Here is a 57,671-nt window from a genome sequence, read left to right on the forward strand (position 1 = left end):
ATGCAAACGAACAATAGATTGGGTATCTTAGAAAATGGCCAAAAACAGACAAACGAAAGACTAGAAAACTTAGAAGTAGGACAAAAATCAGGTCATCAAGAAATCAAAGATTTAATGAGGCACCATATGACATTACTCACAGAAACTATGACCTCAATGAGAATGGATTTAGGAAGAAGAGTCACCGACACAGAATCAGATGTGAATTTGTTATTTAAAGAGGTAGGAGAAGTGAAGAGAACCGTTAATAAACTAGAGAAGAAATAGTGAGGCACTTACTTGGAATACTTTTCACTAAGCATGGGTATACCTAATAAAAAGTCCGTGGGAAGTGATAAGTATGAATTATGACTTCAAAGGAAATTTCTCGATAGGTTTGTTGTGGGGGATTGGTCTTAGTATACCTTTGTGGATTTCCCTCTTTGGTTGGATCAAGTTGATTTGCTATATTTTATAGATATACCTTGAGTCTGCTCGAAGAAGAGGAGGCTTTTTTAATTACACCATCTGTAGTAGACTCATATTAATTAGTAAAAAGGTGGAAAAGAGTATGAGTCGATTGATATATTGGATCCCCGTCATAATGATAGCTGGGATTATTTTTTGGTTTTCCTCACAGCCTTATCAAGAACAGGATGTAAAACCTTTTTTAACAGATTTTATAAATGAGGAATGGGTGGAAACAGGCTTTCATTGGATTGAGTTTGATTATGCGGGATATTTGGTGAGTGTAAAACACCTAGGAGCTGCATCGTTTATTGAGTTCTTTATTCGAAAGGGAGCTCATTTCGGAATCTTTTTTCTACTTGGTTTCTTCACCATTCGAGCGACACTGCAGACATTTCTAAAAAATCGAGTCATGACTAGCTTGATCACTTCTGGTCTATTTGTGTTTTTATATGGTGTTCAAGATGAACTACATCAGCATTTCACGGGTGATCGAACACCGCTTATTCATGATGTAATAATTGACACGGTCGGAGGAATTGTTGGAATACTTATGTACCTCGTACTATATAATCGAAAAAAAAGACTTCCCCTATCCAATAAGTAACAGAATTTTTCCGGCTAAATTTACCTAAAGAGAAAAAGCATGATGATTAAAAATCACCATGCTTTGGGTTATTATTTGTACGTTTATTTATTATTTCCACTTCAGAAGATGACCCGTTAATCCATAGTTGGATAAGGGTTATTTCTCCTTCACCTTTCGTGACATTGCCTCATATAGCTCTTGCCATTCTTTAGCCTTATCACGGTGCTTAGGATCAATTGTTTTAATCTCTTCTTTACTTTTTTTCGCCATATTTATTCACTCCAATCCGATCGTAAAGAGAAGAGTTCATGGAGATCTCTCGTCGAAAGCTCGGTAATCCATCCTTCGCTTTGGATGATCTCATCATTTAACTGCTGCTTTTTCTCGAGCATATCATCAATTTTCTCCTCAAGTGTCCCAGCGGTAATCAGCTTATGAACATGGACAAATTTCGTTTGCCCAATCCGGTAAGCCCGGTCTGTCGCTTGGTTTTCAACAGCAGGATTCCACCAACGATCATAATGAATCACATGGTTAGCCGCTGTGAGGTTTAACCCTGTTCCACCAGCCTTTAGGGATAAAATCAAAAAGCGCTGCTGTTCCTCTTGGAAATCATGGATAATCCGGTCGCGTTCAACCTTTGACGTTCCGCCGTGTAAAAAGCGAACCGTTTGATTAAATTCATTTTCCAAATATGAACGAATCATATTTCCCATTTGAATGTACTGTGTAAAGATAATACAGCTTTCTTCTTGCTCGTTAATATGCTGAGTAAGATCTGAAAGCTTCTCCATTTTATTCGAACGAGTTAACAGCTCTTTTGGCTGTTCTTCCTTTAAATAAAGACTTGGATGATTACAAACCTGCTTGAGCTTGCTAAGCATTTTTAACACGAGCCCTTTGCGCTGCATACCGGACAGACTTTCAATCTGAGAAAATGTATCCTTCACGAGCTGTTCATAAAGGGATGCCTGTTCAATCGTAAGAGCACAGTATTCCTTTTGCTCCTGCTTATCCGGGAGATTTAGGGCAACTTCTTCATCCTTCTTTGTTCTTCGTAGTAGGAAAGGACGAATCATTCGTTGAAGCTGTCGAACCTTTTCCTCCTCTTGGTCACGTTCAATCGGTACCACATAGCGCTTGTGGAATTGATTAAGACTTCCTAAATAGCCTTTATTGATAAAGTCATAGATTGCCCATAGCTCAGAAAGTCGATTCTCCATCGGTGTACCGGTTAACGCAATATGGTGCTCACCAGTTAAGCTTCGAACAGACCGAGATTGCTTCGTATCGGCATTCTTAATATTTTGGGCCTCATCAATACAAACGGTACTCCAGTTAATCTCTTGAAGTTCCTCGACGTCAAGATGGGCAAGTCCATATGAGGTAACCACAATATCTGCATCCTGAATCTCTTTTTGAAAAGCGGCTTCCTTCTTCCGGTTTGTCCCGTAATGCAAATAAACCTTTAAAGAAGGAGAAAACTTTTCAAGCTCCTTTTGCCAGTTTCCTAATACGGAAGTAGGACAAATGATGAGAGCAGGCTGCTTTGGTTTTTTGTTTTCTTTTACATATAAAAAATATGTGATCATCTGAACAGTTTTACCAAGCCCCATGTCATCAGCTAAACAACCACCAAATCCAAAGCTTCGTAAAAATAACAGCCACTCCACCCCATGCTTTTGATAAGGACGAAGTGTACCTTGAAGAGAAGTAGGGATCTCAATCTTAGGAAGCTCCTTCACTTCAGTTAGCTTCTTAATCATTCCGGCAAGCTGATCGTTTAGCTCGATTTGTATATGCCTAAACAGCTGAGCATTCTCTAGTTCCTCTATGCTTTTCTCTCGATCTTCCTCTAGTAACTCCTGTTCCAAGACATCCCAAAAGCGAAGACCTTCACGATTTGCTTTTTGCATGATGGTTTGTACTTGCTTAATAAAGCCAGGGTCAAGTCGAATCCACCGACCTCTTATATTAATAAGCCTTCTTTTTTCATCAACAAGCTTGGTGAATTCCTCTTCAGAAATATCTATTCCATTAGTAGATAAACGCCAATCGTATTGGATAATCGCATTCATTCCGACAAAAGATTGCCTAGATGAGCTTGGAGTATTTTTCACCTTTGCCTTTAACGCAAGCTGAGAAACCTTAATCGACTGCCACCAGGAAGGAAGTAGGATCTCGATACCAGCATTCGTTAGGGCAGTACTTGCTTCTGTTAGAAATTCAAACGCTTCGATTTCAGATAAGGTAGTTTTAAATCCAGACTCACCTTGTAGCCAAGGTACCATGGTAGCAATTCGATCGATTGCTTTTTGAATATCTGCTGAATCCTCTTCGTCCAATTCACGGACCTCATGAGCCAGTAAGATCTCATCAGGTGCTTCCTTTTCACGAAGAATCACGGATAAATTCCAGTCAAAGCCTTCCTCAATCGGCTCTTCAAGCTGTAAACCAACTCTGAATCTTGATGAGTCTTCCTTCCAACCAATCTTCAAAAGCCAATCCTCTTCATCAACAGCTACACCGCTTCTTCGTAAAAGAGGGTAACGGCGTTGAAGCTCACTCCAAAGGTGCAGCAACTCTTCGTCCGATTGGATATATTCCTGAATGGCAGCGCTGAACCATTCTTTTTCTGTATCAAACAAATCTAGTTTTGTGTGCTTCCAGCCGATATGTCCGGCCTTCCATTCATCAAAGTCTGGCATGAAATCACCGTTGACAATCGCATCCATTAAGGTCGAAGCAACATTACGAAACTGAACAGCCTGACCATCCCAATCAAGTGGAAATAGGGAGTTATAATTCGGTTGCGAAAAATAATCCAAGGCCATCCAAGGGGTAAGAAGAATTCCCTCATATCGCTTCCAATTGAGTTTTTTTACGAACGTTCCATAGAAGGTTGCTTCATGACGTGCAAAAGCAGCGTCCTTCCACTCGTCAATGCTTAAGTCACGGCCTTGTTCATTTTCAACCCAAATAAACATTCCTTTGGTGTCCAAGTATTCTGCTTTTCCAACCAATGGCTTAATCTCAATCATGAAGCAGCTTTCCTTTCTCTAATTCCTCTTGAAATGCTCGCAGTCGTTTATGCTCATTAGCTAAACGATGAATAAAATTATCCCAGCGATCCATCTGTTTAAGCTGGCGATAATGAGTACGAAGCTTCTTTAAATAGCGAACGGCTTGCTTATAAGCCGGTCTAGATTTTTGAGCAATCGAATCATTGACCGCTCTATGATAAATCGGCAGTAACACTTTCCGATCAATTTTTTCAATTTGTTTCAACAGCTCTCGACTATGCTCAGATACATCAAAGCCAACTAGCATCTGTAAATCCGCCCATGCCTGATAATCCTCCTGTTGAAGGAGTAGGTCATTGTATTCCATATAGCTATACGGAAGTAGTGATTTCATCGCATGGATATAGAGGGAGGATTGCTCATTTTGCTGAGAATGGTCAGCAAATATCGGTAAAAATTGGCGAGTCAAATTTCGCTTGGAATAATAGTCCATCATCGTTTGGTTATAATCCTTTAATAGGTTTAAGGTGTGAGCTAACCAGACTTCTTGACGCTTCCATTCCTTTGAGTTTCCTAACGTACCCGCCCAAAAATAACAAAACTTTATATAATTGCCTTGAATTTTTGTTAATAAATCAACGGCCTTTTGATCCTGCTTTAAAAGATATGCCATATGTGCTAGCGCAAATTGGCAATCAACCGCCTGAGACTGCTTTTTGGCAATATAGCCTTCCTGTTTTTTCAACAGGGTAGTTTCCTCGTCAATGATCCACTTTTTCTGATTTAAAAGGGTATTCCAAATCATAAAATAAGCCATTAGTCGCTCATATTGATACTCATTTCCGCAAAAAAGAAGAGCGCGAATTTGTTCTTTTGTTTCTGTTAAAAGAGTATCAGATGAAAGGGGAACGGCCAGCTTTCGAACATCTAACAGCCTCTCGTGAATCGTATCAAGTAACTGGTCTACATAAGGAAATACGTAATTATCCTTGCTGCTGAGCGAAAGTCTAGATTGCTCAGATTCCTCCACTAACCTTTGCATCGTAAAACTGGCCGCATGAATCATAAATAATTCCTTAATAAACGGAGTCGTCGGTGCATTTGCTCGTAAGGTATTGAAGAAGTTTTTATATACGGATTCAAACTGATACATGGCATTAAATGAAAATCGGTTATTCTTTTCTTTTTCTTTATATAAATGATATTCCTTCTTAAAAAACGAATACCAGCTTCCTACACTTTCCCCAAAACTTTGCTTTTTCTCTTCTTCCTCTCCAGGTAGTCCTTTAGACCTAGTTTTTGTGATGGTTATTTTTTTGTTCTCTTTCCACTCTTGGAAAAATACCCCAACTCGGTCAACCATCGCATAAGAATAGAAGAAAACAGCAAGTTTATGACGGCATATGCCCTCAACTGAACAGGAGCAATGACTCAACACAAAAACATCTAGGTCAAGTGTCACATCATATACTTCTTCCTCCTGTACCTTCGCTTCAATATAGCGCTCCTCCATCACCGCATTATAAACACGGCCTTGACGATATAAATTCAAGCCCTTTTTCATCTTATCTCGATCATAATCAATATCAGGGCTTAGCTCCGTTCTAATCTCATTCGCACAATAGTGGAGCTGCTCTCTTGCTAACTCACTTTGAAGCATAAATATCACCACGCTTCCTTTTCCCATTTTGCAACATTCAATAAGTTCAAAAAATATCCATTCCCTTATTATACCCCAGAACGGAATTTAGGACTAGGTATGGTGTTTGTTATGGCTTGGCTATTGTTTTTATAGATCTAGCAACTCTATTAAATGGTTTTAATCGATAGTCATTATGCAATTTTATGATTTTAAATCTATTATTTTACTAGGGTGTTTAAGAATATAAGAATCTAGTAATAATGTTAAAATAAAGAAAGTAATAATTGAGGGAGAGGGCTCAAATTGAAAACAATTAATAGGAATGAAGCGTGTCCTTGTGGAAGTGGAAAAAAGTATAAAAAATGTTGTCAGCTTAAGAAACCGACACAACTAACAGATATATTGTCCTCTGAACTGGCACTTCAGCAGGAAGAAATTTTGTATTACGCATTAGAAGAATTTGAAGTTGAAATAGAAGAGATGTTAGATTCATACCCAACAGACCAAATGCCAAAAGAAGCGATTCTTATTTTACAGCACTTCATAGCATTAGATTGTCTATTTAGTGATGAGACCGCTCTTACTAATTACATAAGAAGTAATGGCTCAAAATTAAAAAGACCGAGAACCAAGCAGATTGTTGAAACTTGGGAAAGAGGTTTTTCAATGATGGCAAAGGTAGTGAAACGGGAGTCACCCATTCACTATGTGGTTTCTGAAGTTATTACTAATAAAGAGTTTTCAATCACATTATTAAATGAACGTGATTATGAAATCGATGAACGACTATTTGGCTTTTTTGTTCCGTATGATTCAGCCTATACGATTTTTACAGAAGTACTGAACTTTACTAGTGACGATGCATTCCATGGGGAGCAAGCAATTAAGGCTATTTATGAAGAGGAAATGTCTGACGATATTGAAACCTTTTACATGGAAAACTTTATCACCATACTAGATACACTCTTCTTTGGCACTGTAGAAGACCTAATCGAAGATTTAGAATGGGAATCTGAAGCATATGAGCAAGTAGCAGAGCTTGTTAAATTAGGATTTGATACACAAGGTGCAGCTAAACAAGTTGCTCATCTAGCCATCACATTATGGTACAAGTTCTGTCAACGTAATCAGCCGAAACGTATTCCAAAACCGTTACTTTATGTAGCTGCCATTCAATATATAGTTGATTCCACCATATTCCAAGATCCCGCCCTATCGAAGAAGGAATATGCGGAACAGTTCAAGCTATCACCTTCAAGTTTATCTACTAAAATAAGAGAAATAGAAGCAGTTCTTGAGAATGAATTAGAGGAACTAAGACTAGAAATAAGTGAGATTGATGTCTACAGCCTCTTTGATGATCTACATTTTGATGAAGAAGACGATGAAGATGATGACTTTTATATCGATGACGAGGATGAAGATTTGCCATTTTAGCTTATACACTTTAGGAAAGTTTTCATTGAATACTATACTAAGGATTTAAAGATGAAATCCCATTAAAAGAGAATAAGAAGCAAATCCTTGACGTTATGACGTAACGAATAAAGGAGAAAAAGCTGCCGAAGAACAAGTAATAAGTGTGACTTATCGATAGTAAGATTACTTGAGGAGTTCTCCACTAGATAGTGGGGACTTCTTTAAATTTTATTAAGAATTTACATCTTCTAGCAGATGGAGGTTTCCTTCATTGATGATATAATTAGAAAAAGGGAGGTGAGAAAAATGGAGGAAAAAATCTTTACAATCCTGCAGCAAATCAATGATAAGCTTGACAATCATACCGTCATCTTAAATGAGCATAGTGTAATTCTAAACGAGCATAGTATAACTTTGGAAAAACATGGTGTGATTCTAAACGAGCATAGTGTGATTTTGGAAAAACATGGTGTGATTCTAAACGAGCATAGTGTGATTTTGGAAAAACATGGTGTGATTCTAAGCGAGCATAGTTCAATATTGGAAAAGCATAGTGTGATCTTAAACGAGCATAGCGAAATCTTAGGCAACCATAGTCAATTACTAAATAGTCATGACGAAACCCTAAAAGGTCATAGTGAAATGCTAAAAGAGCACGGTCTGATGCTAGGTGCACTAAAAAATGGTCAAGAACTAATTCAAGCAGAGCTATCTGAACTTAGAATTCAAAATGCAAAAGACTTTGGAGATCTTAAGGAGCAGCTTAGTGGGAACGGAGTAGATATTGAATTGTTGAAGGAGGATAATTGGGAAAATAAAAAGGATATAAAACGCATTCAACAAACTTTGGGGATGAGTTAAATACTTAAATAACTTCATTGTTAAATCCACAACCAAAGACCGCGGTAAACTCTTCAAGAAACTAATTTCATATTCCGAAATGTAGTAGGACCGTTACTTTTCTAGTAACGGTCCTACTATCATTTATCTTCTATTTAATTCATACACCTTCAAATTAGTATAAATGGTTTTAAGAAGTGGAACCTGGATTTCAAAATCATCAGCTTGTTGATAGAGATACCCTTGTAAGTGATCCGCTTCTACAGGAAGCCCCTTTTCCATGTCTCTTTGCATGGAGGATTTCATTCCATATCCCATTTGACTCACACGTTTCACAATAGTTGCATCATAGTCTGCATCAATCGGAGCATCCATTTTCTTAGCAATCGCTGTTAATTCCTCACCTAATTGTTTAAATAAATTTAATCCGCCATTTGCCTCAAGAATAGGTCCAACGGCTGCCCTAGTTAAAGTGGTTACACCTGAAAGGGTAGTGATGAAAAGGTACTTGTGCCAAAGTTCCTTCATAATGTTATCACTGAGTCTAAAGTTAGCCTTCGTCCCACTAGTGGCCTTTTGTAATCGATTAATACGGTCAGTCTGCTCACCAGTTAGTTCTCCAAAAACTAAATCATGAAAGGGACTAGTTTGATGAATCCTACCATTTTCATCCAATGTTGTTTCAATAAAACATAAACCACCAATTACATTTTTTGCTCCAAACCGCACCTTCAGTGTATCAATATGAGAGATTCCGTTTAAAAGAGGTAGAATCATCGTAGATTCACCAACATAGTCAGTGATATCTTCCATGACGGCATCCAGGTGATAAGCCTTATTGGATAAAATCACAACATCAAACGGTTCTGTCTGCTCACCAACCATAATCGTTTTAGGCTTTAACGTAACATCACCATTCACACTCTCAATTCGTAAACCATGTTCAGCTAACTGCTGATTACGCTTTCCACGAACAAGAAACGTAACATCCTCACCCTTTTCTAACAAACGGCCACCAAAATAACCACCAACAGCCCCAGCTCCAACCATTAAGATACGCATAAAAAACCTCCTCTTTTCCACTATTTGTTATAAGTGTAAAGGAGACTTCGCTTTCCGTCACGCAAAAAGTAACATTTACATTTTAGCACTTTAAAGCATTGGGGGCCTGACCCCCAATGCTTTAAAGTGTTGAAGTGAAGCAGTCGCTAGCCTATATTGCTTTTTCGTTTGATTTTAAATGGTCCGCGTCTTTGAAGAATAATAGACTTTGAAAGCACTGCGTAGTGAGTGGGAGAGTTGTAAAATAAATAGGGAACTTCTCGGGAATCGTCATAGTCGTTTTCTGAGAGCTGATGTTTTACTTCTACTTTCACCTTGTACATACCAGGTGATGTTGAGGACCAGTTTAGTTTAGAGTTAGCGGAATAGGGTTGGATGATTTTCCAATCTATTCCGTTATAGATGGAAAACTGATATTCGATTGCCTCTGATTTAGGCGCAGTAATCTCAACTCTACTATTCACTAGTTGAATACCTTTTATATTCGCCGAAATTTCACCCACACTTGCAGGCTCATATACAATGTAGTCAACTACTTCTTCGCTGTCGAACTCCTCCTTGCTATGAATATGCTTCACTTGTACTTTGATATTATATTCCCCTGAAGAAATGGGCTGCCACTCCAGGTTAGACTTTGAGGAATAATCCTGTAAGGTGAACCATGATCCATTCTGAAATAGTAAAAATCTAAATAGATTGTTAGAGTCATCCTGCGTCGAACTACTTATGATGACAGGATTCTCGATAGGCTGCGGACTATCTAAACTCAAATCCAAGGATGCTAAACTAGCAGGCTCAAAAATGGTATATTCCAGCTCTTGTTCCGCATCGAATTCCGCTTGTGATATGGAATGCTTTACTCGAACTCTTACTTTATAGGTTCCAGGCTGCAAAGGATTCCAGCTATACATACCATCCTCTGAGAAATCCTTTACTGTCACCCATTCAGTACCATCGTTAATTGAATAGTGAACGAGATTTTCCATTTCACTGTTAGACACCGTAGAAAAATCAATCTGACTGTTAATAGGTAGTGGACCTTCTTTTCCACCGTTAAAAGAAGTGATGGCTGCCGGGACATACACTTCATATGAAATCACTTTTTCATCATCAAACTCTTTTTTCGAGGAATTACTTTTCGCCTGAGCCTTAATTTGATACGTTCCAGGGTTTTCGGGCTTCCAGGAAAAAGAAGAGGAGGCGGAAAAATCCTGAACTGCCTTCCAACCACTGCCATCATCAACAAAAAAACGATACTGTGATTTCAGATTTGCTTTTGCCGTCACAACGACATTTATATCAACCGGCTGGGGACTTTTCTGATCAACCGAAACAGACTGGAGCTTACTGTAAGGTGTATAGTTAACCGATAAAGCAATCGCTTCAAATGATTTGGAGGAATTGGTAATGACGACGTTTGTATATAAATTAACTTTTTCAAATAACCACCGTACATCATCATCATACATTCGTACACAACCAGCACTCGCGTATGTTCCGATTGAGGAGGGATTATTATTCCCATGAATAGCATAAGTAGTCCCGTACGTACCTCTTGCATCAAGTCCTAACCAACGGTCTCCAAGCGGATTACTAGGATCTCCCCCTGGAATTCCATCCTTATAGTAGGGGCGATTTTTAATCTTATTGACGATTGGAAATATCCCTTCAGGTGTTAAACTGTTACTCTTTCCAGTAGCTAATTTAAAGGTTTTTACATGCCTTCCGTTTTCAAAAAAGGCAAGTTGGTTAGTTGCCTTATTTATAATAATTAATTGATCTCCAATTTCTGCTTCAATTACGGTCACACCAATAAAAAGGCTCAAAAATACAATAAATACCCCAGTAAGCTTTTTCATGTGATCCCCCTAATATCTCTGTTACTAAACGATATTTTGAAGAGGGGGTATATATGCATAATTAAAGGGATTATTTGGAATTTACAGTAAAGATGAGACTAAACATACAAAATGAAAATGCACCCTATATAGGAGTGCATTAATATTGAAATATGATCTTCATATCAATGTTTTACTGAGGATTAATATTTTTGTCTTGTGGAATCCTTGGTATCAGCTTGTCTAATTCTAAAAATTGCCCTCCGTTAAATCTAACAAATCTATTACCATGTGTTCTAATTAATCGCATATTTCTTCATATGAAAATTAATTTCATGTGTCTTTCTCGCTTTTCCTCTTCTTATAGTGATTAATTGGAAAGATAAAAAACCACAAACCCAGTAGCCCATATTTCAACCATCCTTCAAAAAAATAATCTATAATAGCAAGGTATATCATGAAAAAAACGACATTCAAAACTCTCCATAAGATTTGTTGCAAATGACCCATCCCCTAATAAAAAAACTCAATTATAAAAATTAAATGCTTTATGATTGAAGACTACCCTACTCAACTGGTATTTTAACATTAAAATGATATCTATTTACCTGATTACTGACTTTCTTTTTATATAGAATGCATCTCAGGATGATAGAGTTGATCATCATGTGGTAATCTGAAAAAATATTGTTTCCTTAAAACAACTTTACCATTTTTATTTCTTTTTTTAGCGAAAATTCTCTTCTACCAGCTGCGGAGAACTTAAAAACTAATTTTTTTCTCGAAATAACCAGCAATAAATCCCCAAGATTTTTTTGTTGTTTGTGTAAATATTATGTAGTATATTTGTATTTAGTTTAATTTAGTTGTATATTGTTGTGTTTTTTATGTAAAGGTAGGGGGTTTTTTATGTTTGCAAAGGAAAGATATGATAAAATTATGGATCTCCTTAAACAGGATAAAGCAATTAAGGTTTCGTTTCTAGTTGAAAAGTTTGGTGTTTCAATTGAAACCATTAGACGAGACCTTGAGCATCTTGAAAAGTTAGGCCACTTACGTCGTGTTCATGGTGGGGCGGTTCTTGAAGACAATAGGCATGAGCTTACGTTTACGGTTAGAGAATCAAAACATATAAAGAGTAAAAGAGAGATTGCCGAAAAAGCAACTAAATTTGTAACGGAAGGGCAATCCATTGCACTTGATGTAAGTACAACGAATACAGAATTTGCAAAAGCTTTAAAAACCAAATTCGAACGACTTACCGTGCTAACCAATTCAATGACAATTGCGGAAGAACTCTCAAAAATGCCAGAGTATACGATTCTTTTTGCTGGTGGAATCCTAAGAAACAAAGAATTATGTACGGTAGGAGACTACGCTGAAGAGTTTGTATCACAATTCCATATTGATACCTTTTTCATGAGTATGAGTGGGATCTCACTTACTAAAGGATTAACTGATTATGGAATGGGAGAGGTACAAGTAAAGAAAAAGATGCTAGATGTGGCGGGACAATGTATCGTACTCGCAGATAGCAGTAAGTTCGATGTGATCTCCCTTACAAAGGTTTGTGATTTTAACCAAATTAATAGAATCATTACGGATTCAGGTCTGGAAAAAACGATATTAACGAAATACCTTGAAAATGGAATAGAAGTTATTTAGTCACACAAAATGCCCCTTTAGAGTGGGCATTTTTTTATTGGTCTAGGTGAGCCTTTCTTAAAAATTAATCAAGAAATAACAAAAAAAATGGTTGACTTTCCCATCAATTGTTTTAAAATAAACAACAAAGCAATCAAATACACATATTTGCAAATAACAACACACAATTACAAGGTAGGGGGGAATTATGGGAAAAGTTATCGTGAATGGAAATACCTATGAAGTAGATGGAATCCTTTTTGACAAGGATGGAACGTTGTTAGATTTTGGAACTCTATGGATAGGGTGGTCAAAAACCTTTATCGATAGAATCGTAGATCGAAATGATTTGCATTACGATAAAAATGAATTGGCACAATCAATAGGATTTTCTTATGCAGAGGGTTCATGGGACCCGATGGGACCAATCGCAATAGGGTCATTGCAAGATATCATTTCAATTTTAACATACTCACTTTATCGAAAAGGAATGCCGTGGAATGAGGGTTTTAAAATTGTAAATGAGGCCTATGTAGAAGTTGAGCAATCATATGATTGGAGTTCATCTGTAAAACCAATCAAAGGTCTACTTTCCTTCTTGGAACAAGCTGCTGCCCAATCTATTAAGATGGGTGTTGTCACATCAGACGACAGCGAACGAGCAAAGCGACATTTAGAGATACTAGGGATTGATCAATACTTCTCAGCAGTGATTGGACATGATTCAGTGAAAAAGGGTAAACCATTCCCAGAGATGGTGTATGCAGCCTGCGAACAGCTGTCAGTCAAGCCGGAACGAACGATTACGATTGGTGATTCTAATGGAGATATGCTCTTAGGGAAAAACGGTAATTCTATCGGTTGTATTGGCATTGTTTCATCATTAGATCAGCCTGTAGAACATTTACTCAATGCCGACGAAGTGATTCGAGATTATACATATGAATTTATGAAAATTGAGTAAAAGTGCGAGTTCAAAAAGGAGGATGAAAAGGACCGAGTAGTTTGAGGAGGTGAAGTTTTGAGTACCGGAGCGTATGCAATTAATACGTGAGGAACGGAAAAGCGAGCCAACCAAGAAATACGAAGTGTCATTTTCACCGGACTCTTTTGAACATCCTCTAAAAAGAAAGTGAAAGCTAATTTTCAAGACAGGGGGTTAGTTAATCGTTGAATACAGTAGTCGAAACCAAAACAACAAAGTCCGACCCTGTGCAAAAAAGAAAGAGGAATCCTAAACTTTCATTTGTAGTTACTCTACTAATTTTTCTTTTACCTGCACTGATTCCGTTAACCGTATTTTGGATTTATCCAATGTGTTATTCCTTATATATTAGTTTTACAGATTGGGATTTTGTTAGTACCACTTATAGTTTCGTAGGGTTAGGGAACTATACAGATTTATTCACGGACCCAGCCTTCTATGGTGTACTCGGGAAAACGCTTTATTTTTCACTCGGGGTAGTCATCCCAACAATCATTGGAGGGCTTCTCCTTGCCTTACTTGTTTTGAAAAATAGTAAGGGAATGGGGATGTATCGTACACTGCTATTTTCACCTTGGGTCACACCAACGGTTGCAGTAGCGATTGTATGGTCGTGGATCTACGAGCCTGAGATCGGGTATGCGAACTTCATTTTAACTAGTTTAAATCTACCAGGCCTTGAATGGACGAGTAGCACCACCTGGGCAATGCCAGCAGTTATTATCATGACGGTCTGGAAAGGGCTTGGTTGGGCAATGATCTTTTACTTAAATGCATTAAAGAAAATCCCGACAGCCCTATACGAAGCTTCATCAATTGACGGAGCATCAGGGTTTCAGAAGTTTATCAATATTACGATTCCACTTGTCTCACCAACAACATTATTCCTAGTGATCATCACAACAGTTGATACACTTCAAGCCTATGATCAGATTCAGGTATTAACACAAGGTGGGCCAGCTGGAAGTACACGGACAATCCTGTACATGTACTATCAAACCGCTTTTGAAGAATTCAATATGGGTAAAGCAACAACTGTATCCACCGTTCTTTTAGTCATCACAGTGGTTCTATCTTATATACAATTTGTTATGTCAAAAAAATGGGTTCATTACCAATGATAAAGGATGAATATTACCATGACGATTAAACAATTAGTGGGGACAGTAGCCAAGCATGTATTATTACTTTTTCTAAGCTTATGTATGGTCTTTCCGTTTCTATGGATGGTCATCAGTGCACTAAAAACGAAAGACGAAATCTTTGAATTTCCACCTACATGGTGGCCGGAGCAGCCAATGTGGAACCACTTTACAGAAGCCTGGACGCTAGCGCCATTTGACTTATATATTTTTAACAGTGTGTTCACCGCATTTTGTATCGTTGTGATTCAAGTAGTTAATTCTGCATTAATTGCTTATGCTTTTACACAGTTTAATTTTAAAGGAAGAAATCTACTATTTGCTATTGTACTTGGTACCTACATGCTTCCGGTAGCCGTTACATATGTTCCTAGTTATGTGATCCTAGCAGACTTTGGAATGCTAGATACATATAGAGGACTTATCTTATCAAATGCTGTAAGTGTGTTTGGAATCTTTTTACTAAGGCAAGCTTTCATGCAAGTACCGAAGGAAATGGTAGAAGCAGCCGTGATGGACGGGGCAGGTCACTTTAAAATTCTTAGGAAAATTTTTGTGCCTTTAACAATCCCATCCTTTATCACCTTTATCCTCATCAGCTTCGTTCAAAACTACAACAGCTATTTATGGCCTACATTAATCATGAATAGTGAAGAAAAACAATTAATTACAACGGGGCTAAGGCAGTTTTTCATTCAAGAAGGGGCATATGGGATTCAATGGCCACTGATCATGGCGGCCAGTACTTTTGCAGTGTTACCACTATTAATCTTATTTGGTATCGCGCAAAAGTGGTTTATTTCAGGTATTAGTGATCAAGGGGTAAAAGGCTAATTTTAGCTAAAATAAACTCACTAAAGGGGAGAAGTAAATTGAAAAAGCAAAAAATCTCTTTATTAATGATTGCCATGTTACTGATGGTGTCGATTTTTGCAGGTTGTTCATCAGCAGGAGAAACGAGCTCAGAACCAGAATCTAGTAGTTCAGGAGATGGTCCAGTAGAAATTGAATTCTGGTATGGTTTAGGTGGAAAACTAGGTGAAAATGTGGAGAGCATTATTAGTGAGTTTAATAGCAGCCAGGATGAAGTAGAAGTAGTAGGTGTAGTTCAAGGTAACTATGACGAAACACTTCAAAAGCTTCAAGCAGCAATTGCTTCTAAAAAGGTTCCTGCCGTTGCGTTACTAGAAAACAATCCAATGAACTCATTAGCAGCAAAAGGAGCATTAGCACCACTTTCTTCTTATATTGAAGCAAATCCAGATTTTAATCCTGATGATTTTGTCAAAGCGTTCTACGAACAAGGGTCCATCGATGGTGATCAATATGCGATTCCACTTTTTGGGACAACACAGGTGATGTACTATCGAAAAGATTTATTTGAACAGGCAGGACTGACTACTGATGCGCTAGCTACATGGGAATCATTAGGTGAAGCAGCGGCAAAGTTAACACAAAGAGATGGCGACAACGTAACAGTTTATGGATGGGAGCCGATGTGGGGTTCACCTAACTTAATTGATGCAGCACTAAGTAATGGCGCAAAATATGTAAGTGAAGATGGAACAGAAGTATTAATTGATTCACCTGAATGGGTAGAGGCATGGGAATTCATCCGTAAGGCTATTCATGAAGACGAAACAATGAGAATTCATTCTGGTGGTCAAGGTTGGGAATATTGGTATAAAACAATTGATGATGTAATGAAAGGAAAAGCAGCTGGTTACACAGGTTCAAGTGGTGACCAAGGTGACCTAGACTTCAGTTTAGTTGCAGCACATCCACAACCAGGTTGGGAAGGCAAACCGGCAGCTCCTCATGCAGGTGCACAGGTTGCAGTTGTACCAGCAGTTGCAGACAAAGCTCAACAAGAAGCAGCATTTAAGTTCTTAACTTTCTTTACAAGTGCTGAAAAGACAGCAGAATGGTCGATCAATACAGGATATATTCCGGTTCGTATTTCTGCTCAAGATGTACCAGCTTATAAAGAATTTGCTGCAGAAAATCCACAAATTGCAGTTCCTTTACAGCAAGCACAACAGGCAACACCACCATTCATCGACCCAACTGGTGGGAAAATATTTGATGCTTTATCAAAAGCAGCAGATAGAGTGGAAATTGAAGGAATTTCTGCCGAGGAAGCATTAAAGGCTGCTAAAGAAGAAGCACAAAGAGAACTAGATAAAGTTTCAAAATAAGGGGAGATTCGAGTATGGCAACTTCTTCTGTAAACTCGATAAACGGTGTAGTGAATACACCGTTTATCTCTACTTCTTTTCAGGTTCAATCAAATAGTGATTGGTTAAAGCTAACTGCATCATTTTCGAAAAAAGGATGGATGGCCATTTTCGTCTGGGATCCTAAAGGTCAGTTGCGAGTACAATCACTTTATATTAATGAAGTAAAAGAAATCTATGTATCGACTGATCAGCGTACAACAAGCTTTTCATCAGTAGCTGGTGAAATTACACAAGGTGAATGGACCGTGGAAATTCTTTGTCCTACATATAAAAGTGAACCAACCTATGACATTACTTATGATTATGGATTAGGTGAATTAGATATTGAAAAAAGTAACACAGAAAATTGGGCAACACTTTCCGAGGGTGGATTTGAATTAACAGAATTTGATGATGGGAAGCTTCTTCCTTCCACAAAGAAATGGTATAAAGGAGATTTTCATACCCACACGACAGAGTCGGATGGGAAAATGTCCCCAAGTGCAGGCATGCAGCAAGCTAAAGACATGGGCTTAGACTTTTTTGTTGCGACCGATCATAATATTGTTCCAACTAAATGGTTAAAAGATGAGGTGCTCGTGATCCCAGGGGTGGAAATCACAGCTGGTAAAGGTCATTTCAATGCACTCGGATTATCAAATTGGATTGACTGGCGACCAACTAGTCCTGATGGCGGGATTCAAACCGAAGAAGGCATGAATCGTGTCATAAAAGAAGTAAAAGAATCTGGGGCAATCTTTAGTGTAAACCATCCAATGTTAAAGCCATGGGCATGGGAATTTCAAGATACTAAATTAGCAGATATCGATACCATCGAAATTTGGAATGATCCAACTTTCAAAGACAATGTCATAGCGACAGAGGAAGCATTGAAGCTGTGGAATGTTTTATGGAATGATGGTTACCGTATATTTGGATTAGGGGGATCTGATTCACATCTACTTCCAACCGAAAGCTATGAGAAGGGTGGCCAACCATCTGTTATTGGTGATCCGGCAACCTATGTAATGGCTGAAGAACTCTCAGCACAGTCTCTATTAAAAGCAGTCCGACAAGGAAAGACTTATGTCACACGTGGTCCTGTTTTAGATGTTGAGATTGTTGCTAATGGGAAAGAGGTTCACTTAGGTAGTGATGTAACGAACCTGTCTGTTGAAGGTAACGGTGTAGAAATCAATTACAAGCTTTCAGTTGAACCGTTCACGAAGCCTGTCTCGGTGATTTGGGTCCAAGATGGAGTCGAACTAGCTAGAGATACAGTAGATGCAGAGGGTGGTACCATCACAAGAAATGTGAGATGGTCAGAAGGAGCAGTAGCGTGGTTTCGATTTGAAATCCGTGACCTAGACGGAGTTCTACTTGCCTTTGGAAATCCTATTTTTCAAGGTGAAAAAGACAAAACTCTTCAAACATGGGCTGATTTAATAGAAAAAACATTCGGCTAATATATAGAAAGAGAGATTGACAGTAGTGTCGATCTCTCTTTTATATTCATCTATTTTAGCAGCCTGAGTAACACTGCTAGTTTTACGTTATATTTTCTTTCTCCTCATCCACTGTGTCGCAGCCCATTTATCCCCAATGAGAACAGGCCCTCCACCATGTAAGGTTAAATCGTTTAATTCTTGATTATCATAAAAATATTCAAAGTACACAGCCATTCCTTTTTGCGGGGAGACTAATAAATTTAGTTTCGGAAAATACGTTTCTCCACCTAGCTCCACATCGTTCAAATACATGACTAATGTACTAATTCTTGGATTGTTTACCGGCTTATTGGTTGAAGCAAAGAAATCAAAATGTGCTTTATACTCTTGCCCAACTTGATAGTTAAGAATTTGAAGACCTTCCCCGTGTTCATTAGGAATATTCATAATTTGAGACACTCGTTTCTCAATTCTAGCAACAAGTTCATTTTCACTTTCTTGAAAAAACATACTACTACTCGTTCTTAGTTCCTCTTCACCGCGAACGGATCCAACTTTAGAACGACGCATTCGGTCTTTTGACAACTGAATCAGCTCATCACATTCTTCGTCACTTAAAACATTTCCTAAAATGACAATCAGCGGTTCTTCTAATCTAGCAATAATATTAATTTCTCGGTCCTCTGTTTTAATTTTATTACCAATGTGATTAAAAATAGTTTGTTCTCTAGTTTCCAATGCCAACCTTCATCCATCCTTCGTAAAAATTATAAAATTCAGAAAATAAAAGAGAGACGTGTGATAAAGAGCATTTACAATGTCTGATTGTATGCTTAGATTAATAATATAGCGGAAGGTGATTTTTAGCTACAAAATTTTATTGGGTATTTTAAAAAATTCGGACGATTTCTCTCACGAACTTCGAACTTACTTTGATATTTTTTACAAAGAAACTTATCTAAATTTAGTCCGTTGATTTCCGTTGCAGGCACTCGCTTTCCGCGGGGAGGGATGTGAGCCTCCTCACTAGAAAAGTGTAAGTGCCTCGTTTAGCTCCGACAAGCAAATGTTCCTTCTAGAAAAAAAGGGTGCCTTTCCCTTTTATTCTAGAAGGGTTATTTGACCTCGAGGAGCTAGGCACTGCAACTAGACAAGCTTCGCCTGCGGGGTCTCACACTTCCCTCTATCTCCCGCAGGAGTCGAGTGCCTTCCACTCCAATCAACTCTAGGTTTTTAACAAAGTTTAAAAAATGGTAATTTTTACTAAATAAGGGTTCTTTTAGAGTTTTTTGTGTGCAAAATTGTTTTTACCCGGTTGATTGGAGCTAAGTACTATAGAATGGAAATCAATACCCTATATTAATAGGAATTAAGAGTTATTCATCCTTAATAAAAAACAGTAACAACACCATTTTGAGTGTCATTACTGCTTCTTGTTAATACAATTTTCCCTGTCGATACAGAACAGTTGATAGCTTCATCACTGAATGGATGTAGCAGTTTTGCCTTAGTGGGAAGGGATCTCCGAAGAATTGAGGGAGAATTGTGTCCATAGTTGCTTTCATTTTATCGACGAGTAGTTTAAAGACTTCTTCCTCACTGTAGAACTGTGTTTCACGACCTTGGAGCCATTCGAAGTAGGACACAATAACCCCACCTGCGTTGGCAAGAATATCTGGAATAATAATGACGCCGTTATCACTTAAGAATTTATCAGCTTCACTAGTAACAGGAGCATTTGCACCTTCTACAATTACTTGTGCTTTCACTTTGTCGGCATTATCCTTGTGAATTTGATCTTCTAACGCAGCGAGAATCATGACATCTACATCTAGATAGAGAACATCCTCGCGATCACGAATTTCTGCTGTAATTTCCGCATCCGAAAGTTCCTCCTCTGTAGTTGGTAAATCTCCCTTATTGGTAGAAGTGAACTTAATAAGAGCAGGGATGTCTAATCCGCCAGAATTATATAAGGTCACATTTCGGTCGCTAACGGCCACTACTTTATTTTGTAAAAGGGTGCAGTGGTATGCTTCTAGTGCTGCGACAGAGCCAACATTACCAAAGCCTTGAACAGCCATGCTAAGTGGGCGATCTGCATAGCTTAACGCTGTTTTAGCAAATACATTATTCGTATTAGTTAAGAAGGATGCTTGGCTTTTCACGAAATCATGAAGCATATAACGAAGTGAAAAATAGACACCTTTTCCGGTTGCTTCTCTTCGTCCTAAAGAACCACCATTTACAACACTTTTCCCAGTAAAGCTTCCTCTGTATGGCTCACCAGGGCGAATGCTTTTATACTCTGCCATCATCCAATCCATTTCTCTTTCTCCAGAACCAACATCAGGAGCGGGAATATCCTTATCAGGACCAAGAACATCACTTAAGTATTGAACATACTTTTTACAAATTTGATGTAATTCCTTAACTGAGAATGTTCGTGGGTTAATGACAACTCCACCTTTACCTCCTCCATAAGGAACATCATGAAGGGCATTTTTCAATGTCATTAACGAAGCAAGATTAATTACTTCTTCCTCATTCACGGACTCATGAAACCGAATTCCACCTTTATAAGGTCCAAGTGCGTTATTATGTTGAACCCGATAAGCTGGAATCCGAACGACATTTCCATCCTCTAACGGAATTCGTAAAAAAGACTTATGAACATGATTTGGAGTTGAAAGAATCGCAGCTAATGATGTAAATGCCTTTTTCCTTGTCTCGTCTTTTAGATCTTTCAAAAAACTTTCATCTTCCATTAATGCATCCAACGATTGCTGAACAATCGCTTCAGTATGACCACTCATTCTTTTCCTCCTTTTAAATTGCGGCTATTACACAGTATTATCAAGAAATCGATATTATACTACTACCCTGTTTAAAGTGGAAGTAATCACGTATGGAAAGAGGAAAGCTCGGAATTAAATCGAGGTAAAGACGTCTAATCTTTTAGTTTTTTGTCCAAACTAGTATTACAGAATCTATTAAATACGTTTTACAAGTTTTAAAGGGAGAATGAGGTGAATTAAATGGAATTTATTTACGCATATGACGGCATGGCCAAACCAACCGTAGGGGATATTTTAATTACAGATGATGATGGGGTTAGAAAGTATTATTTAATTATAAAGCTTGATCCAGAAACATTTAGTCTCGTAGATTTGGGTAAGAGTGAAAGTGCCTTTCTATTAAAAGAGCTGCCACTCTATCAAATTGGAATGCAGCTTTCACCTAACTCTTACCATGAAATTATTATAGATATTATAAAGAATAGAGATGTATCGATTGATTTGAATGTGCATGATTAGGATGTACGACTGTTATCATCTGCTCTGCTTTTTAATATATTCTTATATTAAAATTTTATCCGTTGCGGGCACTTGCTTTCCGTGGGGAGGGATGTGAGCCTCCTCAACCGAAAAGTGGAAGTGCCCCGTTTAGCACCGACAAGCAAATGTTCCTTCTAGGGTTATTTGATCTAATAAAAGCTCTCTCCCTTCTTTCCGAGGAGTTGGGCAATTGGTGGGAATCATAAACAAGGATAGTTTAAAAGGATGTGCTATAATAATGATCAATAAGAAAGGAGGAAATGGCCAGTGAAACCAATTAAGATTGTAAGTGAAGAACTTAAGAATGCACTAAATGATCGTGAGCCCTACATCCAGGTTGGCGAACGGAAATTTTTATTGATGGAAGTCCAGCAAATCAGAGAACCTAATGTATACGAAGTAACGGATTCCGATGAAAAGGCACTTCTAGAACGTGCTTTGCAGAAAGGAAACCGAATATTATCTGATGAAGAAATTGATAAGTTAATGGAAGAAAAGCAATGATTATAAGATGGAGAGAATCTGCCGTCCATTCCCTTAATAAGACATCCTCGTCAAAAACCTCTTGGAAGCTAACGCTGAAAACCCTCTTTTCCAAAACATCATTTAAAATACTTTCACTTGTTTAAGGGACAACTATGCCAATTGCATAATTATCCCTTTCTTTATTTATAAATGCTCAGAGGTGTTGCTATTTATCCAACTTCCTCATAAACCTGCCCATCCTCTTAATCGCTTCTTGCAAGCTTTCTAATGAAGAGGCGTAGGAACATCGAATGAATCCTTCTCCACTACTACCAAACACACTTCCTGGAACGACTGCAACCTTTTCTTCCATTAGTAGCTGTTCGGCAAATTCCTCAGAGGATAGTCCTGAGTTTTTGACGGAAGGGAAGGCGTAAAAGGCGCCACCTGGCATATGACAAGGTAAACCAATCTCGTTTAAAGAGTGAACAATATAATTTCTTCGTTGGCGGTAGCTCTTTTTCATTTCTTGAACGTCTTGCTTTCCGCCTTTTAATGCTTCGATTGCTGCATGCTGTGCCATGGTTGGGGCACACATCATCGTGTATTGATGGATTTTAAGCATGGCTTGTAAAATTTCTGCTGGAGCTGCTACAAACCCTAGTCGCCAGCCTGTCATCGCAAATCCCTTTGAAAATCCAGAAACTAAGATGGTCCGATCGTACATTCCATCAATGCTAGCAAAGCTAGTATATGCTTCATCGTAGGAAAGTTCGGCGTAGATTTCATCCGAGATGACAAGTAAATTATGCTTTTCCACAACTGAACTGATTCGTATGAGATCCTCTTTACTTAATAAACTACCTGTCGGGTTATTTGGTGAGCAAATTAAAATTGCTTTTGTTCGATCCGAAATGACTTCTTCAATTTGTTCCGGCTGAAGTTTAAAGCCATCCTCGGATTTCGTTTGAATCGGAACCGGGACTCCTCCTGCCAAAGTTACAAGTGGTCCATAAGAAACGAAGGTAGGCTCTACAATGATAATTTCATCACCTGGATTAATGATTGCGCGTAATGCTAGGTCAAGAGCTTGGCTTGCACCAACTGTCACCATGATTTCCGATTCAGGTGAGTACCTAACAGAGAAGGACCTATCTAAGTAAGTGGAAATCTCCCGTCGTAGTTCGATTAAGCCAGCATTTGCTGTATAGGAAGTGTGGCCCTGCTCTAATGAAAGAATACAAGCCTCTCGTACCGACCAGGATGTGACAAAATCGGGCTCCCCAACGCCAAGCGAAATAACCCCTTCCATTGTAGAGGCTAGCTCGAAAAAACGTCGAATTCCAGATGGCTTCATATCTGTAACAGTTTTAGAAAGGAATTGAGTTTTATTCAACGTCATGGTGATACCACGATTCGTTTGTCTTTGTCACCATCTTCAAAAATAACCCCGTCATGCTTATACTTTTTCATTACGAAATGGGTGGTAGTCGATAGGACAGAGTCTAACGTTGAAAGCTTCTCTGATACAAAGCTACCGACCTCTGACAAGGACTGCCCCTCGACTACAACGGACAAATCATAAGCTCCAGACATTAAATAGACAGATTTCACCTCAGGAAAACGATATATTCTTTCTGCGATCCCGTCAAAACCAACATCACGCTTAGGTGAGACCTTTACATCAATCATCGCAGAAACGACTTCATGACGATCTACTTTTCTCCAATTAACCTTAGAGTTGTAGGCTACAATGACCTTAGAATCCTCAAGCTTCTTTATAATATCTGTAACATCATGATCTTCAAGTTCAACGATCTTCGCAATCGTCTCAACCGATATACGACTGTCCTTTTCAAGAATTTCTAATATCTCAATTTCCTTTTCAGTGAAGTGCATGCAAAGTCCTCCAATTGTAGTGAGAATGTTCCTACTATTATAACATTCGAGAGCTTGTATTAGGTTAAGGAGTTCATTTTAAAAAGAGCATTCTTATATTGTTCGTAAAATGTATGGAATATAAATTTTAATACAAGTTGCTCCGAAATCCAAACTTTAAAATACGAATATTTATTATTTTTTTATGTAAATAGTTCGGTTATAATGTAATTGATGATAAGGGGATGTAAAGAGAGGGGAATCATTCGATGTATTTACCGAAAAAAGTGTTATTACTAGGATCTGGGGAATTAGGAAAAGAAGTAATCATTGAAGCACAACGTTTAGGTGTTGAAACAGTAGCTGTGGATCGTTATGAACATGCACCAGCGATGCAGGTTGCACACCGGAGCTATGTGATTGATATGTTGGATCCTGCTGCATTACGAGAAGTAGTTGAGAAGGAACAGCCTGACTTAATTGTTCCGGAGATTGAGGCAATTGCAACATCAGAGTTAATCAAGCTTGAAGAAGAAGGCTTCCATGTCATTCCGACAGCAAGAGCAGCAAAATTAACGATGGACCGTGAAGGAATTAGAAGATTAGCAGCGGAAGAGTTAGAGCTTCCAACTGCAAACTATAAATTTGCTGATACGTACGAAGAGTTTGTGCAAGGTGCAAACGAAATCGGATTTCCATGTGTCGTCAAGCCACTAATGAGTTCATCTGGAAAAGGCCAAAGTGTTTGTCGCACGGCAGATGATTTAAACAAGTGCTGGCAGATAGCTATGGAGGGTGGAAGAGTTCAAAACGGTAGGGTCATCATCGAGGAATTCATCACCTTTGAATCAGAAATCACACTTCTAACTGTTCGCGCAGTGAACGGAACCATGTTCTGCTCTCCAATCGGTCATATTCAAAAGGAAGGCGATTATATCGAATCATGGCAGCCACATGCTATGACTGAACAACAAATTATTGAAGCTCAAAGAATTGCCAAAGCAATTACCGATGAGCTTGGTGGCTTTGGATTATTTGGTGTGGAGCTGTTCCTTTCTGGAGAAAAAGTGTATTTTAGTGAGGTTTCCCCGCGTCCACATGACACTGGATTAGTAACGCTTGTGACGCAAAACTTATCAGAGTTCGCTCTCCATGTTCGAGCTATTTTAGGCTTTCCTATTCCAGAAATTACATTAGTTACACCAGGAGCAAGCCGTCCATTAAAAGCAACAGAAGAGCTAGCTGATTACTCAATCGAAGGTGTTGGACAAGCACTAGCCGTACCAAATACGCAAGTTCGTATATTTGGTAAACCAGTGACAAAGGTTGGTCGTAGAATCGCGGTAACTTTATCCACATCAGAAACAGTTGAGGAAGCTCGTTTGAATGCTAAGAAAGCACTGGATTGCTTGAGTATAAACGGGGACAACTAGGTACTTTTTATAAAATGTCTATGTTAAAACACATTGTTTATTCTTAGCACAGTTGATTGAAGTGAAAGGATGCGAGACTCCTGCGGGAGTAGCGGGACAGGTGAGACCCCACAGGCGAAGCCGAGGAGGCTCACCGCCCGCCCCGCGGAAAGCGAGTGTCCTGTAACGAAAATCAACACTAATGTTTTAAAGACCTCATTAAAAGGTAGACATCTATATTAGAAGTCTACCTTTTCTCTTTTTCAAAGTAGGAAAAGAAGAATTACCTATTTCCATCATGAAAATATTTCGGTATCATAATATTTAGAGTAGCGAAGTAATTTCATAAAAGAAAGAAGTGGCGTATCATGACAGAAAAAGAAATGGCAAAGAGAAACTTAATGATCATGTGGTTTGCCAATTTCTTTATTGCAGGAAGTATGACGATGGTCTTACCGTTTCTATCGTTGTACATAGAATCCTTTGGCAATTTTTCACCAGAGTATGTTCAACACTGGTCCGGATGGACATTTGGAATCACCTTTGTCACAGCTTTTATCTTTTCGCCCATTTGGGGAAGATTAGGGGATCAGTACGGAAGAAAAAAGATATTGATTTTCACCTCGACATTATTAGGAATCTCCATTTTCTTAATGGGGTTAGTAAATAGTGTAGGAGAGCTTTTCTTCCTTCGTCTTTTCATGGGCATTTGTACAGGTTTTATATCCTTATCACAGGCTTATATTTCTACACAAACTCCTAAGGAAATTGCAGGGCGTGTGATGGGGACGTTACAAACAGGAAGTATCACGGGAGCTCTGTTAGGTCCGATGATTGGTGGAGTTCTAGCAGATTCAATCGGATTTGCGGCTACATTTCAATCCGTTGCCGTGTTTATCTTCATATCTGCGATTCTAGTAACGATTACCAAGGAATACAAAACGGGCACGAAAGAGGAAACGAGCAAGCATTATACAAGTAAGGAAGTCCTTGCTCACATGGCAAAGAATCCTGTGTTAATGACAGTACTGTTTATTTCGATTCTGATCCAAATTGCTCACTTTAGCATTCAACCGATTCTTTCACTCTATGTTAGTGAGCTACATGGTCCTGAAAATATAGCATTCTTCTCAGGGATCGTTTTCTCAGCGGCAGGGCTTGGGAATTTAATGATGAGTAGAAGATGGGGAACACTAGCCGATAATATAGGCTATATAAAGGTATTAATTATTCTACTTGTGATTGCGGCGGTCGTATATCTTCCAGGTGCTTTTGTCACAAATATTTGGCAGCTCACCATCATCCGGTTCTTTCTTGGTATAGCGATTGGCGGAGTCATCCCGGTAAGAATTGCCTATATACGTCAAGAAGCACCCATCTCCATGCAGGGTGAGGTACTGGGATACAACACAAGCCTGAGATTCTTAGGTAATATCATCGGTCCGTTTATGGGTGGAATGATTTCGGCTTATTTTGGATTCTCAGCTGTATTCTTTATCACGAGCTCGTTACTGTTCATTAGTGCGGTTGTGTTGTTTGTAGCGATGAACCGGCATATGAAGGTGGAGCAGAATCATACGGTTAGGCAGAGCGGGTAAATAAAAAGTGGGAAAAGGAGTGAACCGTTAGTTTTGGATCACTCCTTTCTAAAATGAAAAAAGGACTTGTGGGTAACAAGTCCTTTCAAAAGAAGAATAGGTTTACTCGTCTTCTTCACTTTCCTCTTCACTCTCTTCTTCCTCAGCTTCTTGATTTGGCTTATTCCCTTTTCCTTCATTCTTTTTCTCTTCAGCAGCTTTCTTTTGTTCTTTAGCAGCCTTTTTCTCTTCCTCGGCAGCTTTCTTCTGTTCTTCAGCGGCCTTTTTCTTATCCTCGGCAGCTTTCTTCTGTTCTTCAGCGGCCTTTTTCTTATCCTCGGTAGCTTTCTTTTGTTCTTCAGCAGCCTTTTTCTCTTCCTCAGCAGCTTTCTTTTGTTCTTCAGCGGCCTTTTTCTTATCCTCGGTAGCTTTCTTTTGTTCTTCAGCAGCCTTCTTCTTTTCCTCAGCAATTTTCTTCTTTTCTGTGGCAACGGCATTCTTTTCTTTAGCAGCTTCTTCCTTTTTAACGGTAGTTGTTTCTGAGGAAACAGATGAAGTAGTGACTACTTGCTTGTCTTCATCATCAGTTTCTTCCTCTTCAACAGCAACTTCCGTTTCTTCTTCAGCTTCCTCTTCAATTTCCACTTCATCTTCTGGTGTGGAATCATCGGTTTCGGTTGTTTCTTCGGAAGCTTCCTCTTCATCAGAAGTTGTCTCATCAACTACTTTGTTGCGACCTTTCCCTTTTTTCACAACAGTCGATAAATCAACCTGCAGCTCCTTAGCAATTTCGCCAAACCCTTTGCCTTCTTGAAGCATAGTTAAAATTTCCTCTTCAGTTTTCCCAGACTTTTCAGCAAGTCCAATGACTTTAGAAATCTGTCCGTAGCCAAGACCTTGTTCACGAAGGGTCGTCACTTTTTCAGGATCTAATCCTTTTATAACATTTGCTACAAGTTTAACTTCTAGTGTCTTTTCGACGACTTCGTCCAGTTGTCCATCCTCTAATGAATCATGAATTGTTTCATCAATAACTGTTGTATTCTCAAGTTCTTCGGTTAATTGCTGCTTAGTGTCTTCATCAACAGTTTCATCGAGAATAACTTCTGAAACGAGTTCTTCAGCTTCTTCTAGTGTTTTTAGATACTCATCGACCAGTTTATTGACATACTCTAGTTTTTCTTCTTCTATCATTTTAGTAGACTCAGCTAGACGTTCTTGTGCATATTGCAAAAGTAATGCAGACTGGGTGTCTTCATCAAATGTGAAAAATAATTCAATGTTTTCACCAAGCTTGTCCATGAAATAAAAGAACTCATCAGGTGTTAATCCAGACTCAACACTTCTTGAATCCGTATTCGCATAAGCAGATGTCCCGACCAATAACGCACCTGCAAACACCCCGGCTGTAACGATCGACTTTATTCTCTTCATTCTTTATCCTCTCCTTAACTCTAGTTAAAGTTTGATAAAGTTCTCCGTTGTTGGCAGCTGGCAGACATAGAATCTCCTTAGTCCCTATAGCTTTGCGTCACTACTTTTCAATAGTTTTGCCTTTATCAATCTTTATATCTAGCTTACATGATGATGGTGCTAAAGTTAATAGGAATCATGTACTAGTAGTAAGAGAGAAAAAAATCCACTTCCTCCAAAAAGAAGTGGAATAATATTAACTCAAATTCTCACGTACAAAAGCTAAAGCTTCTTCAACATGGCCTTTTACTTTGACCTTTCTCCATGCCTTTTCAATGATTCCCTCTTTGCTAATCACAAAGGTGGAGCGTTCAATTCCCATGTATTCCTTGCCAAAATTTTTCTTCAAGGTCCACACACCGAAGCTTTCTGCAACTTGATGATCCGCGTCTACCAATAATAGAAAAGGTAAATCGTATTTCTCTACAAACTTTTGGTGCTTCTCAAGCGGGTCGGGACTCACGCCAATAATGACGGCATCTAGGTCTGCAAAGCTCTCATGATGCTCTTTAAAATCACACGCCTCTGTGGTGCATCCAGGTGTCATATCTTTCGGATAAAAATATAAAATCACATGCTTTTTACCTTTAAAGTCCGATAGTGATACCATTTCACCGTTATTTGCCTGCAGGCTAAAATTAGGTGAAGTCATTTTTTCCTCTACTTTCATACGATCCCTCTTTTCGATTTAGTATAGAAGGTTTTACAATCTTGAAGATATCTTAGATACCTAAATTATAAAGAATGAGTTATAATTTAGCAAAAAGGGGGTGAATGTAATGACAAAGATGATAGAAGAAAGGCTTGATAGAATTGAAGGAATGCTAAAACTCTTAATTCAGATGGTAGAAGAGATGCTTGAAAGGCAAGATTCTAGGGGAAACAGAATGGATTTCATTGAAAACAATAGTGAAGAACGCCATCAGGCGATAATTAATCAGATAAACACACTCGGGATGGATCAAGACTTTATTTCTGAGAGACAGCAAAAGGGGAAAGAGAGCTAGAATAGCTTAAGAAGCGGTTAGGAAATTAATCTAATCATTATATCCTCAATCAAAATCCTCTGCTTTTCTCTCTAATTAGGTAGCTAAACCTGACTACACCTATCTAATTCTTCGTAACCTACAAAAATCGGGAGGCTCCAATACAGGTTCCTCCCGTTCATTTTAAAAACCTTAACTTACCCCAGCAGACGGAGTATTCGTCCCTACATCCTTACTAACCTTAAGCATACACAAAAAGGCGAGAATCAGACTTCCTGATGCTGCGTAAAACAGAATGCTAAATCCAAAAATATCAATCAGTAATCCTAGAATCGGAGGGGAGGTAATGGCCGCTAAGGAAGAAACTAGATAATATAAGCCGGTCCGTGTGCCAAAGCTTTGCTCACTCCCGGTTTCTACAATATAAGGGTAAGCATTAATATTAACAAACGCCCAAAACATTCCGCCTGCCAATAAAATTGCCCGTAAGGAAAAGAGTGATTCGACTCTTATTAATAGAAGGAAAACAATGATCAACCCAAGGATTCCAATTAAAATGGTTTTCTTTTTCCCATACTTTGCCCCTAACCAACCACTAGGAATCGCGCATAAAACAAAGCTAAGTGAGAAAAAGGCTAAAGAAAAGGCAGAAGAGCTCCTTGATAAACCGAGCTGATTAACGCCGTACAAAGTAAACAACGCTTCCATCCCTTGAATTGAAATAAACCAAAAGAAAATTGCAGCCAATAAATAGAGAGTAGGGGCATTCAATTCAGACTTATAATTGACCTTAGGTGGAAGGGTCATTGCGTAATTAATGGCATCTCGGTCCTCTTTAATATGTTTAAATATTACCCATAACGCCACTAAAAACATCAACGAAACAGCTAAGAAGGGTAAGGACTCGTCTATATAAAACAAATAAGCCCCCACACTAAACGCCAAAATCCCTCCACAGCCACCCATAAAATTAATGATTCCGTTAGCTTTTGTACGTTTTGCTTCAGGAGTAATGTCAGGCATCAATGCAATGGTAGGAGAACGGAAAATAGCCATAGATAAGTTCATGCAAACCATAAAAATAATTAATGTAACGAGACTAGTGTGAAAAGGAATGAGACTAAAGAATAAAGCAGCCATAGGAATCCCAACCAAAAGATAGGGCATCCGACGACCATAACGAGTCTTTGTCTGATCACTTTTGGTTCCAACATAGGGCTGAAGGAATAAGGCAATATAATTATCAAGCGTCATTAAAAACCCAATAACTGCAGTACTAGCCAGATAATCATTCAGAAAAAAGGGAACAAACCCATTGTACAAAGACCAGCCCAAGCTGATACTGAAAAAGCCAAATCCCAACAGCCAAGTTTTTTTCATCGCAGTTCTCCCTAAGGTGGTTGTTTTCACCTGTTTTTATTTACTACAGTAGAGTAGAGGTGGGTAATTTACCTTGATAGTAAATTAGTTATTTATCCTACTTAATACTTATTAGGGGGACGTTTGGAGTAGTATATAAAAACCATAAACTGGTTAGTTTTTTTGGAATGGATCAAAACCTTTATTATAAATTAATTGAAGGAGCTAATAGAGTCGAAAAAGGCATCCATCAACTTAGTTGGTGAGGATGCCTTCTCTTCTTAGGTATTTTTGTTAGTTATTCCTGACTCCACTCCCGTAGCTTTTGATCAGTAGGCAATAAGAGCGTAAGTAAACCAAGTAAAGGCAGAACGGAAACACCAACCATAGTAGAGGTTAACCCTATAGAATCAATCAACACCCCGAGTGCAACAGAACCAATAGCCCCCATACCAAACGCGAGACCGACAATTAATCCAGACATGGTACCGATTTTTCCTGGTAGTAACTCCTGCGCATACACCACGGTAACAGAGAAACTAGATAATAAGATAAAACCTGTAATTGCCAGAACGACCAACGCTAGAGTGGGTCCGACAAACGGAAAAGCTATTGCAAGAGGAGCTGCTCCCAATAATGAGAGTAGAATCATCGTCCGTCTTCCAAATCGATCTGCTAAAGGACCACCAAAAAACGTACCAGCAGCACCAAACAATAAAAACACAAAGATATAAATTTGAGATTGAGCTATGGTAACTCCGTAGGATTCCATCGCATAAAAGGTATAGAAATTAGAGATGGCACTACCATACCAGGAGCGTGCAAAAACAAGAAGGACCAGAATCAATAATGCTAGTTTAATAGATTTGGAGATGGAGGATTTACTTTCTTGAACCGACCTTTTCCTAACCCTAGATTGAGCTTTTAGATGTAGAGAATACCATTTGGCGATATAAAGAAGGAGGCCGACAGCTATCGCAGCAACAAGCGTAAACCAAACCGCGCCAAATTGCCCAAGAGGGACGAGGATCAGTGCTGTAATGATAGGAGCCAAAGCCTGACCTGAATTACCTCCAACCTGATAGATGGATTGAGCTAACCCTCTCCTGTTTCCAGCTGCCATATGAGTAACCCGTGAACCCTCTGGGTGGAAAATTGCCGATCCGAACCCAATTATTACAACACTAATTAGAATCATCCAATAGGATGGTGCAAGGGCTAAGCCTAAAATACCAATCATACTGCACGTTAAACCAATTGGAAGTGCGTAAGGAAGGGGGCGCTTATCTGTATACCAACCGACAGCCGGTTGCAAGACAGAAGATACAATATTTAAGCAAAAAGCAATCAATCCAAGCTGCGTGAAGGACAATCCCATTGACCTCTCCAGAATCGGAAACATTGCGGGTACGACTGTTTGTAGGGTGTCATTCAATAAATGACAAATACTTAAAATAAATAAAATCTTATAAGTGGTTTTGGTTTCAACCGTGGATGTATGTATATCTTTTGTAGTGGCGACTCCCATATAATTCGTCCTTTCAGGCTCCTAATTAGATACATAGAATTATAAGGAGTTAAGAGGGGGAGGGCAAGGTGAATAAACAGTCATGATCAATAAAGCGAACCGGTAAGCCTATTCCTGGTATTGTGGTATATTGACTAAAGATGTAGGGATTAAAAACACAGAGTAAGGTCTCATTTGTGTTAATATATGCTCCAAAGTTTTTATAAAGCCCTTTGTTTAAGAAACAAAGTTATTTTGAGGAGGGGTTCTACAATGAATATCACAAAAATTCACCACGTAGCTATTATCTGTTCAGATTATACTCAGTCCAAGGACTTCTACGTGAATAAGTTAGGGTTTACCATATTAAATGAGACTCACCGGGCAGAGCGCGATTCGTATAAGCTAGATCTTATTGTTGGAGATACCTATCAGATTGAATTGTTTTCTTTTGATAATCCACCCCAAAGACCAAGTTATCCTGAAGCGGTAGGGTTGCGTCATCTTGCCTTTGAGGTTGAAAATATAGAAGCTGCCGTAAATGAGCTCAAAGCAAAGGGAATAGTCTTAGAACCAATAAGGGTCGATGAGCTGACTGGGAAAAGATTCACCTTCTTTGAAGATCCTGATCACCTGAGATTAGAAATCTATGAAAAATAAAAACGGTCAAAGGAATTCCTTTGACCTGCTCATCAACAAAAGACTACACTACTCTCGTAACTTTACAGGGAGTTCCTGGATTGAATCATTCAACGTCGTTAACTTCGCTTCAATCCGGTGCAGTAAGTAAAGGGTTACTACAATCGGAAATCCGACCTCGCTAACATAAGGTAAAAGTTGCTCCATCAAACATCCTCCTTATCTGATAAAAATAGCCAGCACCACCAAGTGATGCTGACTCCAAACTCAATTACATAACCTCTGCTACATTACGCTCAACAATACGAGCGCCTTTTTTACTTACCAGATCACCACCGGCAGTAACGAATACATTTGCTGATAGAATTGTGTCCATCGTAGCGTTCAACGCTACTGGATCAACAGGCTCAATCGGGTTATCAATTCCAAGTGTAACCGTCTTATTCTCTTGATTTAAAAACTGTAATTGAAGTGTTTTTGCCAATTTGTTCTCCTCCTTTCTTTAAAAGTTAAGCCCCCTCATTACTCACCTAAAAGGTGCTTGTCATTACGCTCGATTGAGCTGAGTGGATACTGCTGCATACTCACGATGCTAGTCGCCACTGCGAAAAGACTATCTACGTCTGCTGATGTCTTAATATTGTTGAAGTTCTTACTCTTGTAGATTGCTTTTCCTTCTTCGTCAAAACCAGTTTCAAAAACTAAACGCAATTGTGAATCTGATAAGAATGCTGTTGCCATGGTGTTTCACCTCCCTTCACCTTATATATAGTTAAAAAAGGGAAAAAAGGGGTTAAAGAAGTGAAGAAAAATTTAATAGAGATGAAATTATTATTTGAAGTGTTATATTCTTAAAAATATCTACTAGTTAGTAATTAAAATTCATTGTAAAATGACTAGAAAGGGAGGTGAGAACATGAACGAAGAAAGAGTAGAACGTATGGAAGGTTTATTAACCCAATTAGTATCTATGGTAGGAAGTTTGAAAGTGGATATGGAAGCAATGAAGAAAGATATGGAAGATATTAAATTTGAGCTAAAAGAATTCAAGGAAACGAATGAAAGAGAGCATTCTGAAATTTTGAGTAAATTGAAAGATATCGAATCAGACCAAGATCATATTTGGGAGAAAACCGTTCGGAATGAAAGAGACATTGCGAAATTTAAACAGAGGAACTGATTATTAAATATTGCCTCAGTTAAACTCCTCAACTATGATTAATCCCCAAACGTTGCAAAGAATAAAACACCACCGAAAATAATAAACAAAGAGGGGTAGGTTTTTAATCTATCCCTTTCAACTTTATGCACTATAGCCTCTGTTCTCTAATTAATAGTCTGGCAACTATTACCTTCGTATAATTCCCTTTAGAGGTAATCCTTTTTGCCAAAAAAATAGCCAGCACCACAACGTGATGCTGACTCCAAACTAAATTACATGACCTCTGCTACGTTACGCTCAACAATACGAGCGCCTTTTTTACTTACAAGTTCACCGCCAGCAGTTACAAACACATTAGCTGAGAGAATCGTATCCATCGTAGCGTTCAACGCTACTGGATCAACAGGCTCAATCGGGTTATCAATTCCAATCGTAACCGTCTTATTTTCTTGATTTAAAAACTGTAATTGAAGTGTTTTAGCCAATATGGTCTCCTCCTTTCTTTAAAATTTAAGCCTCCTCATTACTCACCTAAAAGGTGCTTGTCATTACGCTCGATTGAGCTGAGTGGATACTGCTGCATACTCACGATGCTAGTCGCCACTGCGAAAAGACTATCTACGTCTGCTGATGTCTTAATGTTGTTGAAGTTCTTACTCTTGTAGATTGCTTTTCCTTCTTCGTCAAAACCAGTTTCAAATACTAAACGAAGCTGTGAATCTGATAAGAATGCTGTTGCCATGGTGTTTCACCTCCCTTCACCTTATATATAGGTGATTTGAAGGAAAAAGGGGTTAAGGATTTCGAAAATAGACAAAAAATCTTAATAGGGCATTGCTAAGCTAACTTTCCCTAAAGAATAGGTCTTGAAGTGCTTGAAGGAAATAGTTGAGAATTGTCGAATTTAAGTAGAATTCAATGCTAGTAAAATTACTTTTGCTAGTTTATTAGCAAGTACACAGGGGGATACTACGAATGGGAGGAAGTCTTAGATTTAAGGTTGGAAGAGAGCATCGTTACATGGTGGATGCTACTATGAAACTCAACACATCTATAGATCGCGCGAAGAAAAACAATTTATTTACCTTCCAAGGGGGAACAACGCTTTTAAAGAATTTAGAAAATCATATTGGGAATTATGGTTACATATATTATGAAGTAACAAACGGTATCTTTAACGATTCCTATGGAGAAAAGAAATAACGGACAAGTTAATTGCTTTTAGCAAGATCACTGATCCACACTCTCCTTTGAAGAATGATTTCACCGTTCTAAAAGAGAAGAACAGGAAATACGACAAGAATATAGAAGTAGGTCCTGCGAGAAATATAAATATGGAATACCCTCCTTTCTTAGGGAATATAGGCTCAATCAATAAAGCATGGTTAAGACATATTGATTGTGAAACGATGCTATTGGAAGAATTAAGTGACAGATTCGCAAAAGAAACAGAGGCAGAGGTTCATTTATTTACCTACCTAGAACCCTGTCTAAGCTGTGATCTAACAGTTGTGAATTTTTTAGAAAGTTTTCCTAATATCAACCTATACCTTTACTTTTATCAAGAAAAGGTAAATTGTGAATTAAAAAAATGAGGTGAGGAAATGTACGTAGAGGATTTTGAATCAGTTAAAAAAACTGTCACCTTAGATGAGATGAGCGAAATGGCGGATGACCTCTGGAACCTATTTAAAAATGACTATAGTCAAAATGACGAATCGATGTTTTCTCAAATCACTTATAGAGTCATATATGAACTAGAGGCTTGGACAGATGGGGACGCTCAGAAGTATGCAGCCGTTTGTCGAAAATTAATGGATTTAAATTTACGAGAGAACAAGTCAAGAGAACAAAAAGAAATTTTAGCATGGTTAGAATCACAGTCAGAGATGGCATCGGCTTTAGAATGGCTTGAAGAAATAGCCATAACGAGAGAAGATCATTAATAGAGCAATGAATAGTTTTTGAAAAATATTGAGAAACAATATGTTACCTTAGAAAAACCCAAGGAATCCATTTCCTTGGGTTATTTATATCCCTAGTCATTCTAATGAAACTACTAATAGTTGAGCGATATTAGGCGTAAATAAAAAAGACGCAACTAGTAATCTAGTTACGTCACTATACTCTTTACTCGTCTTCTTCTACTTCTTCCTCACCCATCCAGTACTGATACGGAAGGTCATCCCAGAATGAGGTATCAGCATCATTGATTGAACCATCAGCAATGGCTCTAACGGATGCATCAAGTGCCACTACAGATTGCTTAATTAGATAGCCGTTACTCTTTTGTCCTAATACATAGGGTTCATATTCGTGATCAGACATCCCGCGCATCTCAAACAGAAGGGTAGCAATGTCATATCTACTTGCAATTCCATTTCTTCCGATATTATTCCCTGTTCCACCTCTATATTTACCGATCTTGCCCCAGCCCTTTGATTCAATCGCATGATATACCACTGAACCTAGCTTCTTAGAGTTTTCAACAACCTCTTCACTTACTTCAGGATTGAGTGGGTATAGCATAGAGCCAGATACTAATTCTCCATCAATGGCACTTCTCGTTCCTTGGTGGTGTAAATCAATGAGGTAATCGATTTCATATTTTTCAAGTACATTTTCATAAAATGCTTTTTGTTCGGGCTGCATCTCTTCAATTGGCTTGGCGTGTTCTCGGTTTAAGTCAACTTCATTTGCGTTATAACGAGTAAGATGACGTCCACCATCTGCAATATAATCTTCAAGTGAGAAGTTTACATCTCCCATAGCTCCATCAGGGTTTAGCATCGGAACAACGAGAACGTTGACTTGATCAAGAACACCTTTCGTTTTATTTGTACCTAAATGTTTGATGAATTCAAGTGCACCTTCTGTAGCCAATTGCTCATTTCCGTGTTGCTGGGTTAAGAAGAGAATGGTTGGATTTTCAGGGTTTGAAATATACTTAGCTAGATAGATGTCTCTTCCTTTTACCGATTGTCCAATAATTTCTAGATTTAATGCTTCCTGCTTTGCCTCTTGAGTTTTTAGAAAATCTACCAATTCTTCATGTGTATGTAGGATAGAAGTCTGAACCGATTCATTTCCGTTATAATTGGGCCCATTTCCTACCGCAAGTGCTGATGGTGCAACTGTCGTTAAAGCTCCAAAAGCTAAAATGCCTGACAATGATACAGATAGAACCTTCTTTTTCATCCAATTCCTCCTAGTAGTATGGTTTGACCTGAAAATATAGAAAGGTCTACCAGTAATTGTATAAATAGAAGAGTATTATGTTAATAGGTAGGAATTACCAACTGTTAATATAGGAACTTCCTAAAGTGAAATATTAGGGTTTGTGTAGAAAAATGACAAAATGGCTGGATGGGATTTTTCTATTTAAGTATGATAGGAGGCTATACAATAACAGATAGCGGAGTAAACATAGTGTATTCATATCCCAAAAACTTTGTCGAAGACACTCATGAAGTAATTTGTGCATGTCACTTACGGTGTACATATTGTAGTTGGAAGGTCATGGTTTGTTATACATGGGACAAAATCGTTATGGGACATATGGTCATTGTACTTATAGAAACTACTTCCTATTAAGTTTTATAGAGGAATAGTACTACATGAATAGTGATGTTGAATCCAGAAGCCCATACTTTTAAACTATGCTACTGCTCAAAATAAGCGGTCTTTCCTATATAATAATCTTTAACGATAAGTATAATGGAATGTCTACGTCTTTTTTTTGCCTTAACTTTGTGAATGGAAAGCTGGCCTGGGCTTAAATTACGAAATATGGATGTTTCCGCAGCGGCTTCCTTTAGAGCCGACATTCTTTTCGTATTAGCTTCCTATGAAGCGGAATTCACAAATTGTCTATATGGTAAAATTTCCTTTTTAACGAACTGCTTTACATGTCCTTTTAGTTACCTACATCCCAAAACTTGTTATAATAGAAGGTAATTAGCAAGTCTTTGGAGGTACTAATGGAAGCAAAAGTAACTACTCATGGAAATTTTATAAAGTTTCTCGAAGGTCTTCCCGATACTAACACAAGGTTATTTGAAGAAAAAATCACAAAAAAACTAACCGAAGAGGATATTTTAGATACTAGCGAGTTAGAAGATATTATTAATGACTCAAAAATTGAGCTGGAAATTCGGTTTAAGGCCTTTTTTGGTTTAAGTCTCCATCATCGAAGGAACAGTAACTATAGTTCGTATAAAATGGTTGTGGATAAGTACATAGATTATTTTAGAGAATTTCCTGTTCATTTTCATATTCTTTCCTTACTATATAAATTCTTGGGAACTACAGATGATCTAAAGCTAAGCATCTTTTACGCAAGGGAGGCGGTCGCGCTACTACCCAATCATGTTGGGGTCCTGCACAATTATTGTGAATCAGTAGTAGCCGCTCTAGAAGATGATATTAGAATTGAGACTAGTCATATTACAGAAGCAAGGGTATTTATTGATAAGGTAATTGCTTTATCCCCGAACTATGCAAAATTCTATTGCACACAAGGGAGAATTTTAGCACAGGAAGGTCAGTTTGAAGCAGCAAGAAAATCCATATATAAAGCGATTGATACAGAAAATTCAAAGAGCATAGACTATATGATGAGAATTAGTGATTATAAAAACTATCTCTCAATGGTGAAATCACTAGAGCTATTTAAAAAAGTAGAAAAGGCTGTTAGTAATGTAGAAGATACCTTAAATAAAGCAACAGTTGAGATTAATCAAAGAACTGAAAAAACAACGGGTATGCTTGAGGAAATGAAGGTCCAAAACCTGCAAGTACTAGGTTTCTTCGTGGCAATCATTAGCTTTGTGTTAGGTTCCATCAATTTGTTAGGCGATAAAACATTCAAAGAAGCTTCCATGCTCATTCTGATCTTAAACGGTACGATGATCATTGCGTATGTTAGTTTTAGTATATTATTATCAAAAGTTAATCAAAGCTATGGAAAAATGATTTTAGTAAGTGGTATTGGTATTCTTCTTATGATTATTGGCTTCGTTACTTATAAATACCTATAGGAAAGGAGGATTTACTTGGAGTTTACTTCCGAAGTAATATACACAAAAGGTGTTGGAGAGGAAAATGAGGATGCATACGTTCTTGACCATACGCTTAACAACTTTGCGGTGATAGATGGAGCAACAGGGTTAGGTGGAGTTTCAGGAAAGGTCGCTTCACAAACGATTAAAGAAGAAATCTCTAAAGGTAGTTCAAGTCTTCTGTCTAGTGTTCTAGAGGGTAATCAACTCCTTGGAGAGAAAATCGTTAGTTTAAACGGCCAAAGTATGGAGAGCATTCCTAAATACGAACGTAGCTCTTGTGGTCTAGCGGCTATAAAAATAAATGAACACAACCAGATGGAATATGTCCACGCCGGAGACTGCATGCTGTTTATCCAGTTCGATGATGACTCAATAAGAACATTGACTTTCGACCATATCTCCAGATTAGATAAAATAGCTATAAACGAGTTAACAAGGCTATGGAGTGAAAAGAAAGATGATAACCCTAACAAATGGTCAGCTTCTAAAATAAAGGACACCTTTACTAAAATGAAGTCAGAAATATTGCCCACTCTTCAAGAAAATCGAAATAAACTAAATGAAGAGAATGGATATAGTATAATCGATGGCAGTAATCAGGTTCGGAATTTTATTGAATTCGGCACGGTCCGTTTACATCATGTAAAGAAGCTTCTTCTTCTAAGTGATGGATTGCAGCTTATTAAAAACTCGGCTTCTACACAAGACGAATGGCTCCAAACGGCAACCTTTGCTTTTGAACATGGATTAAAGGCTTTAGAGAAACGCATTACAGAAATGGAACAAGAAGATCCAGCCTGTTTTACCTATCCAAGATTAAAGGTAGCGGATGATAAGACTGGGATATTGCTTACTAAAATAAGTTAAGACATAAACAAGAAGCTGACTCTAAAAGGCCGTCATTTAACGACCTTTTAGAGTCAGCTTCTTCTCATGTACTCTTCTGTTAACTTTATAGGTAGTTCCTAGATCGAATCTTTCAACGTTGTTAACTTTGCTTCAATCCGTTGGAATAAATAAAGGGTCGCAAAAGTTTTCTGACAATTTAACAAATATAGTCATTTCTGACTAGTAAGATGCATTTACTAATACAAAGGCTGTTCTTGTAAAAAAGCAAATCTTTGTATCATTCCTGAAATCTCCGAAAAAATGAGATGTAAAGGAGGTCATCATAATTGGAACCTTTGTTGGATTACTGCTAACTGGACTGATGTTGACGGTTGTATATTTTCAGTATGTGGAGCTTGAAGAAGTTCATCAATTAAGAAAGAGGACTTCGTATGACTATGTAGCTTTTAAAGATGGATCAGAAGGGATACGTATCGTGCCATCTGATCGAGTCATTATGAAAAATGATGTTTCGGAGGACGATTGGAAAGGGTTATTAAAATTAGTAGGGAAATAGGACCCTATCATCTGAAAACTGATAGATAAAAAAAGCTACAAGAATGATCCCTAACTCTTGCAGCTTCATTTAAATTAAAGAGAATTCCTTTCTATCTGTATCCTGATCTTTTTTAATGCGTATCTTCTCCATGACTTGACGGTTTCGAGACTAACTCCTTCCTCTTTTGCAATTTGCATCGCACTTTTGTCTTCTATAAATGCTTTATAAACCCAGGTTTTTTGGGCTTCTGTTAGTTCTATACAATAAGTTGAGATTAGTTCACTCTCCAATGGAATTCTTAATTGCTCATCAGGTGTTGATTCGATCACTGCATCGGAGAGAAATGCCTTACGCTCCTCATTGCGATCGGCTTTCTTCAAATAGGTAAGCAGCTTCCCTCGTATCGTCCAATATGCAAAAGTACGAAAAGATGCTCCTTTACTGGAGTCAAAACGCTCATAAGCCTCCCAAAAGCCGATTAATCCTTCCTGATAATATTCATCTAGGTTTATATAAAGGCACATATCCTTTAGCGCACTTTTTATAATCCAGCCTTCCACTTCAAAAGCTGTTGCAAAACATTGATAAGCTTTCAACTATAAATCCTTCCAAAAAGCGCGCTTCTTTCAATTATTCCGCCGGTAAAATAATCTTAGTAGAATTCCCGAAGACAATCACATCACCTTATTGGAAGTTTTGGCTTAATAGATTACCCCAAACTACTAGTTTTCCTTAGAAGAAACTAGTAGTTTGGGGGAGGCGGGGGGTGGATATTCCATGTAGCAGCTATATTTTCGACAATAGTAGTTATTTTGGTTTGCCCCATGTGGAGATCCTAATAGGTTAGAGCATACCTGTAATGACACAACTATAGTGAGAAAATTGGATGAAAGAGCTTTGAATAGGAGAATAAAATTTAACATTATATGGGGGCCTTTTACATATTATTAGAGGAAAAATATTCTTTACATAAAAATACAAAACTATGATACTATCAAATAGTTATAATTCTTTTGTTAAGAAGGGTGAAATATGAGTTCTAGAATAGATTACAAAAATCAAAAAAAAGGGAAAAAGAAAAAAAGAAATCGCAATATTATTCTTGGGATCTTTTCTCTATTTATATTAGTCATTGCTTATAGTGTTTTCCAATATTACCAAGGTCTAAATAGTGCTGGTACCTCAGATGTCGTGAATTCGGATACTACAGATGGTGAGGAAGTAGAAATAGAAGAGTTTGCGGGACAAAAGGATGAGAATGGTCGTATTAATGTGCTGCTTCTTGGTGTGGACTCACGAGGAGAGGAGCAATCCAGAACCGACACGATTATGATTGCTCAATATGACCCGAAAACAGGCGACAGTAAAATAGTCTCAGTGATGAGAGATGTTTATGCTGAGATCCCAGGTAAGAAAAGCTATAAAATTAATACGGCCTACTTCCTAGGCGGGGCAGAGCTTCTTAGACAAACGATCAAGGAGAACTTTGATATCGATATTCAGTATTATGCAGTAATTGATTTCAAAGGATTTGAGATGATGGTGAATACATTAGCACCAGACGGTATTGAAATCGATGTAGAGAAAGATATGTCAAAGGAGCTTGATGTAGTATTAACAGCAGGAGTACAGCATCTAAACGGAAAAGAGCTATTAGATTACGCTCGATTTAGAATGGATGCTGAAGGAGATTTCGGAAGAGTAAGAAGACAGCAACAAGTTATCAATACACTAAAAAGTGAATTACTAGGTCTTTATGGTATCTCAAAATTACCTAAATTAATGGGAACCATTCAACCATATATTGAAACGAATATAGGGACAATGGACCGACTAGCTCTGGCTCGTGATTTTATTTTAAAACCACCAAGTGATATACAGTCACTAACCGTTCCAGTTGAAGGATCATATGAAATGGCTAGTTATTCACATGCTGGGTCTGTAATCGAGATTGATAAAGAGGAAAATATTAGAGCTTTAAAAGAGTTCTTAAATGGCCCTTCACTATCAATGGAAACGGATGATGAGGATACAGAACAAAACTAAATTTATAACAAGATAGAAGAAGAGGAACCTGCATAAATATTAGCGGATTCCTCTTCTTTTAATTTAGCTATAATTCTGTTCTTTCATTCTTAACAAATATTTAACCCCCACTTAAAAGTAAGAAAAAAACCATATTATATCCTGTAAGTAGGAAGATCGAGTTGATGAATGATACCTTACTTATGAAAGGATGTTATCGTTGAACATTACGATTACCGGTACGGGATATGTGGGGCTTGTTACAGGAGTATGCTTAGCGGAAATAGGTCATCAAGTCATTTGTTTGGATGTAGATGCCGAGAAGGTTGAGAGGATGAAGGCTGGGATTTCGCCGATATTTGAACCGGGTATAGAAGACCTTATGAAAAAGAATATTGAAGCGGGACGGCTTCAGTTTACAGCTGACTTCCATGAGGCTTATATGAAGGCAGAGGTCATATATATCGCGGTAGGAACTCCGGAGAATGAGGATGGCTCTGCTAACCTTTCTTTCATAGACGAAGCCGCAAAAAATATTGGAAGAAGTATTAGAGATGATGTGGTCATTGTCACAAAAAGTACAGTGCCTGTAGGGACTAATAAGCGTATCAAATCCATCATTAATCTTTATAAACTGAGTAATTTTCAAGTAGAAGTGGTGTCAAACCCGGAATTTCTAAGAGAAGGATCTGCCATACATGATACATTTTATGGTGATCGAATTGTAATTGGTGCTGAGAGTGACAGTGCAGCTAATTTAATTGAAGAAATTAATGAACCTTTTCATATACCTATTGTAAAGACAGATATAGAAAGTGCCGAAATGATTAAATATGCATCGAATGCTTTTTTAGCCACTAAAATAAGCTTCATCAATGAAATTGCCTCTATCTGTGAAAAGACAGGTGCCAATATAGATGATGTAGCAATGGGAATTGGAATGGATTCTAGGATCGGTAGCAAGTTTTTACAAGCAGGGATAGGCTATGGAGGCTCTTGCTTTCCAAAAGATACAAAAGCGCTAGTGCAAATCGCAGGTGATGTTGAGCATAAATTTGAGTTGTTGGAGTCTGTTATTAAGGTGAATAATAATCAACAACAAATATTAGTCAAAAAAGCAAAAGAACATCTAGGCTCACTAGAAGGTAAGAGAGTAGCAATGCTAGGGTTGGCATTTAAGCCTAACACAGATGATATGAGAGAAGCAGCTTCCATTGTCATTGCAAGAGGACTTCTAGCAGAGGGGGCTGAAATTATTGCCTATGACCCAGTAGCCATACCTAATGCAAGGGAAATATTAGGAAATGCTATTTTATATGCCAATAATTTGGAAGAAGCCATTTGGGGTGCTGATGTTGCGATGATTGTAACGGAGTGGGATGATATTAAAGACTTTCCGTTATCTAACTACAGAACATTAATGAAGAATCCAATGATCATTGATGGACGAAATTGCTTTAGCTTGAAGGAAGTTGAAAAATATAATATAGAATATATTTCAATAGGAAGACCTGAATTGATTTATACAAAAGCATAGGAAGTAAGGGGCCGTTCATACAAGTAGTATGGGCGGTTCTTTTTTCTGCGAGGTTATACTAACAGACCGAACAGTTGTACAAGTTTCTTATTTGAAATAAGTAGGTTATCCTTTGTAACTTTTCCTAAAAATCTTCGTCGAATAGATTGGAAGTAGTTATTATAGTAGGAGTGAAGGATATGAAAAAGTTTGGGTTAGTACTAGTAGCTGTAATGATGGCAGTAGTCCTGGGGGCTTGTGCAAACAGTGTGGAACAGGTAGATGAAAAACCTGCGGAAGTGAACAAAAATACTGATACTGATGTTCAAAAAAATACAGACCAGGCAACGGAAACGGAAGAAGAAGATGCGGATTCTACTAAAGAAACATCTTCAGAATCAAATGAAGATAATGAGGAAACATTGTCAGATTCGAATGAAGGTAGCGAGGAAACAACAACTGTAGAAACAAAGCAGAAAATTGAGGTTCTAGTGGAAGGTTCCGCAGAATTACGGGATGCGACATTAACAAATAGTGAATTTGGATATTCACTTTATGTATTAGAAGATTATACATTTAGTCAAGAAGGACCAAAAAAGGATACGGTAACCATGAATACTGATCCTTCGTTCCTTGCTAGCATTGAAGTGCTAGGGAAAGATGTAGATTATGAAGAACTGAAGGAGAGTATGCTGGTTTCTCTGAAAGGCAAGAATGTCATAGAAGAAAAGCCGGAAGCTCACTTTTTAGAAACCTTCCGAAATGCAAAATTTTATTTAATTGCTCAAGATGCTGACTCAACGTCCATCATGTATATAGCAAAAGAAATTGAAGGTCAAGGCTTCTTATTTACAGTCGAATTACCTCTTAAAGAAGCAGGAGAAGGTGCAGGACCAAGTCTCTGGGCTATATTATCAACGATAGAACCGAATTGAGGCTAAGTGAAAAGGGATGGGACATAAGTATTTCAGCCAGTGATAAACCCGAACAATCAGGTGATATGATGAATCTTTCACCTACTAGTTCGGGTCTTTATTTGTTCTTTCAATTAAGTTGTTGATTTTGCATACTTTTTTTAAAACTAGTGGAATGGAGCGGAAGCCGCTCGACTCCTGCGGGAGATAGAGGAAAGGCTGAGACCCCGCAGGCGTAGCCGAGGAGGCTCAGATTCCTCCCCGCGGAAAGCGAGCGGCTGCAGCGCAATGGAACAACCCTGTTTTTCCAGCTTAACTAGTTAATAACATAAAAATAAACGATAACAGTATTATATTTGATAGGTAGACTAATTTTGAGATTACTCGTCTTTGAGACTAGGGTATTAGGTTTTGTCCCAGCCTCTTTCATATTAGCTATCATACCCATTTGGGTTTTCAGATTGCCATCTCCACGAGTCTTTACACATTTCTTCAATGCCTTTTTTCGCTTCCCAGCCTAGTTCTGATTTAGCTTTAGATGGATCTGCATAGCATTCAGCGATATCACCTGGTCTGCGGTCAGAAATCTGATAAGGAACATCCTTTCCAGATGCACTTTCGAAGGCTTTTACCATTTCAAGTACACTATAGCCTTTACCTGTTCCAAGATTGTAGGCTTCAACACCGTTTGTATGGATCACTTTCTCAAGCGCCTTTAAGTGGCCATTTGCAAGATCAACGACATGGATATAATCCCTTACTCCGGTTCCATCTACCGTTGAATAGTCTTTACCAAAAACTCGCAATTCGTTAAGTTTTCCTACTGCTACCTGTGTAATATAAGGCATTAAGTTATTAGGAATACCATTCGGATCCTCACCAATACGGCCGCTTTCATGAGCACCAATCGGATTGAAATAGCGTAATAAAGCAATACTCCATTTAGGATTAGAAACAAATAGGTCCCTAAGGATTTCTTCAATCATCAGCTTCGTTCTTCCATATGGATTAGTAGCCTGTAAGTCAAAGTCTTCGGAAATTGGCACTTGTTTTGGCATTCCATAAACCGTTGCGGATGAACTAAATACCATTCTATGTACATGGTATTTCTCCATAATCTCAGCAAGAATTAATGTCCCGGTAATATTATTATGATAATACCTTAATGGCTGTTCAACAGATTCACCCACAGCTTTTAGACCTGCAAAATGAATAACTGCCTCAATATTATTCTCTTTAAAGATATCCTCAAGCGCGTCTCTATTTAATAAGTCAGTCTGATAACACTTGAATTCCTTTCCCGTGATTTCTTTTACACGTTTAAGTGCTTCAGACTTACTATTTTCTAGATTATCAACAACGACAATTTCATAATCCGCGTTTAATAGCTCAATACAAGTATGACTGCCGATATAGCCGGCGCCTCCAGTGATTAATATAGACAAGGTTCTTCCCCCCTAAAATATTACAGCTCATATACTTATAAAGTTCTCTCTTTTTTTCCGCATTCCTTCTATTACCTTTATTTAATGTGAAGAAGTAAAGATATTCTTCCATTTCGGTTGTTTTTTATCAATGAGGAACCTAAGTGTTTTTTTTTTTTTTGTAAAAAAGTTTTCCTGTTTCGGTGCGAGGGGATGGTGCGAGGGGACAGGGACCTCTTTCCATTGAAGTGATTTCTGTAGGGTTAACTGAGCATTGTTCGTCACAAGGGAAATTATGATTAGGTATCTTCGATTATCTTATTGTGACTATTAATCTTTTGAAAAGCTGTACCTGTCCTTCTGGATCGGCTTTTCTGTTTGAAAAAAGAGTGATGTTTAATTGGGGAAAATCAAATCACTAAGGTTTTATGAGGAGATTATTTGTTTTTGTTGAGTCTTTTCGGTTTACTTCCTCATAAACGCCATAAACTTAATAGAATCTATCATATTAAATAATTTCAAAATGCACTAGTTTACAAATTTTCTCAGTTATCTTAATATAATACAAGTAAATTATATAAATCATAAAGGGTTGTGGAGTATTGAATATTCTAGTAATTAGTGGTAGCGCTCGTGAACAATCAAACAGTTTTGGAATCTCTCAAGTTATAGAAGGGCAACTTAAAAAACAAGGTGCTTCAGTTAATATATTTGACTTACGTATCGAAGAATTACCTATTTTTAAAATGGAAGAATCGCAGTATCTAAATTCTTCTGTTGCAAAACTAGTTAAATTTGCAGAACAGGCAGATGCATTCTTTATTATTACTCCGGAGTACCATAATGGCATAAGTGGGGCTTTAAAAAATTCTCTAGACTTTTTAGGTATTGACCATTTTAAGAGGAAGCCGGTAGCGATAGCTGCTGCCCAAGGCGGAGTAGTTGGAGGGTTTAATGCTCTGAATCAGCTTCGTTTGATTCTTAGAAGTCTTCATGCAATAACACTAACTGACCAAGTCATTGTAAACATGCGTCATTTTGATGAATCTCAACTATTAGTAGACAATGACAGTATCCAACAATTAGGTGCATTGGTTGAAGAGTTGGTTGCTGAAGTAAACATGAGATTGCAGAGACTCTAAGGTACGAGGGGACAGGGACTTTGTCTCAAAGTGATTATTTTATTAATGTTCATGGTGATCAGGTGAACTAACTGAAGGAATTGTATCCTAATAGTGAGGATTACTTAAATACAAGGGGGGACCCTCGTCCCCCCTTGTCATTTCGGTTTCCCATTTAGCCACATTCCCGAGAGAGTGGACCCATTAGAATAATTCATTGTACCTTCTCCGTGTGGTTTCCCGTCAAGTAGGCTTCCTTCATATACTGCACCATCAGAAAACATAAGCTTACCGTGTCCAGTAATTTTACCTTCGATGAATTCACCTGTATACATATTTCCATCAGCCCATTGTAACGTTCCTTTTCCATGAGGCTCTCCATTTTGAAATTCTCCATTATATGTTGTGCCATCTGGCCATTCATAAAAACCTGGTTGATTTGAAGATACTCTTTCACTGGTAGTACTATCTACAATGTTATGAACTAGATCTGTTTCATTTCTGGTTAATAGGTAAAGAACAAAAATGAAAACCCCTATCAATGTAATCATCTTTTTAGGGTACTGGTTTATTTTAGTTGATTTACTAGATCCCCTCTTTGTTTCATATTCAGTACTAAACAAGATACGTGTACAGCTTTTACATGTATTACGTAGTGGTTCATTATGTGTATGGCAGAAAGGACAAATATAATAATGATCTACCTTACTACTTTTATTTTTGTATATTGGTGAGGGAGTTAGGTTGGGTTTTCTTTTAATGCTCACCTTTCGATTTGTTTGATTGCTTAAACTCTCATAGCAAATACCACATAAAGTTACCTTTTGAAATCTTATATTTTCTTCTTCGGGGTGAAGAATTTTAAAAGCAGAAAACTCACTTTCTGACATTAAATTATTATTTTTATCTAAATACATATAACTAGCCATACTATCAAAACCCTTACAATAACTACACTTCATCATTTTTCCAGTCCTTTTAGTTTAGTAGGAACCTATAACATTATTTTACATTTTTAGATAATGGTAGACTAGTATTTTGTGCGACACGAGGGGACAGGGACTTCGTTCCAGGGTGAGGAAGCATGAGTTATACTTTTATGCTTCCTTTTTTATGATTAAAGACATCGAGAATCTATTATGTTTGTTGAATTCCGAAGTAATAAATAGGGTTTGGTTACAACCAGCAATTTGAAGCTAAGAATTTGCTAAAGAAGAAAGAAACGGTAATTTGTGAGGTGATCTAGCGAAAGTGCGGTGCAATTTTTTGCGTTATCTTTTTTAAAAAAATCTATAGCCAAATAACAATTAAAAAACAAACTTTAAAGTTAAATTGACTGGCAATTAATAATCGCCTACTCTAATCAAATTTACCGATTTATGTTAGTTAAACGTTTGTTTAAACAAGAGTGAAGAATTGTTATGTTTGAATAAGGTGTCTGTCAGCAGGCACTTTCTTTTTTTTATCACAATAATCAAAAGATTCTAAAAAAAGTATTATTTTTTCCTAGATATGTAATATAATGGTCGTAAAGTTTAAACTTTACATCTTTACCGTTTGTGAAGTGTTAACTTCTGACCAACCCTTATTAACTACCTTTCCCTTTATCCGCTCTAGAAATTACATGAATGAATTCAGGACACCGAATGAACTACAGAACGTATACTCGATCCATCACGTATGCATTATCAAAACAGTTTAATTAAATTAAAGCTTTTCTCAGGATTTCAAACTATAAAAATACTGAAAAGGGTGTGTGTTTATTGGAAATAAATAAAATTAAAATCCAGCGGTTAAAGATGCCGTTAAAGGCTCCATTTGAAACTAGTTTTGGAAAGGTAGCTGAAAAAGATATCATCCTTGTTCATGCTTTTGGTGGCGGTAAGGTCGGGATTGGGGAAAGTGTTGCTATGCCTTATCCGATTTACAACGAAGAAACAACGGGAACGGTTTGGTACATGTTAGAAGAGTTTCTGATTCCCAAGCTGTTAGAAACAGAGATTCAGCACCCTGACCAGATTTCTGAATTATTCTCGTATATCCGCCGGAACAATATGGCAAAGGCCGTGTTAGAGATGGCTGTGTGGGACTTGTATAGCAAACAGACCAATCAAACGCTTGCTGCTGCAATTGGAGGGACTCGTGAAGAAATAGAGGTTGGTGTAAGTATTGGAATTGAACCAACGATTGAAAAACTATTAGAAAAAGTGGATAGTTTTTTACAGGACGGATACCGGAAAATAAAGGTGAAAATTAAACCGGGTTGGGATATTGAACCATTAAGGGCGATTCGAAATACATTTGGATATTCCGTACCTTTAATGGCTGATGCTAATTCGGCTTACACGTTAGAGGATATGGAGCTACTTAAGCAGCTTGATCAGTTCAACTTAATGATGGTTGAACAGCCGTTGGCTCATGATGACATTATCGATCATGCAAAGCTTCAGGCTGAATTACAAACACCGATTTGTCTGGATGAAAGTATTCATACGGTTGAGGATACGAGGAAAGCCATTGAAATGGGAGCTTGTAAGATTATCAATATTAAGGTTGGCCGTGTTGGTGGCATAACGGAATCTAAAAAAATCCATGACTATTGTGAGCAGCATCAAATTCCAGTCTGGTGCGGTGGGATGCTGGAGGCTGGTGTCGGCCGTGCCCATAACATTGCACTGGCCACCCTAAGTAATTTTACAATTCCAGGAGATACTTCAGCTTCCAGCCGTTATTTTGATGAAGACATTATCGTGCCTGAAGTCATGTTATCAAAACCAGGTTATATTACAGTACCTACTCAATCCGGGTTTGGTTTTGAATTGAATGAATCTCTAATTAATAATCTAGTGAAAGAAGAAAAGGAGTTTTCTAAAGTTATAGCAACAACCGGCCAATTCAACGGTAATAACGGATTTAAGTAAAGAAGGGAGCACGGAGAGAATGGGGCTTACATGCTCAATTGTTTACAAGGAAGTAACCAACCTAGATGAGATTAAAGAAATTGTAGCGCTACAGGAGAAGATTTGGAGTCAGTCGGTAGTAACCCCATTACCACAGCTTGTAGCAGCGTTTCATCATGGAGGGGTTGTAATAGGAGCTTTTCATCAAGATAAAATTATTGGTTTCTCTTATGGATTCCCAGGTTTTAAAGGGGGAAATCCTTATCTTATTTCTCATATGACAGCCGTGTTACCGGAATATCAAAATGCAGGTGTCGGCTTAGGATTAAAACTAAAGCAGCGGGAGTGGGCTATTTCAACAGGCGGCTATGAAAAAATTGTTTGGACATATGACCCACTTGAAGCACGAAATGGCTATTTTAACCTGATGAAATTAGGAGGATATTCTCGCCAATATATCAATGCCTACTATGGAATTATGGAGGATAAGCTGAATCAGGGATTGCCTTCGGACCGTTTTTTAGTTGAATGGGATATTTGCTCCGAACGAGTGGAAAAGGCTATTTCCCATCAATCTCGCACCATGGTTGAAGTGAATCATTACCCGGTGCTTCTGGAGATGTCGGGGTATGCTCCTGTAAATAAACAGGAAATTGGTGATCACTCTGGCTATCTTATTGCTGTACCTTCCAACATTCAGGAAATCAAACAGCAAAACCTGGATATCGCGAAGCAATGTCGCTTCGATTTACGATACCTGTTTACGGATGCCATAAGTAAAGGGTTTGTTGTGACAGGGATGCTAAAAGCCCAAGACCCGGGTGCCCAATATTATGTCATTGAAAAACAAATATAAGGGGGAATTCGATGATTGAAAGGATACAAGAATGGATCTCACAAAATGAAGAAAGGATTGAATCTACCTATCATTATTTGCATGAAAACCCGGAGATTAGCTGGGAGGAGGTAAACACGACGGCGTTTCTGTGTAAACAGCTCGAACGGTTAGGGATTCCATATGAAACCTTTGATGATCACACAGGGGTAGTCGGATATTGGGGAAATCAAGACGAAGGTCCGACGGTTGGGATTCGTGCTGATATTGATGCACTTTGGCAAATGGTAGATGGTAAGTGGCAAGCCAACCATTCGTGTGGTCATGATGCCCATGCAACAATGGTTCTGTACAGCATCATTTGCTTAAAGGAACTAGGTATTACACCAAAAGGAAGGGTCAAAATTATTTTCCAACCAGCAGAAGAATCGGGTAACGGGGCAAAAGCAATGATACAAAAAGGAGTTATTGATGATATTGATTACTTATTAGGTACTCATGTTCGGCCGATTCAGGAGCTGCCATTTGGTGTCGCCTCACCAGCCATTTATCACGGAGCGACGACTCTTTTAAAAGGCCAAATTAGAGGGGTTCAGGCACATGGTTCAAGACCGAATCTAGGAATCAATGTGGTGGATTCATTGGGAGCCATTATTTTAGCAGTGAACTCAATTAAGTTGGATCCTACGAAATCGGCATCGGTTAAGGTAACCGTCGTAAAAGCAGGTGGTGACAATATCAACATCATACCGGATTATGCTGAATTCGGGATTGATATTCGGGCTCAAGAAAATGAAGTGATGGAAGAGCTGATTGAGCAAGTAAAGCATGCTGTGATGACAGCAGGGTCGGCAAATAAAGCGGAGGTCAAAATTGAAACACTAGCGAGCATGGTTGCAGCAGAGCCTAGTGTAGGGTTGGAGTCGATTGTGCAAAAGGTGATTAAAGAAGCCCTTGGAGAGGAGAATGTCGCTAGTAACCCTGTAACACCAGGAGGAGAGGATTTTCATTTTTATAAAACTATCTATCCTAATCTTGAAGCGACAATGGTTGGACTTGGAACAGGACTACAGCCGGGACTTCACCATCCAAAGATGAGCTTCAATATTAAGGCACTGCATAACGGGGTGAAAATCCTCAGCCTCGCTGTTGTTAAGTTACTAGAGCAGGAGGCGAAGGTACATGTACGCTAATTTGAATGGAACTCGGATTTTCTTTGATATTGAAGGTGTCGGATGGGAAAAGGTTGGGACGAAGTTGGTAGAAAAGCCAGTCTGCTTTATCCTACATGGCGGTCCAGGTGGAACCCATTTAGGATTTAAGCCGCATTTTAACGAATTAGCCAAAACAGCACAGCTTGTCTATAACGATAATCGTGGGAGCGGATTATCGAATAGAGGCCCTCAATCTTCCTATTCACTTGAAAATAATGTAGAGGATATTGAAGCACTTCGGCAATACCTCGGTCTAAAGAAAATCTACATATTAGGACACTCATACGGGGGAATGGCAGCCTTAAGCTATGCCTTAAAGTATCAAAAAAACTTGCACGGTCTTTTGTTACTGACAACCTCAGCCAGCTTTCGTTTTTTAGAGAAAGCAAAAGCGTTTATTGACCAGAATGGCAATGGTGCTCAAAAGGAGATGGCAAAGGTTTTATGGGATGGTGCGTTTTCATCAGAGGAGCATGTCAAACAGTACTATGAGGTGATGGCTCCCTTATATTCGCAGAAAGCGATTAGCCCTTCAACTGCACCACCTTTAGGGCACCGTTCCTTTGAGGCGTTGAATCAAGGATTCGGGCATTTTTTAAGAACATTTGATCTAACTGATCAGCTTTCGAGCATTCAAATTCCTACGCTCGTTATGGCTGGACGCCACGATTGGATTACACCCATTTGTGAGTCAGAGGAAATCGCGAAACTCATCCCATCGTGCCAGTTGAAAATTTTTGAGAATAGTAGCCACAATGTACCGATTGATGAACCTGAACTATTTTTCGAAATCGTCACTTCGTTTATTAAAACAAAAGGGGGACAAAAAATGACTGAGCCAAAAGAATTGAAAGGTTTTGAAGAGGAAGCACAGGTGCTAGTAGATAAGTATGTCATACCTGGGACATCTGTTGTACTTGCACAGGATGGAGAAATTGTGTACGGAAAAGGGTTTGGGTTTCGAAATATAGAAGAAGCCCTACCGGTTAATGAGGATACGGTTTTTGGGATTGGCTCTATTACAAAATCGTTCACATGTGTGGCCATTATGCAGCTTCAGGAGCAAGGGAAGCTATCGGTCCACGACCCGGTTGTGAGATTTTTACCTGAGTTTACCGTAAAGGACTCCAGCACAGTCAATGAGATGACGATTCATCACTTTATGACTCATTCTGCAGGATTACCACCTTTGTCTTCTTTGTACTATGCACTTAGAAGAACGATGGAAATCGACCCTTCTTACAAGGATCATAAGACCCTTCAGGTAGATGAAAAGGATCTCGGATATATTGATACGTATGAACAGCTCATGTCTTTTATTGGCGAGCTTGATTTAGAACTACTAGGAAAACCGGGGAAACATTTCAGCTACTCCAATGATTGCTACGCTTTACTCGGAACGATCATTGAACGAGTAGGTGGAAAATCCTACGAGCAATATGTGTATGATTACATTTTAAAGCCAATTGGAATGACTCGTAGCTTCTTTACAGTTGAGGAGTATGGGGATGACCAAAATATTGCTATGAGTTATGCGTTAGAAGTAGAAGATGGTAAAAAACGTGTCTATCAGGCGCCGATTTGGTGGGATGCACCAGCCATGCGCGCTGCAGGGTTCTTAAAGTCAACAGCAGCTGACATGCTGAAATATGCGGAAATCTTCCGTAATGGCGGCGTTGTTAATGACAAGCGAATCTTATCAGAAGAAAGTGTCAATGCAATGACAGCACACCAAATTGAAGTAGAGCCAGGGAAGTATTATGGGTATGGACTCATGATTACCCCTGATTATTTTGGGACAAAACTTGTTGAGCACGGCGGCAATTTAAAGGCGATTGCTGCACAAATGAGTGTGTTACCAGAGGTAGGGCTGACAGGAGTGACATTAACCAACCTAGCAGCAGTTCCAGCATCCCGGATTATGGAGCTTGCTATTAATGACTATCAAGGAAGAGATGCTAATGTGTCTCATATGGAATTAGAAGAAATGACGCTACCTGAAGCAGTTCTTGAAGAATTTACAGGAGATTATGTCTCCTATGAAGGTATGAAAATTTCCATTGGCAGTGAAGCTGGAAAGCCGACACTTATATCCCAAGGCGTGAACTACCAGGTAAAGGCGGTAGGGGAGAATCAACTCCTGGCAACGGTCAATGATATGAAAGAATTAATCCAGATTCATAGAGATGAGACGGGAAAGGTTGCTAGAATTACGTATCATTATCGCGAGTTTCCAAAGGTTGCGAGTCAACAGCGCGTGTAAAGGTAAAAAGTTTGTCATATTTTATCGTAAAATAATTTTAAATATTCTGATAAATTTATTGTGAAACAAGTAGGGGGTGTGTATAATGAACACAATAAATGATAAACTTCGAATTATTTAAAATCAGAAGTTTAGGCAACAATGATTTAACCAAATAAAAAGAAAAATATGGGGGTGTTAGGCTTGAAGGTGTTGATTGGACAAATAGCTCATGAAACAAATACCTTTTCCAATGTTAAAACAGATGAGGAAGCATTTAGACTTTGGGGATGGGATCTCAAAGAAGCAGTGATTGAGAATAACCGTAAAGTAAGAAATTATCTCGGGGGAATGATTGATAGGGCCGAAGAACTAGGGATAGAAGTCGTTCCAACCTTCGCAACCTTTGCATATCCGGCAGGTGTCATTACAGCCGAAACATATGCTGCACTAAAAAACGAGCTCATTCAGGCGATTGGAGCTGAAACAGAGTACGATGCGATTTGCCTCTCCTTACATGGTGCCGGTGTGACTGAAACAACGGAGGACCTAGAAGGTGATCTCCTTAAAGAAATTCGAACTATGGTTGGAAATAACATTCCAGTCGTCGTTACACTAGACCTTCACGCAAACGTAACACAAACCATGGTTGATGAAGCCGACCTTATACTCGGAAACAATCTATATCCTCATACAGATTCATACGAAATTGGAATGGAAGCCATCGATGCCATAACAAGTATCGTTCAAAAGCAGCTCAAGCCAACGATGTATCTAGCCACCTTACCAATGATCATACCAACGTCCACAACAAACTTATCACCTGCAAAAGATGTAAATGAACGCTGCTCGGAATGGGAACAAAATGAGAGAGTAGTAGATTGTACATTCTATCACGGATTCCCTTATACCAATATATCCAAGATTGGCGTTACCGTATTGGTGACAACTAATAATAACTCTGAATTGGCAAAGGAAGCCGCTAATGATGTCGCCTCTTATATATGGGGGAGAAAGGAAGACTTTTATAAAAAGCAGCCATTGCCAAAAGAGGGAATTGCTCTAGCTCTACAGCATGAGGGGTATCCTGTGGTACTTAATGAAACCTCCGATAACCCTGGTGGTGGTACTCCGGGTGACGGCACCTACCTATTACGAGCCTTGCTTGAAGAGAAAGTTGAAAAAGCAGCGTTTGGATTCATTTATGATCCTGAAGTTGTAGACAAAGCTTTCCAAGCAGGGGTTGGAGCAAGCATTGAAGTGGAGCTTGGAGGAAAAACGGACGCCCTCCACGGTGAACCGATTGCCTTCAAAGCTTACATAAAATGTTTAACTGACGGACGATTTGTTCAATCCTCTCCAATGGGTAGAGGGGCACGGATTAACCTAGGAAGATCCGTTCGTCTTCAATCAGGTGGAGTTGATATCATCGTCTGTTCAGTAAAAGCACAGACATTAGATGAGCAGATTTTTACTCTTCACGGAATTGATGTGAAGGAGTACAAAATTATTGGGCTAAAATCTAGTCAGCATTTCCGAGCAGGCTTTGAACCAATCAGCTCCAAAATCATTACAGTTGATTCACCAGGTCTAACAACACTAGATTTCACAACCTTTGATTATACAAATCTCAAAACAGATGTGTATCCGTTAAAAGCTGTTTCGCAAAGTATTTTATAAAATAAGGGAGTGGAAAAGTTAATGAAAAAATCATTATTACAAGGCTTCATGTTATTACTTTTTATTTTTGCATTAGTCGCTTGTACGAATACGGCTCCAACAACAAATGATGAATCCAGTGAACCTAATTCATCAGAGGGTACGGATGAGAAATCAGCAACTGAAGGTGGGACCATTGTCGTTACGTCTGTTCGTGAGCCGGATACGGTCGATGTGCAGCGTACAACTTGGGTGGATGACGCGAACAACCATATTTACGAGCCACTCGTTCGCTTTGATGTAGATGGAAAAATTGTACCGGCATTAGCAGAGAGCTTTGAGTTTTCCGGTGATGGAAAAGTGATTACATTCGTATTACGTGAAGGTGCTACCTTCCATTCAGGAACACCTGTTACAGCAGAAGGGGTAAAGAAATCGTTTGAAAGATTTATAGAGTCTGCTCCAACAAGCTATATGGTAGGTCCTTTAGAAAAAATGGAAGTTGTTGACGAAAGAACGTTAGAATTGCATTTCAGCGAGCCATTCGCACCATTCTTGAGTAATGCCACAACAGCTTATCTGGCACCACTTGATCCAACTGCGATTGAAGAGCATGGAGATGAGTTTGGAAACAACGCTAGTTCAGCAGGTATTTTAAAAGTAAAAGAAATTAAAAGAGGTTCTTCCATTACGTTTGAAACGTATGATGATTTTACTTTAGGAGCTCCATACTCACAAAACAAAGGGGCAGCGGGTTTTGATGAAGTAGTCTTCCGCTTCATTTCGGATGATGATACTAGGATTCTAGAATTTAAGCGTGGAAATTCACAGGTTATGTTATCGGTCCCTCCAAACTATATTAAGGATTTAGAAGCAGATCCAAACGTTGAATTAGCAAAATCATTAGCAAACGGTCATGTATACCTAGGGATGAACAATAAGAAGCCAGTTTTCCAAGACTTACGAGTTAGACAGGCGATTGCCTTAGCAGTTGACCGTACACCAATCGTTGACTTTGCACTGGAAGGTGCAGCACAGCCGATTTTTGGTCCATTACCTCCAACGATTCCTGGATATAGCCAAAAGGTTGAAGACGAAGCGGCAAAAATGTATGCACGTAACCTGGATCAAGCAAAAAGCTTACTGGAGGAAGCTGGTTATACAGAAACAAATGGTGAAGGTATTGTCATGAAAGACGGCAAGCCACTATCAGTAGAATTATGGGTAACACAAGAGCCAACGATGCAACGTATCGCACAAATCCTGCAAAATCAGTT

The 57,671-nt window shown here is 38.5% G+C and carries 54 protein-coding genes and 1 riboswitch (2 of these 55 running past the window's edge); of the genes, 33 read left to right on the top strand and 21 right to left on the bottom strand.

The features are described from left to right. Positions 1 to 267, top strand: the end of a protein-coding gene (locus M1D60_RS01660) for a hypothetical protein (protein WP_456277495.1). Its footprint begins 384 nt before the window's first position; only the last 267 of its 651 coding nucleotides appear in the window; the start codon falls outside the window, past its left edge; its stop codon occupies positions 265 to 267. Between the two features lie 283 nt (positions 268 to 550). Beyond that, a complete protein-coding gene (locus M1D60_RS01665) occupies positions 551 to 1,054 on the top strand; it encodes a VanZ family protein (protein ID WP_456277496.1) in 504 nt (167 codons plus the stop codon). 254 nt (positions 1,055 to 1,308) lie between these two features. Here the strand turns inward: M1D60_RS01665 and M1D60_RS01670 are convergent, their stop codons facing one another. Then, the gene (locus M1D60_RS01670; protein ID WP_456277497.1) at positions 1,309 to 4,077 is read right to left on the bottom strand and encodes a DEAD/DEAH box helicase; all 2,769 of its coding nucleotides are present in this window, start codon (positions 4,075 to 4,077) and stop codon (positions 1,309 to 1,311) included. Then, positions 4,070 to 5,719: an SWIM zinc finger family protein gene (locus M1D60_RS01675; protein ID WP_456277498.1), complete on the bottom strand. Its 1,650-nt coding sequence runs from the start codon at positions 5,717 to 5,719 to the stop codon at positions 4,070 to 4,072. The genes M1D60_RS01670 and M1D60_RS01675 overlap by 8 nt, the downstream gene beginning before the upstream one ends. A gap of 285 nt (positions 5,720 to 6,004) precedes the next feature. Between M1D60_RS01675 and M1D60_RS01680 the strand changes: the two genes are divergently transcribed. Both M1D60_RS01680 and M1D60_RS01685 read left to right on the top strand, forming a co-directional pair. Next, on the top strand, positions 6,005 to 7,138 hold the full coding sequence (locus tag M1D60_RS01680; protein WP_456277499.1) for an SEC-C metal-binding domain-containing protein: 1,134 nt from the start codon (positions 6,005 to 6,007) through the stop codon (positions 7,136 to 7,138). Positions 7,139 to 7,426: 288 nt separating this feature from the next. Next, positions 7,427 to 7,981 (top strand): hypothetical protein, encoded by a 555-nt coding sequence (locus tag M1D60_RS01685; protein ID WP_456277500.1) that lies wholly within the window; start codon positions 7,427 to 7,429, stop codon positions 7,979 to 7,981. 123 nt (positions 7,982 to 8,104) lie between these two features. On the opposite strand, the gene M1D60_RS01690 is transcribed toward M1D60_RS01685, so the two are convergent. Together M1D60_RS01690 and M1D60_RS01695 are read right to left on the bottom strand one after the other, a co-directional pair. Beyond that, positions 8,105 to 9,022 carry a ketopantoate reductase family protein gene (locus M1D60_RS01690; RefSeq protein WP_456277501.1) on the bottom strand — a complete coding sequence of 306 codons (918 nt, stop codon included), beginning with the start codon at positions 9,020 to 9,022 and terminating at the stop codon, positions 8,105 to 8,107. A gap of 146 nt (positions 9,023 to 9,168) precedes the next feature. Continuing rightward, positions 9,169 to 10,881, bottom strand: coding sequence for a triple tyrosine motif-containing protein (locus M1D60_RS01695; RefSeq protein WP_456277502.1), 1,713 nt, complete (start codon positions 10,879 to 10,881; stop codon positions 9,169 to 9,171). Positions 10,882 to 11,769: 888 nt separating this feature from the next. Between M1D60_RS01695 and M1D60_RS01700 the strand changes: the two genes are divergently transcribed. The 6 genes from M1D60_RS01700 to M1D60_RS01725 all read left to right on the top strand — a co-directional run bounded on the left by M1D60_RS01700 (position 11,770) and on the right by M1D60_RS01725 (position 18,316). Then, the gene (locus M1D60_RS01700) at positions 11,770 to 12,525 is read left to right on the top strand and encodes a DeoR/GlpR family DNA-binding transcription regulator (protein WP_456277503.1); all 756 of its coding nucleotides are present in this window, start codon (positions 11,770 to 11,772) and stop codon (positions 12,523 to 12,525) included. A gap of 187 nt (positions 12,526 to 12,712) precedes the next feature. Then, complete coding sequence (locus M1D60_RS01705) at positions 12,713 to 13,468, top strand: HAD family hydrolase (RefSeq protein WP_456277504.1); 756 nt, start codon at positions 12,713 to 12,715, stop codon at positions 13,466 to 13,468. Positions 13,469 to 13,716: 248 nt separating this feature from the next. Then, positions 13,717 to 14,610: a carbohydrate ABC transporter permease gene (locus M1D60_RS01710; protein ID WP_456279548.1), complete on the top strand. Its 894-nt coding sequence runs from the start codon at positions 13,717 to 13,719 to the stop codon at positions 14,608 to 14,610. Positions 14,611 to 14,628: 18 nt separating this feature from the next. After that, positions 14,629 to 15,465, top strand: coding sequence for a carbohydrate ABC transporter permease (locus M1D60_RS01715; protein WP_456277505.1), 837 nt, complete (start codon positions 14,629 to 14,631; stop codon positions 15,463 to 15,465). A gap of 65 nt (positions 15,466 to 15,530) precedes the next feature. Next, positions 15,531 to 16,829 (top strand): ABC transporter substrate-binding protein, encoded by a 1,299-nt coding sequence (locus tag M1D60_RS01720; RefSeq protein WP_456279549.1) that lies wholly within the window; start codon positions 15,531 to 15,533, stop codon positions 16,827 to 16,829. A 14-nt stretch (positions 16,830 to 16,843) separates the two neighbouring features. After that, complete coding sequence (locus M1D60_RS01725) at positions 16,844 to 18,316, top strand: CehA/McbA family metallohydrolase (RefSeq protein WP_456277506.1); 1,473 nt, start codon at positions 16,844 to 16,846, stop codon at positions 18,314 to 18,316. Positions 18,317 to 18,403: 87 nt separating this feature from the next. Here M1D60_RS01725 and M1D60_RS01730 read toward each other — a convergent pair whose 3' ends face one another. Both M1D60_RS01730 and M1D60_RS01735 read right to left on the bottom strand, forming a co-directional pair. Further along, positions 18,404 to 19,042, bottom strand: coding sequence for a 2OG-Fe(II) oxygenase (locus M1D60_RS01730; RefSeq protein WP_456277507.1), 639 nt, complete (start codon positions 19,040 to 19,042; stop codon positions 18,404 to 18,406). A 692-nt stretch (positions 19,043 to 19,734) separates the two neighbouring features. After that, positions 19,735 to 21,114, bottom strand: coding sequence for a Glu/Leu/Phe/Val family dehydrogenase (locus M1D60_RS01735; protein WP_456277508.1), 1,380 nt, complete (start codon positions 21,112 to 21,114; stop codon positions 19,735 to 19,737). A gap of 222 nt (positions 21,115 to 21,336) precedes the next feature. Between M1D60_RS01735 and M1D60_RS01740 the strand changes: the two genes are divergently transcribed. Together M1D60_RS01740 and M1D60_RS01745 are read left to right on the top strand one after the other, a co-directional pair. Further along, positions 21,337 to 21,615 carry a hypothetical protein gene (locus M1D60_RS01740; RefSeq protein ID WP_456277509.1) on the top strand — a complete coding sequence of 93 codons (279 nt, stop codon included), beginning with the start codon at positions 21,337 to 21,339 and terminating at the stop codon, positions 21,613 to 21,615. Between the two features lie 288 nt (positions 21,616 to 21,903). After that, positions 21,904 to 22,140, top strand: coding sequence for a hypothetical protein (locus M1D60_RS01745; RefSeq protein WP_456277510.1), 237 nt, complete (start codon positions 21,904 to 21,906; stop codon positions 22,138 to 22,140). 187 nt (positions 22,141 to 22,327) lie between these two features. On the opposite strand, the gene M1D60_RS01750 is transcribed toward M1D60_RS01745, so the two are convergent. Further along, entirely contained in the window at positions 22,328 to 23,503 is a 1,176-nt protein-coding gene (locus M1D60_RS01750) for an aminotransferase (RefSeq protein WP_456277511.1), read from the bottom strand. After that, the gene (locus M1D60_RS01755) at positions 23,500 to 24,000 is read right to left on the bottom strand and encodes an Lrp/AsnC family transcriptional regulator (protein WP_456277512.1); all 501 of its coding nucleotides are present in this window, start codon (positions 23,998 to 24,000) and stop codon (positions 23,500 to 23,502) included. Before M1D60_RS01755 ends, M1D60_RS01750 begins: the two co-directional genes overlap by 4 nt. Before the next feature lie 248 nt (positions 24,001 to 24,248). Between M1D60_RS01755 and purT the strand changes: the two genes are divergently transcribed. Together purT and M1D60_RS01765 are read left to right on the top strand one after the other, a co-directional pair. Beyond that, positions 24,249 to 25,412 (top strand): phosphoribosylglycinamide formyltransferase 2, encoded by a 1,164-nt coding sequence (gene purT / locus M1D60_RS01760; protein ID WP_456277513.1) that lies wholly within the window; start codon positions 24,249 to 24,251, stop codon positions 25,410 to 25,412. Between the two features lie 347 nt (positions 25,413 to 25,759). Further along, entirely contained in the window at positions 25,760 to 26,989 is a 1,230-nt protein-coding gene (locus tag M1D60_RS01765; protein ID WP_456277514.1) for an MFS transporter, read from the top strand. A gap of 102 nt (positions 26,990 to 27,091) precedes the next feature. On the opposite strand, the gene M1D60_RS01770 is transcribed toward M1D60_RS01765, so the two are convergent. Then, complete coding sequence (locus tag M1D60_RS01770) at positions 27,092 to 28,402, bottom strand: DUF5667 domain-containing protein (protein WP_456277515.1); 1,311 nt, start codon at positions 28,400 to 28,402, stop codon at positions 27,092 to 27,094. A 49-nt stretch (positions 28,403 to 28,451) separates the two neighbouring features. Continuing rightward, a riboswitch (cyclic di-GMP riboswitch) is annotated at positions 28,452 to 28,533 on the bottom strand. 104 nt (positions 28,534 to 28,637) lie between these two features. After that, entirely contained in the window at positions 28,638 to 29,111 is a 474-nt protein-coding gene (bcp, locus tag M1D60_RS01775; RefSeq protein WP_456277516.1) for a thioredoxin-dependent thiol peroxidase, read from the bottom strand. A gap of 109 nt (positions 29,112 to 29,220) precedes the next feature. Here bcp and M1D60_RS01780 point away from each other — a divergent pair, with 109 nt between their 5' ends. Next, entirely contained in the window at positions 29,221 to 29,448 is a 228-nt protein-coding gene (locus tag M1D60_RS01780) for a hypothetical protein (protein WP_456277517.1), read from the top strand. 171 nt (positions 29,449 to 29,619) lie between these two features. Here the strand turns inward: M1D60_RS01780 and M1D60_RS01785 are convergent, their stop codons facing one another. Both M1D60_RS01785 and M1D60_RS01790 read right to left on the bottom strand, forming a co-directional pair. After that, the gene (locus M1D60_RS01785; RefSeq protein WP_456277518.1) at positions 29,620 to 30,807 is read right to left on the bottom strand and encodes an SLC45 family MFS transporter; all 1,188 of its coding nucleotides are present in this window, start codon (positions 30,805 to 30,807) and stop codon (positions 29,620 to 29,622) included. Positions 30,808 to 31,084: 277 nt separating this feature from the next. Further along, complete coding sequence (locus M1D60_RS01790) at positions 31,085 to 32,314, bottom strand: MFS transporter (protein ID WP_456277519.1); 1,230 nt, start codon at positions 32,312 to 32,314, stop codon at positions 31,085 to 31,087. Between the two features lie 252 nt (positions 32,315 to 32,566). On the opposite strand from M1D60_RS01790, the gene gloA2 reads away from it, so the two are divergent. After that, a complete protein-coding gene (gene gloA2 / locus M1D60_RS01795; protein WP_456277520.1) occupies positions 32,567 to 32,953 on the top strand; it encodes an SMU1112c/YaeR family gloxylase I-like metalloprotein in 387 nt (128 codons plus the stop codon). A gap of 48 nt (positions 32,954 to 33,001) precedes the next feature. On the opposite strand, the gene M1D60_RS01800 is transcribed toward gloA2, so the two are convergent. From M1D60_RS01800 to M1D60_RS01810, 3 genes are all read right to left on the bottom strand, one after another. Next, positions 33,002 to 33,139, bottom strand: coding sequence for a YvrJ family protein (locus tag M1D60_RS01800; RefSeq protein ID WP_456277521.1), 138 nt, complete (start codon positions 33,137 to 33,139; stop codon positions 33,002 to 33,004). Positions 33,140 to 33,203: 64 nt separating this feature from the next. Next, positions 33,204 to 33,416: a DUF2922 domain-containing protein gene (locus tag M1D60_RS01805; RefSeq protein ID WP_456277522.1), complete on the bottom strand. Its 213-nt coding sequence runs from the start codon at positions 33,414 to 33,416 to the stop codon at positions 33,204 to 33,206. Between the two features lie 38 nt (positions 33,417 to 33,454). Beyond that, entirely contained in the window at positions 33,455 to 33,673 is a 219-nt protein-coding gene (locus M1D60_RS01810; protein ID WP_456277523.1) for a DUF1659 domain-containing protein, read from the bottom strand. A gap of 175 nt (positions 33,674 to 33,848) precedes the next feature. Between M1D60_RS01810 and M1D60_RS01815 the strand changes: the two genes are divergently transcribed. Further along, a complete protein-coding gene (locus tag M1D60_RS01815) occupies positions 33,849 to 34,112 on the top strand; it encodes a hypothetical protein (RefSeq protein WP_456277524.1) in 264 nt (87 codons plus the stop codon). Between the two features lie 254 nt (positions 34,113 to 34,366). Here M1D60_RS01815 and M1D60_RS01820 read toward each other — a convergent pair whose 3' ends face one another. Continuing rightward, positions 34,367 to 34,579, bottom strand: a complete 213-nt coding sequence (locus M1D60_RS01820; RefSeq protein ID WP_456277525.1) for a DUF2922 domain-containing protein — start codon at positions 34,577 to 34,579, stop codon at positions 34,367 to 34,369. Between the two features lie 38 nt (positions 34,580 to 34,617). Next, positions 34,618 to 34,836 carry a DUF1659 domain-containing protein gene (locus M1D60_RS01825; protein ID WP_456277523.1) on the bottom strand — a complete coding sequence of 73 codons (219 nt, stop codon included), beginning with the start codon at positions 34,834 to 34,836 and terminating at the stop codon, positions 34,618 to 34,620. A 233-nt stretch (positions 34,837 to 35,069) separates the two neighbouring features. On the opposite strand from M1D60_RS01825, the gene M1D60_RS01830 reads away from it, so the two are divergent. The 3 genes from M1D60_RS01830 (at position 35,070) to M1D60_RS01840 (ending at position 36,040) form a co-directional block, all read left to right on the top strand. Then, positions 35,070 to 35,297, top strand: a complete 228-nt coding sequence (locus M1D60_RS01830; protein WP_456277526.1) for a hypothetical protein — start codon at positions 35,070 to 35,072, stop codon at positions 35,295 to 35,297. Between the two features lie 206 nt (positions 35,298 to 35,503). Further along, the gene (locus M1D60_RS01835) at positions 35,504 to 35,689 is read left to right on the top strand and encodes a hypothetical protein (protein ID WP_456279550.1); all 186 of its coding nucleotides are present in this window, start codon (positions 35,504 to 35,506) and stop codon (positions 35,687 to 35,689) included. A 9-nt stretch (positions 35,690 to 35,698) separates the two neighbouring features. Continuing rightward, the gene (locus tag M1D60_RS01840; protein ID WP_456277527.1) at positions 35,699 to 36,040 is read left to right on the top strand and encodes a hypothetical protein; all 342 of its coding nucleotides are present in this window, start codon (positions 35,699 to 35,701) and stop codon (positions 36,038 to 36,040) included. A 184-nt stretch (positions 36,041 to 36,224) separates the two neighbouring features. Here the strand turns inward: M1D60_RS01840 and M1D60_RS01845 are convergent, their stop codons facing one another. After that, on the bottom strand, positions 36,225 to 37,292 hold the full coding sequence (locus M1D60_RS01845) for a M14 family zinc carboxypeptidase (RefSeq protein WP_456277528.1): 1,068 nt from the start codon (positions 37,290 to 37,292) through the stop codon (positions 36,225 to 36,227). Positions 37,293 to 38,074: 782 nt separating this feature from the next. Between M1D60_RS01845 and M1D60_RS01850 the strand changes: the two genes are divergently transcribed. The 3 genes from M1D60_RS01850 to M1D60_RS01860 all read left to right on the top strand — a co-directional run bounded on the left by M1D60_RS01850 (position 38,075) and on the right by M1D60_RS01860 (position 40,562). Continuing rightward, positions 38,075 to 39,133 (top strand): hypothetical protein, encoded by a 1,059-nt coding sequence (locus tag M1D60_RS01850; RefSeq protein WP_456277529.1) that lies wholly within the window; start codon positions 38,075 to 38,077, stop codon positions 39,131 to 39,133. A 15-nt stretch (positions 39,134 to 39,148) separates the two neighbouring features. Beyond that, the gene (locus M1D60_RS01855) at positions 39,149 to 40,024 is read left to right on the top strand and encodes a hypothetical protein (RefSeq protein ID WP_456277530.1); all 876 of its coding nucleotides are present in this window, start codon (positions 39,149 to 39,151) and stop codon (positions 40,022 to 40,024) included. Positions 40,025 to 40,367: 343 nt separating this feature from the next. Further along, complete coding sequence (locus tag M1D60_RS01860) at positions 40,368 to 40,562, top strand: hypothetical protein (protein WP_456277531.1); 195 nt, start codon at positions 40,368 to 40,370, stop codon at positions 40,560 to 40,562. Positions 40,563 to 40,636: 74 nt separating this feature from the next. Here the strand turns inward: M1D60_RS01860 and M1D60_RS01865 are convergent, their stop codons facing one another. Then, on the bottom strand, positions 40,637 to 41,140 hold the full coding sequence (locus tag M1D60_RS01865) for a sigma-70 family RNA polymerase sigma factor (protein ID WP_456277532.1): 504 nt from the start codon (positions 41,138 to 41,140) through the stop codon (positions 40,637 to 40,639). Between the two features lie 436 nt (positions 41,141 to 41,576). Between M1D60_RS01865 and M1D60_RS01870 the strand changes: the two genes are divergently transcribed. The 3 genes from M1D60_RS01870 (at position 41,577) to M1D60_RS01880 (ending at position 45,020) form a co-directional block, all read left to right on the top strand. Then, a complete protein-coding gene (locus M1D60_RS01870; protein ID WP_456277533.1) occupies positions 41,577 to 42,590 on the top strand; it encodes an LCP family protein in 1,014 nt (337 codons plus the stop codon). A 199-nt stretch (positions 42,591 to 42,789) separates the two neighbouring features. Beyond that, positions 42,790 to 44,106: a UDP-glucose dehydrogenase family protein gene (locus M1D60_RS01875; protein WP_456277534.1), complete on the top strand. Its 1,317-nt coding sequence runs from the start codon at positions 42,790 to 42,792 to the stop codon at positions 44,104 to 44,106. A gap of 179 nt (positions 44,107 to 44,285) precedes the next feature. Next, positions 44,286 to 45,020, top strand: coding sequence for a hypothetical protein (locus tag M1D60_RS01880; protein ID WP_456277535.1), 735 nt, complete (start codon positions 44,286 to 44,288; stop codon positions 45,018 to 45,020). A 410-nt stretch (positions 45,021 to 45,430) separates the two neighbouring features. Here the strand turns inward: M1D60_RS01880 and galE are convergent, their stop codons facing one another. Then, positions 45,431 to 46,444, bottom strand: a complete 1,014-nt coding sequence (galE, locus tag M1D60_RS01885; RefSeq protein ID WP_456277536.1) for a UDP-glucose 4-epimerase GalE — start codon at positions 46,442 to 46,444, stop codon at positions 45,431 to 45,433. A 581-nt stretch (positions 46,445 to 47,025) separates the two neighbouring features. On the opposite strand from galE, the gene M1D60_RS01890 reads away from it, so the two are divergent. Further along, positions 47,026 to 47,565, top strand: coding sequence for an NADPH-dependent FMN reductase (locus M1D60_RS01890; RefSeq protein ID WP_456277537.1), 540 nt, complete (start codon positions 47,026 to 47,028; stop codon positions 47,563 to 47,565). 137 nt (positions 47,566 to 47,702) lie between these two features. Here the strand turns inward: M1D60_RS01890 and M1D60_RS01895 are convergent, their stop codons facing one another. Continuing rightward, entirely contained in the window at positions 47,703 to 48,473 is a 771-nt protein-coding gene (locus tag M1D60_RS01895) for an MORN repeat-containing protein (RefSeq protein ID WP_456277538.1), read from the bottom strand. Between the two features lie 834 nt (positions 48,474 to 49,307). Between M1D60_RS01895 and menC the strand changes: the two genes are divergently transcribed. The 6 genes from menC to M1D60_RS01925 form a co-directional block, all read left to right on the top strand. Further along, positions 49,308 to 50,465, top strand: coding sequence for an o-succinylbenzoate synthase (gene menC, locus M1D60_RS01900; RefSeq protein ID WP_456277539.1), 1,158 nt, complete (start codon positions 49,308 to 49,310; stop codon positions 50,463 to 50,465). Between the two features lie 19 nt (positions 50,466 to 50,484). Next, positions 50,485 to 51,300, top strand: coding sequence for a GNAT family N-acetyltransferase (locus M1D60_RS01905; RefSeq protein ID WP_456277540.1), 816 nt, complete (start codon positions 50,485 to 50,487; stop codon positions 51,298 to 51,300). Positions 51,301 to 51,311: 11 nt separating this feature from the next. After that, complete coding sequence (locus tag M1D60_RS01910) at positions 51,312 to 52,472, top strand: M20 peptidase aminoacylase family protein (RefSeq protein ID WP_456277541.1); 1,161 nt, start codon at positions 51,312 to 51,314, stop codon at positions 52,470 to 52,472. Next, positions 52,462 to 54,756: an alpha/beta fold hydrolase gene (locus tag M1D60_RS01915; RefSeq protein ID WP_456277542.1), complete on the top strand. Its 2,295-nt coding sequence runs from the start codon at positions 52,462 to 52,464 to the stop codon at positions 54,754 to 54,756. The genes M1D60_RS01910 and M1D60_RS01915 overlap by 11 nt, the downstream gene beginning before the upstream one ends. Before the next feature lie 183 nt (positions 54,757 to 54,939). After that, positions 54,940 to 56,415 carry a M81 family metallopeptidase gene (locus M1D60_RS01920; protein WP_456277543.1) on the top strand — a complete coding sequence of 492 codons (1,476 nt, stop codon included), beginning with the start codon at positions 54,940 to 54,942 and terminating at the stop codon, positions 56,413 to 56,415. Between the two features lie 21 nt (positions 56,416 to 56,436). After that, on the top strand, positions 56,437 to 57,671 hold the 5' portion of the coding sequence (locus M1D60_RS01925; protein WP_456277544.1) for an ABC transporter substrate-binding protein. 391 nt of this gene lie beyond the right edge of the window; only the first 1,235 of its 1,626 coding nucleotides appear in the window; its start codon is at positions 56,437 to 56,439; its stop codon lies beyond the right edge, outside the window.

This window comes from Bacillus sp. AK128 (assembly GCF_053903075.1).

What these genes read in the sequence shown, in the direction of transcription:
- M1D60_RS01880 (WP_456277535.1), top strand. Translation starts at nt 44,286, where the DNA reads ATGAAAAAGTTTGGGTTAGTACTAGTAGCTGTAATGATGGCAGTAGTC.
- M1D60_RS01910 (WP_456277541.1), top strand. Translation starts at nt 51,312, where the DNA reads ATGATTGAAAGGATACAAGAATGGATCTCACAAAATGAAGAAAGGATT.
- M1D60_RS01685 (WP_456277500.1), top strand. Translation starts at nt 7,427, where the DNA reads ATGGAGGAAAAAATCTTTACAATCCTGCAGCAAATCAATGATAAGCTT.
- M1D60_RS01810 (WP_456277523.1), bottom strand. Translation starts at nt 33,673, where the DNA reads ATGGCAACAGCATTCTTATCAGATTCACAATTGCGTTTAGTTTTTGAA.
- M1D60_RS01705 (WP_456277504.1), top strand. Translation starts at nt 12,713, where the DNA reads ATGGGAAAAGTTATCGTGAATGGAAATACCTATGAAGTAGATGGAATC.
- M1D60_RS01815 (WP_456277524.1), top strand. Translation starts at nt 33,849, where the DNA reads ATGAACGAAGAAAGAGTAGAACGTATGGAAGGTTTATTAACCCAATTA.
- M1D60_RS01785 (WP_456277518.1), bottom strand. Translation starts at nt 30,807, where the DNA reads ATGAAAAAAACTTGGCTGTTGGGATTTGGCTTTTTCAGTATCAGCTTG.
- M1D60_RS01750 (WP_456277511.1), bottom strand. Translation starts at nt 23,503, where the DNA reads ATGACGTTGAATAAAACTCAATTCCTTTCTAAAACTGTTACAGATATG.
- M1D60_RS01895 (WP_456277538.1), bottom strand. Translation starts at nt 48,473, where the DNA reads ATGGCTAGTTATATGTATTTAGATAAAAATAATAATTTAATGTCAGAA.
- M1D60_RS01790 (WP_456277519.1), bottom strand. Translation starts at nt 32,314, where the DNA reads ATGGGAGTCGCCACTACAAAAGATATACATACATCCACGGTTGAAACC.
- M1D60_RS01735 (WP_456277508.1), bottom strand. Translation starts at nt 21,114, where the DNA reads ATGAGTGGTCATACTGAAGCGATTGTTCAGCAATCGTTGGATGCATTA.
- M1D60_RS01670 (WP_456277497.1), bottom strand. Translation starts at nt 4,077, where the DNA reads ATGATTGAGATTAAGCCATTGGTTGGAAAAGCAGAATACTTGGACACC.
- M1D60_RS01740 (WP_456277509.1), top strand. Translation starts at nt 21,337, where the DNA reads ATGGAATTTATTTACGCATATGACGGCATGGCCAAACCAACCGTAGGG.
- purT (WP_456277513.1), top strand. Translation starts at nt 24,249, where the DNA reads ATGTATTTACCGAAAAAAGTGTTATTACTAGGATCTGGGGAATTAGGA.
- M1D60_RS01870 (WP_456277533.1), top strand. Translation starts at nt 41,577, where the DNA reads ATGAGTTCTAGAATAGATTACAAAAATCAAAAAAAAGGGAAAAAGAAA.
- M1D60_RS01725 (WP_456277506.1), top strand. Translation starts at nt 16,844, where the DNA reads ATGGCAACTTCTTCTGTAAACTCGATAAACGGTGTAGTGAATACACCG.
- gloA2 (WP_456277520.1), top strand. Translation starts at nt 32,567, where the DNA reads ATGAATATCACAAAAATTCACCACGTAGCTATTATCTGTTCAGATTAT.
- M1D60_RS01845 (WP_456277528.1), bottom strand. Translation starts at nt 37,292, where the DNA reads ATGAAAAAGAAGGTTCTATCTGTATCATTGTCAGGCATTTTAGCTTTT.
- M1D60_RS01690 (WP_456277501.1), bottom strand. Translation starts at nt 9,022, where the DNA reads ATGCGTATCTTAATGGTTGGAGCTGGGGCTGTTGGTGGTTATTTTGGT.
- M1D60_RS01825 (WP_456277523.1), bottom strand. Translation starts at nt 34,836, where the DNA reads ATGGCAACAGCATTCTTATCAGATTCACAGCTTCGTTTAGTATTTGAA.
- M1D60_RS01675 (WP_456277498.1), bottom strand. Translation starts at nt 5,719, where the DNA reads ATGCTTCAAAGTGAGTTAGCAAGAGAGCAGCTCCACTATTGTGCGAAT.
- M1D60_RS01720 (WP_456279549.1), top strand. Translation starts at nt 15,531, where the DNA reads ATGATTGCCATGTTACTGATGGTGTCGATTTTTGCAGGTTGTTCATCA.
- M1D60_RS01780 (WP_456277517.1), top strand. Translation starts at nt 29,221, where the DNA reads ATGACAAAGATGATAGAAGAAAGGCTTGATAGAATTGAAGGAATGCTA.
- M1D60_RS01850 (WP_456277529.1), top strand. Translation starts at nt 38,075, where the DNA reads ATGGAAGCAAAAGTAACTACTCATGGAAATTTTATAAAGTTTCTCGAA.
- M1D60_RS01800 (WP_456277521.1), bottom strand. Translation starts at nt 33,139, where the DNA reads ATGGAGCAACTTTTACCTTATGTTAGCGAGGTCGGATTTCCGATTGTA.
- M1D60_RS01840 (WP_456277527.1), top strand. Translation starts at nt 35,699, where the DNA reads ATGTACGTAGAGGATTTTGAATCAGTTAAAAAAACTGTCACCTTAGAT.
- M1D60_RS01835 (WP_456279550.1), top strand. Translation starts at nt 35,504, where the DNA reads ATGCTATTGGAAGAATTAAGTGACAGATTCGCAAAAGAAACAGAGGCA.
- M1D60_RS01765 (WP_456277514.1), top strand. Translation starts at nt 25,760, where the DNA reads ATGACAGAAAAAGAAATGGCAAAGAGAAACTTAATGATCATGTGGTTT.
- M1D60_RS01700 (WP_456277503.1), top strand. Translation starts at nt 11,770, where the DNA reads ATGTTTGCAAAGGAAAGATATGATAAAATTATGGATCTCCTTAAACAG.
- M1D60_RS01770 (WP_456277515.1), bottom strand. Translation starts at nt 28,402, where the DNA reads ATGAAGAGAATAAAGTCGATCGTTACAGCCGGGGTGTTTGCAGGTGCG.
- M1D60_RS01695 (WP_456277502.1), bottom strand. Translation starts at nt 10,881, where the DNA reads ATGAAAAAGCTTACTGGGGTATTTATTGTATTTTTGAGCCTTTTTATT.
- M1D60_RS01905 (WP_456277540.1), top strand. Translation starts at nt 50,485, where the DNA reads ATGGGGCTTACATGCTCAATTGTTTACAAGGAAGTAACCAACCTAGAT.
- M1D60_RS01715 (WP_456277505.1), top strand. Translation starts at nt 14,629, where the DNA reads ATGACGATTAAACAATTAGTGGGGACAGTAGCCAAGCATGTATTATTA.
- M1D60_RS01665 (WP_456277496.1), top strand. Translation starts at nt 551, where the DNA reads ATGAGTCGATTGATATATTGGATCCCCGTCATAATGATAGCTGGGATT.
- M1D60_RS01860 (WP_456277531.1), top strand. Translation starts at nt 40,368, where the DNA reads ATGTTGACGGTTGTATATTTTCAGTATGTGGAGCTTGAAGAAGTTCAT.
- M1D60_RS01830 (WP_456277526.1), top strand. Translation starts at nt 35,070, where the DNA reads ATGGGAGGAAGTCTTAGATTTAAGGTTGGAAGAGAGCATCGTTACATG.
- M1D60_RS01915 (WP_456277542.1), top strand. Translation starts at nt 52,462, where the DNA reads ATGTACGCTAATTTGAATGGAACTCGGATTTTCTTTGATATTGAAGGT.
- M1D60_RS01755 (WP_456277512.1), bottom strand. Translation starts at nt 24,000, where the DNA reads ATGCACTTCACTGAAAAGGAAATTGAGATATTAGAAATTCTTGAAAAG.
- bcp (WP_456277516.1), bottom strand. Translation starts at nt 29,111, where the DNA reads ATGAAAGTAGAGGAAAAAATGACTTCACCTAATTTTAGCCTGCAGGCA.